The organism is Elusimicrobiota bacterium (assembly GCA_041660185.1).
In the GTDB taxonomy this organism is placed as follows: Bacteria; Elusimicrobiota; Elusimicrobia; order 2-01-FULL-59-12; family 2-01-FULL-59-12; genus JBAZWU01.
Map to the genome: position 1 here is coordinate 401,702 of JBAZWU010000001.1, position 56,352 is coordinate 458,053.

Genomic DNA, 56,352 nt, shown 5'->3' on the forward strand with positions numbered 1-56,352 from the left:
CCAGAAAGATGAGGCGGCTGGTCTCTTGGTTCTCGGGAGTTGCGAAAGCCTGGCGCATAATCTCGCGCTGCTTTTCGCCATACAGCCAGGGGACGATGATTCCCAGGGCCGGGCGATTCCAGGTGGAAAGGGTGCGGTTGAGCGCGACCGCGATTTCCGTGAGCCTCAAAAAAGGGCCATAACCATAGGAAATGTTCTCAATAATGTAATTCACGGATAGTCCCTTTTAACCTCCGCGGTGAAGTTCCCAGTATTGGTCCTGGCGCGAGAGTAGATCGGCGTGCGAACCTTGCTCCAGGATTCGTCCATCCTGCAGGAGCAGGATATGGTCGGCGTGTTCGACGGCTGCCAGGCGGTGGGTCACAATCAGGGTCGTATGCCCCTGGGAGAGGGCTTGAATGGCCTGCTGTACGGCCCGTTCCGAGATAGGGTCGAGGGAACTGGTCGCCTCATCAAAGATATAGATCTCAGGTTTTCGGATGACGGCGCGGGCAATCGCGATACGCTGCTGCTGGCCTCCCGACAGTTTCATGCCGCGTTCTCCCACAACGGTCCGGTACCCCTCAGGGAAGCTCGTGATGAATTCATGGGCGTTGGCGATCCGAGCGGCTTCTTCGATATCCGCCAGGTTGAAACGCGGATCATCGAATCCGATGTTTTCAGCGATCGTCGCGTGAAAAATAAAGCTGTCCTGGCTCACAAATCCGATCCGACTGCGCCAGCTGGTCAAATCGAACTCAGCCAAGTCAGCGCGGTCCACCCAGATGCGTCCGCTGAACGGCCTGTAAAAACCCAGGAGCAGGTTAATAATGGTTGTTTTTCCCTGTCCGGATTTGCCCACCAGGGCCGTCACCTTGTTCTTTTCGAGTGTAAAACTGAGCGAATCCAATAGCATCCCGCGATCCTTGTGTTTGAAGGCGACCTGCTCAAAACGGATCGCCTCCTTCAGCGTGGTGAAGCGCGTTGTGCCGGCGACCGTGACCGCCGGCGGCTGTTGAAGGACTCCATGGACGATCTCCAGATCGGGCAGGCTGGAAATGATCAGGACCCCGGCATTCCCGATGTTCGACAGGTGAGGGACCATGCGGAAAAAAGCCGCCAGGAAAATGCCAAGCGTCGGCAGAAAGGACGGCAGGTTCGCTCCAAATCGGACGCTTGCCAGAGAAATCAGGGCGGTGACCAGGACCACGGCAAACAAATCCATAAAGTAGCGCGGGTATTCCAGCAATCGATTGGTCCGCGCGTAAAGGTCGCTGATCTGTTCGCTGAGCGTGTCATTCGACCGGATCCAGCGGCCCACCGCATTGGCCACCGTAATCTGTTTAAAGCCGCTGACGAATTCGTTCAGCGTGATGTTCGCATCGCTGCTGACCGCGCCCATTTGTTTTCCGGTGGCATACGCGTGCCGTCGAGTCGACTTGGAAATCAGGAAATAAAAGCCAGCCGCCGTAAAAGTCAAACCGAAGGTCAATTTCCACTGAACCGACAGCAGCAGGAGGAAGATCCCCAGGGACGTCACGACGGAAGCGCTCAGGTTTGGAACGCGCATCAGGGTGCCCGCCACCTTATTGGGGGATATGCCGAGAATATAAACGAGCCGGCCTTGCTTCTGGCTGAGTAACGAGTCCAGCTCAGACCCGGCATAGAAGTTAAAAATGCGCTTTCGAAGATCCGCCATGATACGGCCGCTGGTTGAGGTGACGACATATTGCTGAATGAGCTGCGTTCCGAACCGAACGAGCGCAACCACCAGCAGCATCATGCAGGAGGCCAGGAGAATGTTGTGTGTGGGAAGCCAGGACAGAATTCTTTCAAGAGCCGATTGGATCCGGCTTCCGGTGGCGATAGGACCGGTGCCGGCCAGGACGGAAAGAATGGGCATCAGAAGCGCCAGCGTGAAGTACTCCGTTGCCGCCACCAGCACGTTCAACGCGGAAATCACGGTATAGCGCTGCCAGTAGGGGCGCATGAAGTACCAGATTTGCCGAAAGGTTTTATGCATGGGAGTGGCTCGCACCTTGTGGAAGGAGGGCTTGGATCTCCGCCAACAGGCGGTCCGCATAGGGCCCCGGACCACGGAATACGATCGGGGCGATGTCTTGGCGAAGTTGCTCGCCGATAGCCGGTTGTTCAGCCAGTTCAAGCAGATGCTGGACATCCCGAACAAACGCCTGACGGGAATGAGACGTCAGGATCGCCTGCGTTTTGCGAAGGTAGCGGAAGTGTTCGCATTCGTAAATCTGTTCCAATGGAAATTCTGTCTTGCCGATGGAGAAGGCAATCGCCAGGGCCGGTTTCCCCATGACTGCGGATTCGATGAGGAAGGTAGACAGCGGCGAAATCACGCAGTGCGCGCTGGCCATCAGCGCGGGATAATAGTCAAGTCCCGGCACAAAATGATCCGGCCGGCGGCCGAGCCCAAGACGGTCGACACGTTCATGCCCTTCGCGGATCTGTGCATCCATGGTAATGAAACGAAAATGCCGGTCCGAAAAGCGGGTCTCCAGTTGCGAGTCATGCCCCCAGGGGTGCGGCCTGTAAATTACATGATAGCCGCTCATGGTACCCTGGCCCATGGCCCGGTCAAGTTCACCCAATAAGTCGAGTTCAGCGACATCTCTTGAGCACCCGGCGAAAATGATTATTTTACGATCGGCAGGGATCGCATGAATGGCACGAATGTGGCTAATTTTTTCGGGAGGAACGGTGTTGCGGTAAACCTCAAAATGAGGCACGCCCAACACTCGGATCCGCGCGGGTTCAATATGCTGGATCCGCGCGGCATGTTCCCGGGATTCCTCCCCCCATACGGCCAGAATGTCCGGATGATCCGTCATGGTTCCCTTGGTGCTGAGGTTGTCCCAGCCATTAATCAGCATAAAGGTCTGGATTTTTCTTTCCCGGCAAGCGGCGAGGACATCCAACGCCATCAGATCCGTTCCCTGGGAAGGGAATACCACCATCACGGGCCGGGTCTTGTCTAAGAGGTTATCGACAGACCGGTTGCGCCCGATGAGCCTTTCGATGACGAACAAGGTGAGCTGGAATAACCCCGGCAGAGCCAGGATTTGGTACAGGGTGCGCCGTTTGCGGCCGCTGATATCCACGTTGAATTTCAACGGATACGACGTGGACCGTTTACGATGGGCCCACATCGTCAAATACATCCGGAAGGTATTCCATTGGCTTCGTTTTGGATCGGCGGAAATAAAACCGGCAAACGGGAATTGGGACGTTAATAAGGAAGGGTCCATGCCCTGGGCTAAAGCCACGGAGCAGGAATACGGATCGGCCAGCCTGTTCAAGGCGCCGGATTCCAGAAAATTCCGGACATAGAGACGACTGGAGAGGACAATAAGCAAGTTAAACGGCGAGGTTTGCGCCTGGGCTGAACCGCTTTTCGTTTGATCGTCAGCTACTGCGTACGGCATCAATTAGGTCTCCGATTGAATCAGATTTGGCTCATCGATTGATGGATGTTCACTTATTGAACAATATGTTGCTCTCGTGATCAATATAATAAAATCGATACAAATCGTCACAATTGGATGATCGAGGAGATGTGGATTCAGCGCTTGAAAAGAGTTACTATCTGGGCGTTTGCGGGATGCTTCAGTGCAAATGAGAGGGTTTCATAAATATCCGGCTAACCGCCCGCTCTTCTGGCGTAATTTTGACGGACCCGCCCAACATCGCTTAGTGGAATTTTCTGCTTCTTCTTAGCGTTTCCTGACTTTTTACAGAGACGACCACGGCAGTGCTGTGATCTTGGGATGCAGTTGCAGTGGACGGGGGCACCGGCAAACGATGTAGCCTTGTGGAGACTGGTCCCTGTTTTCATCGATGAAACTTAAGAGATGCCGCGCGTCCTGTATCGTCGGACGTTCCGTCCACTTGGCTTCGACCGGGATGAGCCGGTTTCGATAGTCCACCAGGAAATCTACCTCGGCGCCGTCTTTTGTTCGTTGATGAAACAAACAGCCTTCCCCCAGATACTGAAGGCGTTTCCAAAGCTCTATCCCAACCCACTGCTCAAAAATTCCGCCGGGACTGGCTAATACGACTTCCGGCGAAGGCGACAGTCCGGCGGCAGCATGGCGGACACCCAGATCGAAAAAGAGGAATTTAGGGGTGGAAAGCAGATTTTTGCGGGGACTTTTTGAATACGCCGGAAGGCGGAAGCCGACGAACATGTCTTCTAGCAATTGATAATGCGCCTTCACGGTCGGCTGGGAAACGCCGGATTCCTGGGAAATGTGGGCAAAATTCAGAAGATGTCCGGATTCTGCCGCCGCCAGCTTTAAAAAACGGACAAAAGCTCCCCAATCTTTAATTGACGCTTCACGGCGTATTTCTTCCTCCAGATGAACAAACGCGTAGGTTTTTAGAAGGTCCGGACGGTTTTCTTCATTCGCCGTGACAATTCCGGGGAGTTCTCCGTAAGCCAATCGGGTCATCAAATCGGCGGCTGGGAATGGTTTTTCAGGCGCGGAGTCCCTTATCCATGGAAATGGCAAAATAATGCCCGTATGTCCGGTGTCTGCGGCCGGACGTTCCGGAAGGATCAATGGATAGAGGTGATGCGCCAAGCTGCGGCCAGGCAGGAGATTCGTCCCGTTGCTTCGCAGTTTGCGGGCCGAACTGCCGCACAGAATAAACCGCCACCGCGTTTTTTCTTCATCGTAAAGATATTGCACCGCATCAAAGATGGACGGGACCGATTGGGCTTCGTCTACAAATACAAAACGCGTCAGGGATTCACGCGGCAGGGCACGGCAAATCTGAATGAACTCTTCCGGATTGGAAAGGTGGCGGGAACGTTCCCGTGGATCGGCCAGATTGATTTGAATGGCATCCGGTGGAAGAATGGATTTGATGAGTGTGGATTTCCCCGTTTGTCGAGCCCCGAATAAAAGGTGGACATACGGGCGATTCAGCTTATCCTGTAAGGATGTTTGAGACCAACGGCTAAAGAGCACTTTGGAATCCTCGTCTGTTTATAAACTACACCTTATTATCTGAAAAATCAACCTGAAAAGAGCTCCTTCATGCGGCTTTTATGGCTAGGAGCTGTTGAAGAACCGCTTGTTGCAGCTCATCTTCTTTCAGGAGGCGATTGACCTGTTCCGCTTCCCGCGGTTCGTTGATGCCCGGATAACCTCTCGATAAGAGAATTCCTCTAAGATCATGATCGTGTTCAATGATCCGGTTTTGATCGATGGATTCCAGCGTTTCAGCAGCGGTTCGTGGAAGCTGACAGAAGGTGGTCAGAAAATCCCGGCGGAAGGCGACCAGCCCGAGGATGATGTGGACCGGGTCAAACCCTTGATTCTTAAAAGGAAGGCGTGAAAAATCGCGTGAACAATAGAGAATACGATTCCCGCAAGAGGCGATGCATTTAACAATCGAACGGTCTGCGAGTTCTTTTGCGGAAGCGATCGGCGCGATGGCATTCCACGCAGGGGCATCAGGGGCGGCTGCGATCGTTTGCGTGATCGTCCGGAGATCTTCAGGCAGTACGAGGACCTCGTCCCCCTGGACATTCACGACGTGGGTGCACGAAAGATGGGACACCGCTTCCGCGACCCGGTCTGTTGCGCCTGGGTGCGATGCTTTCGTCATGATGACGCGCCCGCCGAATCCTTCAATGGCTTGCTGAATCTCCGCATCGCAAGTGGCCACAACGACATCCGAAAATGTTCCGGACATCAGGGCGCGGCGCCGCACATGCTCAACCATCGGGAGGCCGGCGATTTCGAGAAGGGGTTTCCCTGGAAAGCGGCTGGAACCCATGCGTGCGGGAATAACAGCGGCAATCTTTGTGGATGTCATTGCGGCAAGGTTCCGCAGTCGACATTAATGCATTGGCCTGTAATCCCAGATGCTTCCGGACCGGCCAGGAACCCAACCAGCTGTGCGACTTCCCGCGCGGTCGGAAGACGGCGGAGCGCCGTCTGCGTTCGGGCGAAATTGGACAGGTATTGCGCGACATCCTTTCCGGCGGCCGGGGAATCCGGATCGTTTAAGGAGCCGATGATGTAGGGTGTGCGGATGTAAACCGGGCAAACGGCATTCACGCGGATTCCGCGCGGACCGAGTTCTTTGGCCAGGGATTGGGTCATTCCGTTGACGGCAAACTTGCTCGCGCAATAGGCGCTGTTGTTGGAACTTCCGCGTTTTCCCGCGAGGCTTGAAAGATTGACGATGCTCCCCCCTCGGCGCATCGCCGCCGCGGCCGCCTGGCAGCCCCAGAGCGTGCCCAGCACGTTCGTTTCGAGCATGTCGCGGATGAAGGGCTCGTCAATCGCCCGAAGGGGCTTCCAAAGTGAAATCCCTGCGACATTAATGAACGCATCGAGGCGCCCGAACCGTTTCACGGTCTCCTGAACGAATTCGCGGACGCCCTCGCGTTCGCGAACGTCGAGCGGCCAGGATATCCATCCTCGTCTCGACGCGCTCTTTCGCGCTCGGCGCGAAGCCACGGCAACGGCGTATCCTCTTTTGTGAAACAATGCGGCTATTTCGCGCCCGATGCCTCCGGTGCCGCCCGTGATGCCCACAACGTGTTGGTTGAATTTCGCCATATTCAAAATATGAAGTAATGATATCATAAGTGATCCATGATGGTTACCGACGACGTATCAGGCCAACTGGCGTACGCGCCGGCGCCGGATTTCCCCCGGTGTCCTGCCTGCGGCCATCCGTTTGAGTTCGATCCAGGGCAAACGATTCCTTATCGAACGGGCGGGACTCCTCCGGCGGGAGTCCATCTGCCGTCCCATGTGGCGTTTTGCCGAAGCTGCGGGTTGGGCGCGGCGCTCCCTCCCTTTTCCGAGGCGGACGAGGCGGTTATTTACAAACAGGGGCAATTCTGGCAAAACGCTTTGCCGCCGGAACCGCGGCAAGACCTGCGGAAACTGTCGTTGGCTCTGGCTCTGGCCGAAAGCCGATGGCGGTTCATCAAACAGCATTGGTCAGGGAAATCCGCCGGCTCGGGCTTGCGCCTGCTGGACATCGGCTCGGGACAGGGAGCCATGGGCCTGGTAGCCGCGAAGGACAGGACCACTCCTCTCTCGGAATACGTTGCGGTCGAACCGGATGGCGGAATGCGTGCGGAACTCAGTGGGTTTTGGCAGCGTGAAGGCCTTCAGGTCCCGCTGCGGCAGACCGCCTCGCTGGAGGAGTTGGGACCGGCCGCCGGGCGTTTCGACATCGTTGTTTTGTCCCATGTGCTGGAGCATCTGCGGTCTCCAGGAGAACTGCTGAAGCAAGTCAGTCCCTATCTGCGCGACTCCGGTGCGCTTTTTATCGAAGTTCCCCACCAGGACTATCTTTTCAAACGCGACATCTTCCCTCACCTGCTCTTCTTTTCTCACGGCAGCCTGAAGGCCCTGCTCCTGCAGGGTGGTTGGGATATTCAATCCATCGAATCCTATGGCAGGGATCAAGCGAAGACGCCGTTCCGTCGCGATTCGTCGATCGTCTTACGAATCGTGATCCGCTTGATGGGAAAGCTGGAGCGCCATATTCCTTCCGGTCTTCAGCGCGCCGGTTACCGGTGGGCCTTTGGAATTGATCGGAAAAACCCCAAAGGAACCTGGCTTCGGGCCCTCTCCAGCCCAAAAAAACAATAATGCAAAAAAGGATAACCGAGTCCGTTAAAAGAAGCAGCAGCGGAACCCTCTTCGGGATGCTGGTGTTTGCCGGCAGTTTCCTTTTCCGAATCATGGTTTATCTCCGCTATGTGGCCGACCACCCCGGTCTTCCCTTCGCCCCGAATGCATTTCCCGGTGTACTGGCCAGCCACTTCCGAGAGTATGTTCTCTTCAATGACTGTATTCCCCCTCTGACCTACGTCATCCAAAAGGTCCTCCTGTCCGCGGCCGGTTTGAGGGTCGCCGGACAGTATCATGTGCATTTGCTTTATCTTTTTCTGGCGGACTCGATTGCCGTTACGCTTCTCTATCGAGTGATGGATAAGGTGTCCGTGAATCGCTGGGTGGCTCTTGCTCTTGCCCTCGCGTACTCGTTTGCGCTCATCGTCTTCGAGTTATGGTATGCCGGCCTCATGGGTCACTATGATGTTTACACGACCTTTTTTAACTGCTTGTTTATCTTCTGCCTAGCGTCCTGGATTGAGGCTAGAACCTGGACCGCCACTCTTGGATTCAGTGCGGCTTGCGGGTTGCTGATGCTTCAGCTGAATGTGACCAGTTACAGTGTGCCGGTTCTTCTGATGGTTCAGGCGGCCTGGCTGTTGTTTCGGCGCGAGTTTCGGCAGGCGCGTCTTTTCCAATGGCTAACGATCACCGGTTGCGTCATGCTTCTCGTCGGTGTTTTATCTCTCCGGGCATTCCGTCGAACCGGTTCTTTTTCAGTGAGCCCCAAGGGCGGGGCCGCGTCCATGATGTTTGTTCAGCGCGCTCTCGGGTGGAGTGATTTCTACGAAAACAATCCTCCGGCCCTACCGGTCATTCAGAAATTCCTCATGGACTCCGGTGCTCCGGATTGGTATCGGTGGTGTTACGACCATGCGATTCCGCCCACGGGACCCGATGGGAAACCATCCAATGGCTGGACGTTTCTTTCCCATGCTTTTGGCATCTGCATGCCTTGGTCCTCGGCGCACGGAGTGGCGGACCGCCCCTGGCCGTTTGATTTTGGCCCCTTGGCGAGCAGGCTGGACCGCTTTGGCCAGCCCCGCTTGGCGGCCATCATCCGGAAAGATCAAGAAGACTCTTATGCACGCCAATATCTTTTTCAGGGTTATTCCCCGGAGCTGTCTCCTCGATGGATTGGGGTTTACGCGGGCGAGTCTCTCCGGCTGACCCGCGCGCTGTTCATGTCGAGACCCCTTCTCTATCTTCGAACGATGAAGGCTGTGCATGAAGAATATGCCACCGGCGGCCCTGAGTTCTTGCACGGTCTCCGCCCAGAAAATGCGGATGCGTATTTTCTTCATCGTTACGTTGAGATTCTCTCCCACAATTTCTTCCCGTGGCTGATGAAAACCGCGTATTCGGTTTTTCTTTGGGGAGGGTTATTGATAATCATCCGTTGGTGGCGGTGGAGGGAGGAAGCTGCAACGAATGTTTATGGGATTCTTGTGGTCCAGGTTGTGTTTTTCTCTGTGGTGTTCAGCGGCCTCGTGACAGTTGAAAACCCGCGTTACTTCATGTTTTCCATTCCAGCTCTGCTCGTGATGCTCGGACTGGTGTTGCAGACGTCGGTCGTTCTATTCGTCGAATTCTTCCGATATATCCTTCAACTGCGGCGGGCGCGCGCCTAGATCGTCATGGCGGTGAATCCACCGTCTACCGCGACGAGGGAGCCGGTCACGAAGCTGGCGGCGTCGGACGCGAGCCAAAGCGTGGCGCCAATCAGTTCTTCCGGCTTGCCAAAGCGTCCCATCGGTGTGTGCCCCAGGATGCTCTTTTTCCGGTCCGCATCGATAAAATGCTTCATGCTCCACTGCGTCGGGAAAAATCCCGGCCGCAGGGCATTGACGCGCACGCCCTGGGTGGCCCACTCCCGCGCGAGGTTCTGGGTGAGGTTCGCGATGCCGGCTTTGGCGATCGAGTAGATGAACGCTTTGGACAGCGGCGGTCCGGAAGAGGCGGAAGCAAAGTTGATAATGCTTCCGCTTTTCTGTTTGAGCATCGCGGCGCCGAACACCTGGGAAGCGTACAACGTGGCGTAGAGGTGGCTCTGGAGGATGCGATCCATTTCATCGGTCTGGATATCGAGGAACGGCGTGGGCGCGTTCACGCCGGCCCCGTTTAATAGGACATCCACGCGTTTATATTTCTTGAGGATCTCGGCGCAACAGCGATCCAGGTCCGCTTTGGATGTGGCGTCGCATTTCCAATACGTCATCGGATAATTGGACCGGTCTTTATCCGGCGCCTCAGGCCTGTCGAGGACGCAGACCTTCATGCCGGATTCGGCCATGGCGCGTCCGAGCGTCGAGCAGAGGTGGCCGGCCCCCCCGATCACGACGACGACTTTGTTTTTCAGATTGAAACGTTGATCGATGGTTTTCATGGGTGTGGGAGCTCCAGCGTTCGGTAATTATCCAGATAACAAACAGCGCCGTCCTGAATCTGGGGATTAGCCACCGCGACAAACGTCCAGCCCGCCTGGCGGGCGGCGGCGGCGTCTTCAGGGGTGTCTCCGAAAAACAATAAATTCTCTGGTTGAAGGCGCTGCGTCTCCCGGTACTGGCGGAGCCACTCCGCCTTATTGACCGGTGCGCCTTGAATGCCCGCAAAGAAGGAAGTCATTCCGCGGGCCTTCAGAATGTCCATCAAAATCGGATGCGGCGTGCTCGATAAAAGAAGAACCGGGCAGGAGCGGAGCGATTTCAGAAAATCCATCGCACCGGGGATTTCGGGGGTTTCAATCACTTGCCGCGTGGTGGCGTCTTCATAACGTTTGTGAAGCTCCCGGGACCGCTCTTCCGTATAGGGTTGCTTCAGGATTTTCTCGACGACGTACTGGAACTTCTCCCATCGCGGGGTGTGATTGAAGCGGGAGCAGTAGTCCCGGATCGCTTCGGCGTGTTCGGAATACTCGGAAAAGCAGATGTCGAAAGCCCCCCGCTTGATTGGGTTGGAATCGACGAGGGTTCCGTCGAAATCAAACGCCAGGGCCTTGCAGCCCCGGATTTTTTCCGACAAAACAGAGACGGGGGTGGTCACGGCCATCGGTTCTTCCGGCGTCGCGAGCCGGGGATCAATTTCCCCATCCGCTCGGCCCATTTCCACAGGAGAAACACGTCAGAGGACAGGACCAGGAAGGTGAATCCCTGGGCGAAAGCTCGACGGATATTGGCGGCATCCGGATCGACGATCTGCGTTCCACAAGATAAGCCGTGGCGCCGGCAGGCCTCGATGACTTTTTGGCAGGCCGCCCTGACTTTCGGATGATCCAGCTGGCCCGGAACGCCCAAGGACCCCGACATGTCATAGGGACCCGTCATGACACCGTCGACATGCTCGCAATCCAGAAGTTGATCAATGACCTCAACGGCCTCAATGGACTCGATCTGGATAATAAAGGGCGACCGTTTGTTCCAGTTGCGGGTATAAGAGTCGAAATCAAATCCGTAGCCCTGGGCGCGGGCGACGCCGAAACTTCGCTGGCCGACGGGAGAGTATTTCATCCATCGAACCAGGTCGTCGCGCTGGCGGACGGTGTTGACCATGGGAACGATCATGCCGTCGGCGCCGGAATCGAGCAAGCGCTTGATCTGTTCGGCGTTATGGGACGAGACCCTGGGAAGGCAGGGGATTTGGCGCGCCTGGCAGGCCGCGATAATCCGCTGGGACTGCTCCTGGGAAATGGTGCTGTGCTCCAGATCGATCCCGATGAAGTCGAAAGGAGCGCGGGTGAAAATCTCCGTGATGGAGGGATGCCCGATAGACGTCCACGCGCCGAAAAGGCGCTCTCTCTTGCGCAGTCTCTGACGGAGTTCTGGGATCATGGGCGGGCCAACTTTTCTCCGTCGCGTAGGAACATCTGGACGGTTTCTTTGCTATAGGGATGGACGATCATTCCTTCAATGAGGTTGGGTGTGGCGGTCACGATGTCCGCTCCGGCCTCGAACCATTCGACAATATTGAGCACTTCCCGGGTCGACCCGACGATGATCTTGGCCGGGCTGCCGAACGCGTCCAGAAGGGCGCGCAGCCGGGCCACCTCTTCGCAGGAATTGTACCCCATGTTGTTGACCCGTCCGCCGAAGATCGAAACGTAGGTTGCTCCGGCCTGGGCGGCGAGGAGGCATTGCTGGGCGCTCATCATGGCGGTCACGTTGACCCGGATGTTGTGCCGGGTCTCCAGCTCATGAACGAGGCGCAAATTTTCAAGCTCTCCATTGGGGCCGTGGATCGTGATCTTGACGTTGATGTTTTTTGCCCAGCCGGCGAAGAGCTTGGCCTGCCGGAGCATCTCAGCCGGTTCATTCGATGTCACCTCAACCGAAAGCGGCAGGGGATCAATCAGTTTGGCAATTTCCCTCGACTGTTTCTCGATTCCTGCCCAACCCCCGGTAATGCCGTCTTTGACCAGAATGGTCGGATTTGTTGTCACGCCCCGGACGATCCCCATCGAAAGATACTTTGTAATTTCATCGAGGCGTCCGGTGTCCAGAAAAAGGCCCGTCAGTTTGGTTCCCATGGTTTGAAAATTCCCCTTTCGTCGAATTACGGCACCGGCAGCCGCCGGGCCAGCCGTTCGTGCGCCTCCGCGCGGAGGTGCACTTGGTCCAGAAAATCACTTTCAGTCACCCAGGACTGGAGATCCATCAAGGTCATCCCGCGGGAGGCCGTCCCCGCTTCCAGCTCCCGGACAAAACGCTCCGACGCCTCATACCAGCCCATGCCGCATTTAGCCTTCGTCCGGGTGTCATAATAATTTGTGATGGCTCGGAAGGTCGAATCCTCGGGTGCGCGGCGCAAAAAAGGTTGAAGAAGGACTAAAAGACCGATCCCGCGGGCTGACGAGAGATCGCGCATGGCGGAAAGGTAGCGAAGCATGTGCGCCGCCAGAGCCGTTACGTCCCCTTTGGACGAGGTTGCCGCAGGACTCTTGTCCAGAAGGGAGCCTAGCCAGCGGAACCATCTCGGGGTCCCGGAGTATTGGACGTCCATCTGGAAAGACCCTTCCACCCGTCCCCCGGTTGTCGCCCAAAACAGCAGATCCGCATACCCGCACCAGACGATCATTTTTTTCAGCCGCGGCAGGGTGTCGAGAAGCGCGGGAAGCTGAACATAATGCTGATCAACCCTGTAGGCGCGGACAGAAGCGTCGGCAATCGCCGCTCCGGAAGCTTGCTCCCAGAACTTCGAGAGCCGGGCGTCATCACCAGAGGCGCCCACTCCGAAGGTGACGGAATCTCCCAGGAGAAGCGCGGTCTCGCTGCCCCGGAAATCAACCCCCCGGTAGCCGAGCCGGTTGATGGTCACATGCGCCAGCGACTGGTTGGGCCTTAAGCGGTAGCGTCCCAGGGCATCCCGGACATAGATGAGCCGTTCGTAGTACTCGTCGGCATAGGGAATCCGGGACCGGGAGAGTGTTTCAATGCTCGAACTCATTTGACGGTTGCCGCTGTCGTGGTTTCCCATTTATTGCCCTGGATCATGAGCCGTGGGTCGGAAACCAGAGCATGCCAGATGACGGCTTGAAACGCTTCGGAGTGAGGTGTGACGCTCGACGGGTTCACCGTCGGGACGATCACGACGATCGTGCCGTGTTTCTGGGTATAGCCGCCGTCTCGTCCGACAATTCCAAGGATATCCATTCCTCGCGCCCGGGCTTCGTCAACGGCGGCCACCAGGTTCGCGCTGATATTTTTCTCGCGGTTTCCGCCGCCGACGGAGAAAATGAGAAGCGCGTCCTTTGATTTCGCATGGCTGACACGAAGCCAAGCCGCGAACACCGTGTCCCAGCCTTCATCATTGGTGCGCGCGGTCAGTTCCGCCACATTGTCAGTGGGAGCGTACGCTTCAATGCCGGCCAGTTTGCGGAAATCGTTCACGGCGTGGCCGCAATTCCCGGCGCTCCCGCCCACGCCGCACAGGAAAAGACGTCCCCCGTCCTGACGCAGGCGGACAAGCCTTTCCACCAACCGGTCCATCGGGCGCTGGTCCAAAAGTCCTGCGATCTGGGCGACTTCCTTAAAATAACGCTGGAGATGTTCGGACACTAGATTTTCCTCCCGACGATCCGTGCGAAGGAGCTCAGTCCACGCTCCTGCAGGAAGGATTGAAATGCGCGCCGGGTCTCTTCGTCGCTCGACAAGAGCCGGTGCTCAAAATCAGAGAGCCGGATCTCCGGATCATGCCGCATATGTGCTTGGACGATTTCTAAATCAAGCACGCCCGGAGTGCTGACTTCGATGAGTTTGAAGCCCGCCTCCTTCAGGAACGTTTCCAGTCCCTGGAGGCTAAAACAATTCGCGCGATCCGGCGGACAGAGGTAGAGATTGTTCAAACCCAGCACGCAGAGATCGAATCCGGAACTGACCAGGGCCGTCAGAAAAAGAAGGCCGTCGGGTTCCAGGCGGTTGCGGACGGCCGCGAGCAAGGCGCCCGGGTCATCCACCCGGTCCAGAGACTCCAGCAGAACGGCCGCATGAAACGGGTCCGCCGCGGCGGGGCCGGTCTGCCGGCAGAGGTCCATCTCATTGACCGTCGTCACACTTCGGAAAAACCCGCTCTGGTTCAGCAGCGAGGAAAAATCACTCGGCGGCGTCGTGACTTCCAGGATATTCGGCTGACGGATTTCCTGAAGACGAAGGGTCGTCTGGATCCAATCAAGCTTTGGTGCGTACACGTTTTCGGTCCGTGATCCGGACACGGCCGCGTGGAACCCTTTGGGCGCGTGACGGTAACGCGTTGTTTCGGCCAAAAGGCCGGGCCAGCTTTCCGGCGAAGGCAGGTCCATCAGGAACAGTCCTCCGGTCTTCGGGCAGCGGCCGTAATGGAAACCTCCCACCGATCCTATGGGAACGAGCGGCGCTCCGTTGATCGGAGATTGCGTGCGCTGATTTTTTCCTTTGGCGCGGGCGCGCTGCAGCGCCTCGAAACAAAAGGTCCTGTAACCCAGCAACCCTTCGAGGGGTTTAACGGAAGAGAGTGGATAGGCGATGGTTGTTTGAATCGATCTCATGATGTCACCTTGGTTGCCTTTCGTTGGCCGCGGCGCTGGTAGACGTTCTGGATGAGTTCCATCACGTGCCGGGCCTCGGCCAGCGTGCCGTGCGCGGGGGTGCGAGTCTCGACGGCGGCCGCCAAAAATTCAGAGACTTCTTTTTCCCATGAATCATCCCGGTCAAAATGAATGATTTCCTCGCGGGGGTTGCCGAGCGCCAGGGCTTCGTCCTCGAATTGGCGTTTGCCGATGACCAGCATCTCCCGGCCGTAACTGCCGCTCTGTGACAGAAAGCCGCTCGCCACCAGGTAACCCTTTTCACATCCGATCTCGAAACGGAAGGTGTGCTTCCAGAGGGTCGCCGACGAATGCAGAAAGGCGGGAACATCGTCGCGTGAACGCAGCAGCACGAAGGCGTTGTCTTCAACGCCGCATCGCCAGAACGAATCGGTCAACACCGCGTCCACGAAGGTCAGGGGGCCGAGAAAGGTCTGGAAAATGTCCAGCATATGGATGCCCTGATCCAGAAGAATCCCGCCGCCGGAAATCTCCTTCTGGTTGCGCCAGCTTTCCCGGTACCGCGCCCCGCCGGATTTGCCGTAGGTCCCCTTCATATAGAGCACCTTGCCGAGGCCGCCTTCTCCGATCAGCGTGCGCGCGGCCTGGACAGACGGATGAAGCCGGTGATTAAAACCGAACATCAGGAGATGATCGGGAACGGCATGAGCCGCTTCTTCGATACGGCAGAATTCCTCAAAATTGCGTCCCGGCGGCTTTTCGCAGAAAACCCGCCGGCAATTCTTCAGCGCCTGGACGCACAGATCGGACGTCACATTATTGGGCGTGCAGATGAATGCCGCGTCAATGGTGCTCCATGGGATAGGTGCGTCTGCTGGCAGCAGATCCTTCCCCAGGTTTGTTTTGGACCGATCCAGGTAAGGGTCCCAGACCTTCACCGATTCCACCTGCGGATGCTGCCGCAGAACCTGGTAGCGGATCTTGCCCATATAGCCGTAACCAAAAATGATGCACTTCATGAGGGAACTCTTTCAGAAAGCCCCGCGGCTTCCAGCATTCGATCAATCGTTGAATCGTCTACAGGCATCGTGTATCGTGCCACGTAGTCAGCGGCTTCGCGCCATTGGGCCTGACGGTCCTCGGGAGCCAGACCCTCGTCCTGCTTGAGGAGCTCCGCCAGCGCTTCGGGTGTTACGCAATGCTCGCGCCAAGATTGTAAATCATACAGGGGATCGGTATCTATCATTCCCGGTACGCTCAGACAAACAGGGCGCAGGCCTTCAAAAATAGCGTAGAGAACGGTCGAAGAACCCCGGTATAGGATGCAGGAACTCCGCCGGAAATCCGCTGAGATATCCTTTTCTTGAGTGACGGCAATATTGGGTAGACGCAGAAAATCCTCAGGCAGTTCAGGCAGCACATGCTTGAGCGGCATGGCTGGATGCGTGCGGATCACGAATGTTGCCCAGGGAATGGATCGGGCGGCGCGGTAGGTGAATCCAAAGAGCGCTTTCATCTCAGGCAGCATGCCTTCCGGCGTGACCAGGATGCGCCGCCGTGCCGGAGAGGCCGGTTCCGAAGACTGACCTTTTTGAAATCGAAAACTACCCAAGCGGACCAGCCGGCAGCCGTGCGGTTCGTGCGATGGGCGTAGCAGGTCCAGAGGGACATCCCCGATACCGAGCACAAGGTCCGGGAGGGACCGTTCCGGGGAGTCGATGTACGGCTGCGTCATGGCCAGGGATTCCTGAAAAAGGACTGTGTGCTGGTATCCGGCTGTGCAGGTAGACGAGAATCCGCTCTTGGCGCCTGCCCAGGCGCATTTTTCCCATGCATGGCCTTCGTACAAAGTCAGAAAGGCTTTGGGTTTCCACTGACGGCAGGCTGTCTGAGCGATGCTGAAAAATAAGGCGTCCCGCAGGGTCTGAGGAGCCAGAACATCCCGTGCCGCTAGGACTAGGGCACGGCGCAGGACCGGATCGGCAGCGCGCAGCGCCGGGCGCCACAGTTTCCAGGCAGCGATCAATTGGCGGAAAAACATATGCCATGGATCCCAGACGCGAAGAAGACACAGCTCCGGCAGCCTGAAAGGGAATGCCGTCGAGGTGTAGGCTTTTCCAAACGAAAGAGAGTCCAGAATCCCGGCATTGCCGCAGAGCATCAGCATGGAAATGCCGCGCTGCCGTAGTCTGGCCTGGAGGTCTCCGAAGTAGAAGTCGATTTCCTTCTTCGCCAGATCAAACGAAAATCCCCAGGTTTTGGCGATCACGGGAAAGGACTGTTTCGCCAGCGCGTGCCGTTCTTTCCGGAAAGCCCATCGAATACGGCAGATCCTCCAGGTGAGAGCCATGGCGTAGAGCTTGCAGCGCGTGCCTGCCACAAACCAATCCGCTGTTAATCGTGTCAGGGTCAGAATCCAATTCCGTTTTGGGCGGACGCCGGGGGCCTTCAGCAAGGCCAGCAGCTCTTCCTGTACCGGGTGTAAAGGATGTTTCAAGTGCAGCCAGAAAATAGCCAGGACAGGCAGATCCGGGCACAGGCTCCGGATGGCATTTAAGCGCCGGTGCAATCGTGTCAACAGGCGGGAAAACCCGGAAGCGGTTTCCGCTCGTGCAGCCAGGGTCCGCTGGGGGATATCAGCGAGCATGGGTATGGGTCTTTTCAAGAGATTTCAAAAGATTTTTCACGGCGTCGCGCTCCATCGCTTCGCGGGCTTCCTGTGTGTAGGTGCCCATATGGGGAGACAGAAGCATCCGTTCCTCCTGGCAGAGGGGGCCGTCGTAGGGTTCTTTCTCAAAAACGTCCGACGCGGCGCCCGCCAGACGTTTGCTTCTCAAGGCCTGAGCGAGTGCCGATTCATCGACGACGCCTCCACGGGAGAGGTTCAGCAAAAAAGCATCCGGACGCATGAGCGAGAGCTCCCGGCTCCCAATGATCGCGGGAGTGCCTGATTGGCGCGACACATGGATCGTCACGGCATCCGCTTTCTGAAGTAGATGGTCAAGGCTGCAAAGGTCGATCTTCCGACTGGCGCACCAACCGGCATCCGCCGCCGGGTCCGAGGCGATCACCCGGACATCCAGTTTTTGCAGCGTTTCGGCTACCGCCCGACCAATACGACCAAGACCGATTACGCCAACTGTTTTCCCCATCAGTTGCGAACCCTTTAAGCGTTCCCAGTGCTTGGTGCGGATCATCCGGTCTGCCTTAGAAATATTCCGAAAAAGATCGAGCAAAAGCCCCAAGGTCAACTCCACTACAGAGCGAATGGGCGCCTCGGCCGTGATACACACTTGGATCCCCAGCTCTTTGGCGCAAGGTAAATCAATATTGTCGACCCCGATTCCGACGCGGCTGATGCACCGCAGGCGCGGAAGCGCGCGCAGCACTTCCGCCGTCAAAGGTTCCAAACCGGCCACAATGCCGACGCACTCCCGTGCTAAGACTTTGACCTCGTCGGCGGTCAACTTGCGTTTATGGGGATTGATGACCGGTTCATATCCAGCCGCGCGCAAAGGGACTAAAGGGTCGGGCTCATAGCCGCCGATCGTTGAAGGGGCAATAAGCACTTTGTCGTTCATGCAGGGGTTCTCCTCCCGGTTTGGGTCGTTAGGCGTTCCTCGTGCAAACGCCTCAGGCCCTCCCGCAGATTCGGGAGCGCGGTTTTAAAATGTGAGCTGAAAAGTGCGGTGGATAGGCTCAGGTCCCTCGGACGTTTGACAGCCATCGTCTTGGGTTCGAAGGAACAGGCGGTCACGCTTTTCATTGAGAGGCGGAAAACCTCCGCCAGGGCCCGGCCGAATTCGTATTTGGATACCCGCTCCGGACTGGCGATGTTTAACAGGCCCCTATAATTCGAATGCGTTACTTCTTCGAGGGCTTCTGCCAGATAGGAGACCTCGATCGAGTTGAAGTAGTAATCGGTATACAGATGGATCGGGTGTTTTTCTGAGAGGCTTTGATAGAGCCATTCCGCAAAGGTCGGCGCATGCCCGGCGGGACTCCAGCCGTAGAAATTCGTGCGGATCACGGCGGCTTGCGTGCAAGTTTCCAACACCGCTTTTTCCCCTTCCCACTTACTCCGGCCGTATTCATTGACCGGCGCCGGAGGATCGGTTTCTTTCCGGAAGGGCTCGTCTCCCTTAAAGAGGTGGTCGGTTGAGATGTGAAGAAAACGAATGCCGGCGGCCGCGGCCGCTTTCGCGAGATTCATCGCTGTCAGGACATTCACGGTTCGGGCCATTCCGGGGTCGCTTTCGCAGAGATTCACATTGGCCAGTCCGACGCAGTTGATGATGACATCCGGCTTGGCTTGAGCGACCAGACGTGACGCAAACGGCGGTTGGCTCAGGTCGCCAGGCAGATACCGCTCCACGGGTGACGGCGTGGAAGGCTGCCGGCCGTTTCCGACGATGGTATGACCCCGGCGGCCCAGACAGCGGGCCAGATTCGAGCCTAAGAGGCCGTTGATTCCCGGAATCAGGAAGCGCATCGATCGGCTCCTTTTTGCCCCCGGGTCTTCTCTGATATCTGCACCGCGATCGCATCCACTAATTCACGCTGGTTTCCGGCGAACCTGATGAGCGGATCCATGTCCTGGCGGGGCTCGAGCGTCGAGGAGGGATCGTAGTACACGGCCGGCGTGCCCTGGCAGGCCGCCACGTAAGCGGGGCTTGAATAGGGGATGACGACAACCAGATCGCAGCGTGATGTGAACAGAAACAGATTCGCATCCGGCGGGGTCACCCGGAGGCGGCCCGCGCTCTGGAGTTCGGCGATGTGATCGATATAGGTACGGTCATGGATAGGCGTCGGGTTGCGTTTATGTTTGATTTCAATCGAAATAGGCATCCCCATTCGAGACTCAAGCTCCTGAACAGCCGCTGCAATGCTGTCGACGAAGGCCATCATCGTATCGGTCCGGTAATAGTTGTAGACCAGACCAAAGTTCTTTTCCCATTCCGGTTTGGCCGGCGTCACATCGAAAACTCCGATGCGAAAGGATGCCTCGGGTTCTTCCTGCTTCAGAAGCCGCGCCTCGGGCAGGACCCAGAGAATGGGTCCAACGACGTGGGTTTGAGTCGACGGATGCAATTCTCGAAGCCAATTTCCCTGGTTCTGCGTCCAGACCCAATGGTGATCAATGGCCATGTACCGGTAAAGAGGGAAGACGACAGAGACCGGGTAATCGCGAAAACTGAAAGGTTGAGAATTCATGGAATACCACGTCATGTGGGTTTGGAAGCAGCGTCCCGGCAGATCAATCATCCAGAGACCCTGGTTGGCATAATCGGAATTCGTGATGACGATGTTCCCGATCAATTGATCCCGGTTCAGGCTCAGAACGAGGGAATGATAGGCAAAATCTTTGCCCAGCAGACAGGCGGCCGGTGTGCGTGCCACCAGCCGGAGAAAGGCACTCAATGCCAGAAGGTGATCCATCAGAAAACGAGCCGTATGCTTCCAGCCCCGGCGCCGAATATGGTTCAACGCAAAAAGCGGCCGTTTGCTGAAGAACGGATGGCCTGCCGGGCGCGGCCCGGCCGGAGGGATTCCCTGAATCAGCAGACGTTCGACCTGCTGCAGCGGAGTCACAGGGCCCTTTTTGCAGAAGGCAACGAATCCTTCCATCTTGGGACCGGCGATTGCCGCTTCCGGCATTCCGAAAAAGATCGTGACCGGACCCGCCAGCGGCCCTTCCTGTTTTCGGCGAAGGGCCGCCGTCAAAACCAGCAGCCATTGGAGGGCAAATCGGAAAAGCGAGCGGAAAATAAAAAGCCAGGCCGGCCGCGGGATTTCGCCCTGAGTGAGGATCCAAAACGCTCCCACGCGGGCAGGGCCTTCGCTTCCGGGGAACGTCAAGCGTCCGTTTTTATAAAGGAGAGCGCTTTCGCGAAGGTAAGGGCTCAGCAGGGCGTCTGCCAGTTTCTGCACCAGGCGGCGGCGCAGCGCCTCGGAGGAATAGCCCAGGCAACCGGGGATAACGCCCTTCATGGAAAGGTCCAAACGCTGGAGCAGGCTGTCAAATTCTTTGTAGGTCTGCGCCCAACGGGTGGACGGGGGAAGAGCGGTGTTGTTCGTATTCATCATGATTTCAAAACTGATCCAGATACGGCACTTGCGGTGACCCCACCGGGAACATCAAACGCAAAAGCGGCGCCGAGGGATGACCTCTCAGCGCGGAAAGGTGGCCCGGGTCGGCTGCGCCGAAAATAATTTTTGGCCATTCATGCTCCGCCAGAGCGATGTCTGGTTTTCCGTCGAAAGGCTCCACGCGCAAGCGGCCGCGCGAGAAAATAAACAGAATGTTATTGCAGGCGAGACGGAAATTCTTCACCTGTGCGGCCCTGAGCCGTCTTTCCAGAACAGGCCGGATTTTTCGTAAAAGATCCGGAAGGCGCGTAATTCTTAAAATATGGCCCCCGTTCCACGCGAAGCGGGAAACCTTGGTGTGAGCCCGGTCGGAAAGAAACAAAGCGAACGGGTGAAGGAATCCGATCTCAAGGATCACCTCCGTGTGCCCGTGCCTGGACAGATCGGTCCCGATGACTCCCGCGATATCGGCGAAGGCATTGGAGTTCCCCCCCAGTTCGTGCACGACGTTGTCCTTTGTGATGCAGTAACCGATGGAGCGGTTCCCGCGGCCAATCATCTGTAAGTTCAATTTTTCCCGTTGGATTCTCGCGAAATAATAAGACCACAAAACGGCATCACGATTTAACGGGCCCACGAGTGTGCGATAAGAATGCTTGTAGCTCTTTCGGATAAATGGGTAGTCCTGAGGTTGCGCCCGGCGCATGGAGTAGCCCTGCTTCGGGGCGGGCAAAAACGAGAGCGGGAGACTCATTTTCCCGAAATTCGTTATCCCAACATATCCATAGGGATACCAGTAACCGTCCATAATCTTCCTCGCAAACCCCATGCTGATGTCTGATTGACCGTCCATCCAGCGAAAGAGACGTTGTTTCAGTATCGAGGAAATCGAAAAATTGCGGTGCTGTGCATGGATAGCCATATAGGAAAGTCCTGCGACACGCAAGGAGACGCCAAAATAGTCGAGCGCCCGGTCAAGAACGAACAGCACGCCCAGGATCCGTTGCCGTGCATCCTCGACGATGAAGCAGTGTTTCCGCGGAACTCGCCTTAAGAAAAACGAGAAAAGTCTGCGGGCCGGCGCGTAGCGGAGGCCGAAACTCCTTGAGAGCAGGTCGAGAACACGTTTCTGCTCCTTCCGGTCTAACGAAGGCGCCAGCCGGCAGCCCAACGGGGAGGTTGCCGGAGTGGTCTGATGTCGATTAATAAATGCCTCCGTCGATGTTAATGACGGCCCCGTTAATGTAAGAGGTCTTCATTAAGCATCCGATGACCTGTGCAATATCCGAAACAGGCCCGAGCCGCCTGGAGGGAATCTGCGACAGAATGGTCTTGCGCGTCTTGGCCTTGAGCCGATCCATCAAACCCGCGTCAAAGTATCCGAGGTTCAGGACATTGGACGTAATGTTAAAGCGGGCATACTCGCGGGACAGGACTTTTGAAAATCCCAGGAGCGCTGATTTGGAGGCCGCATACGCCAGGGTGCCCGGCATGCCATGAAGGCCTACCACCGAAGAAATATGGATGATCCGCCCCCAACCCTCCTGCACCATGCGCGGAAGAAGCGCCTTGGTCAGAAGAAAATTGCCCTTCAGATTGACATCGAAGACGCGGTCCCAATCCGCTTCCATATAATGGATCGCGAGATTGTCGATACTGCTGGCGGCGAAGTGCAGCAGCGTGATGCGGTTCAGTTGCCCGGCGTAATGACGGACAAAAGAGGTCACGCTGGCCTCACGGCTCAAGTCCACTCTTGCGTAGGCGATGCGCTGCCCGCTCTTTCGCGAGGCCGGCATTTTTTGGCGCGAAAGACACAAGACGTTGTCGAGGGACATCAGTTGCGGCAGGATCTGCTTGCCGATTCCCCCCGTTGCTCCGGTTAACAGGATCATAAAGGCCCCCACTGCACGAGACAGGCTCCCCAGGAATAGCCGACTCCAAATCCGACAAGCATGACCGTATCCCCCTCTCGTAAGCGTCCCTCGGCCGCCGCGTCTTTCAAGGCCATCGGGATGGACGCGGAGACGGTGTTCCCGACGCGCGACAGATTGCTGTAGACCTTTTCCGGCGGCAGGGACAATCGCCTCTCAATGTTCTCCAGCACGATGCGGCTGGCCTGATGGAAAATAAATAGGTCAATTTGATCCAACGTTTTTCCGGATTTCTGAAGCAATGATTCCACGCATTTGGGAACCATGTCCATCGTGAACAGAAAAACGTGAGGCCCCTGCATCCGGATTTTGTGATCGGCGCTCGACCGCTCCGGTTCGATCCGTGCGCCGCTATTCCTGACAATGAAGCTCTCCGCCCCGGAGCCATCCGTCCCCAGGACAAAGGGTCCCATTCCCCCTTTGGGCGAAACAGACAGGAGCGTAGCGGCAGCGCCGTCGCCAAAAATGGGACGGCACGTTCGATCCGCTTTGTCGATCCATTTCGTGTAGGTGTCGCCGCAGAGAAGCAGACTGTTGCGCACGACGCCGGAGCGAATCAGCGACGAGGCAATCGCCAGGCCGTAAATAAAACCCGAGCATCCCAGATTGACGTCAAACGACATGCAGGAAAGCGGCAGACCCAGACGGTTCTGCAGCAGGCAGGCGGTTGTGGGAAGGGCGTAATCCGGTGATTGGGTCACAAAAATAAGCGACTCAACGGATTCCCGTGGAACACCCTGGCTGAAGATCTTTTCGGCGGCCTGCGCGGCCAAGTCAGCCGCCGTCTCATCCAGAGCGGCGATATGTCGCTGCCGTACGCCTGTCTTGGCCTCGATATCCTCCATCCGCCAATCCGGATTGTCTGATTTTAACGCCTGGCCGGTTTCCACTTTGGCGGGCAGGTGATACTCGAGCGCGACGATGCCAACACGTTGATCAGCGAGAGTCATGGAATTAAATGAGAGAGTGCTTTTTCAGAAGCTGCAGAATCGTTTTGACGGAATCCGCGGTCGCCATTTCCCGGATGCCGGCGACTTTCCCCTGGAATTGTTTGTCCAAAGCGGCGAGGATCCCCAGATGCCCGAGGGAATCCCAGACGTCACTATCGCCCATGCGGCTGTTGAAGGTGATTTTCTTCCCGTCCGCGCCCAGCGCTTTTTGTATCGTCGCTAGGACGTCCGCTTCTGTTGTCTTTGCCATATCAATCTCCCTTGGAGTTGGTCTCTCCCGATGCGACATAAATATCCGTGAAACAAATGGTCATGCCGAATTTCTCCTCGAACGTGACAACGCCTTCCTCTCGCAGACGCTTGAGCAGGTCAAGATGTTCATGCATATCCGGCGGCAGCGGCCATTCTTCATGGACCAACCGCTCGACCGTTGGAAAGCGTTCGCGGGCGGCGGATAATATGCGTTTCACATTGGAAAGCGAGATCACAGGGAAGAACAATTTCCCTCCGGGCCGCAGATGCCGTGGCGCCTGCCGGATCACCTGAAGGACCAGTTCCGCGCCGTCCTTGCCTGAGGCGCAGGGAATATTCTTGAACCAGGGAGAAACGCGGGCGATGGCTTCCGCGACCCCGGAAACATCGTCGACAATATAGTCAAACCGGCAATCTTTCCAGGGTTCAAAAAGAGACCCCTGCCGCGCGACAACCGGGCAGTCATGCCGCCCGCAGTTCAAACGGGTGCTCTCGACCGCATCGGCGTGATAATCCGAAGCGTACAACGGCGGCTGAACAAGCCCGAAACGCGACAAAGCAATACCGACCACTCCCGTTCCGCATCCCAGATCCAGACAGACGCCGGCTCGGACGGTGCGCTTTCGAACTCCCTTCAGGAGGGCCAGGCTCGTGCCGGTCGGCAGGAAGACGTCGCCTTCGGCGTGCAGCGATAATTCGGTATCGTTATCGATTTTAAATTTGCTTTCAATCATTGTGTTTCGCTCCGGTACGGCGCCAGGGTTTCTCTCACCCGGGTGAGCCACTCCACCGGCACGTCCTGATGGACGGGGACCGGCACGACTCGAACCATGTCGGTGTTCGGATATGAACGCGAACGATTGAAATGGCGAGGGCGCGAGATCAGGCCGTTCGTATGCAGCGTCGCAGCCATCCTATCGGTGCAGAGGACCGGGACGGCACAGGGCAGCCGGTCCTGCTCGGGTTTCGCCCAAGCGGGCAGAAGATCAACCACCTTTTCGAGATGGGCCCGCCGACTGCTGATAATCTGATCCAGACTCTCCAGCCGATCCAGGATGTCGGCGCAGGCCGGCGCGGGGATCCCTCCGTTCAAGAATTCCGCGCCTTGCCAGTAGGTGCCAAATGAGAATCCGTATCGCATAAGGACCCGCAACGCGAACTGTGTCCAGCCTCTGCCGGGTCGAGCCTCCCGGACCGCGCGGACCCGGTCAGCGTCGTCCTGGCGGCGGCAAAAGACCACGCCTCCGCAAAGGGTTCCCAGTATTTTGGGAAGGGACAAAATCTCAAACCGCCCCCCGTTTGGAAACAGCGGGCGTCCCGGCAGACAGAGGGAATCCGCCGAATCCTCGATGAGGATCGTTTCCGACGAACACCGGTGCGTATAACCCCATTGATGGTAGACCACGTAGGCCGAGACGGGCATGTCCGTCGAGGGGACCACCGGGTCGGCTCGCCAGGAGACGGCGTTCCAGACACAATGACTGGCGAAGGGCGGAATTCCCACTTTTTGCGACCGCCCGAGCTGGAGTGTTTCTATAATGGCGCTGAGACCGGCTCGTGCGCTGGGGAAAAGCACGGGCCGAGCTCCTGGATAAAGGCGATCCAGGCGTTCTTCGATGGACAGGATCCCTGTCCCCGGTTTTTTAATGCAGGCGCGCCAGTGCACCCGTCCTTCCGGCCAGAGGAAGTAACTCATAGCAGGGTCTCTTCTTGAACAGATAAAACGGAAATGTAGCGCGACATGGTGAAGCCGCCGAAGCCTCTCTTGAACAGGCTGATGTTCACCAGTTTTTCCTCATCCGCGGGCCGTGTTGACGAAGGGTAAGTCTGAGGCCCCAGCTCAAAAAACTCAAATCCTGTCTTTTTCAGGGCCAGGATGCTTTCCCACAAAAGGGCATGACCGACGGAAGCCGCCGGCGGCAGCTCCGGATGCTTACAGGCTGAAGCGTAATAAGCCGATTTCTTATCGGCCATAATGTATGCGAATCCTGTCCACCGGCCGTTCTGTCTGGCTCCGACGAGCAGAGCCTTTCCCTGATTGATGAGGTCCCGCATGATATCGAAGGTCACCTGGTTGCGGGTCGCGCGTCCGGCTGCCAACGCGTGGAGTTCTTGATATGGCGCGAAGTCCTCTTCGGAGATGGCTCCGGCCCAGGTCTGTAACGAGAACAGCTTTTGCCCTGTCTTGATGCTCGACTTGTGTCCCTTGCGTACCTGGCTCCATAGGGTTTCCGGCGATTGCGTCAAATCCATGACCCAGGTGTCGATGGCTGTCGTGGTATAGCCGAAGCGGTTGGGCAAGGGGCTGGGTGGAAAAGGAGCCTTATAGAAGGACGGAGGCAGGACGTGGCTGGTTGTCTCGATTTTCCGGATACCGAGATCCCGCGCCTGACTGGCGAGGGTCTGATAAACACATTCTTCAACCGCCTGCCGTTCGCTCGGGACCAGGGACGGCGAAAGAACCGGCCAAGGTATCAAGGAAGCCCCGTAGATCAACGACAAGTTCCCTTGGTCATCCCGCTCAGCGAAGCAAGGAAGCAGCGCGAGCTTGCGGGAGCCGTCCACCACCATGAAGCTGAGATTCTTGACCATCGCCTGATTCGCATAGGCTTCCGAATAGCGGATCCAATGCGAACGGTGCCACAACCAACTGTCCGGGCTCTCATCGCAAAGGTGGTCCCAAGCTGGAGAGAGGTCCGGAGACCATGGGATAACGTTCATCCGCTTTTTCCTTTCACTGCGAAAGCGCTGTAGCCGCGGTCCGGCCGGACTGGATCACAGCGAGGCTGGCCGGCCCTTCGTTAAAAAGGAGATCGAGCGCGCCCATGTAAGGCAAGAAGGCCCCGTAGAGCTGTCGATACGGCGGGTGGTTATAGCTATGGTAGCTCAGACCGATGCCGTGGGTTTTAAAGAGATTGTTCTCCTCAATGTACTGCCGCGACCCCTCTGCCGAGAGATAATGCTCGGCCTTCAAGGATTTACAGATGCTGACAAGGAGTTCCGTTTTTTTCCCTTCCACGGGCAGCGTGGAACTCCGAAGCGTCGGTGTTTGAATCCCGAACCGGGTGCAGAGCCATAAAATGAGCTCAATATTCAAATCGGCGAGGCGCCGGTGGTTTTTCCGGTAGAGCGCGCTTAAGTCCTCGAAGTAGGCGGCAAAATGCGGCGTCTTCCTGTAATACAGCGAGATGGCTTTCAGGTGTTTTTCGGCAATCGCTTGTGTCGTATCAATCTCGACCTGCTCGATGGTCTGGTCCCGGCGGCCCTTGGACAACACGGGAACCACCAGCCAGCATTCGCCCTGGGGGCCCTTGACGCGGTTGCGCTGCTGCCAGGACCGGGAGGCAAACTGAACGGAATCCAGGAAGACGAAGGTGTCCACTCGGTCAATCATGTCGAAATAGCCGATCCACGGCAGGTAGGTCGGCTGCATGATTGCGATTGTTCGAGGGGTAGTAGAAGTCATTTAGGTTCGTATACTGCCAGCCCGGCGCCTTCACGGCCGTAGTCGTTGCCGTTGTAGAGCATGTAAGCGGTTCCTCGATGTTGAAACACAAAAGGATATTCGATCATCTGGGAGTCCCATCCTGCGGGAGAGACGTCGATGCCGGCGCGATCGTCCATCCGGCGCCAGCGGATGCCGTCCGTGGATTCGGCGTAACCCATCCGGTAGGCCTGGCCCTTGTGGGAAAACCACATCTTGTAGAGGCCGTTTTCCTTTACGACGCAGGGGCGGGCGAGCGCGTTTTCATTGGAGTCGGCGAAATCAATGCAGACGGTCCGGTTTCGTTCCCAGTTCATGCCGTCCTTCGATTCCGCGTATTGGATGTTGTAACGTGGAAGGTCCTTATGCGCCCATCCCGTTCCGGAGACATACCACATCCGCCAGCGGCCGTTCTCCTCCATCACGCACGGGGCTGTGTTGAGGTAGGGGTTCACCCGGCAGCGTTCGATGATGGGGGCCTCAGAATAGCGTTGGAAACTTTCCCCCCCATCTTCGCTGATCGCCAGTCCTCCGAAGAGGTGCATGCGTACCGTAGACCCTTTGTTCCAGCCGATGTAATAGAGAAACTTGCGCCGGCCCTGTTCGACGATCCAGGAGGGAGTCACTCCGTTATCATCGAAGCATCCCAGGGCCCCGAGGCCGAGAACAGGTTTTTCTGAGTAGCGCAGCACGCGCGGCGCGCCTTTGAGCTCGAGTTCTGAATAGCCAATCAAGGAACGGTTCTGCTCATCTCTTCCAGAAACGTAAACCCGGAAGACGTCGCCCTGCCGCCGTTCGGCGACCGGGATCATGGCGTGCGTGCGCATCCATGGCAGGTGCGGCTGAGGTTGAATAATCAGTCCTTTTTTGATCCAGGGCATACCGGTTCTTAACGCTCCGTGTACTTGGTATGGGTGAAATAGCGAATCCGTGAAGCGTCCCGCGCCCTCAATTCCGCCTTGGGGCCTGTGTAAACGCCGTTTTCCTGCGTGTTTGAAAGAACCGTGGCGCCTGCTCCGACGACGGTCTTGGGGGCGAGCGTGATCCCGTCTTTTAACGTACAGTTGACTCCCAGAAAGGAAAAGGCGCCCACCTTCACGTGGCCGGAGATGACGACATGTGAAGTCACAAACACGTGGTCGTCAATCACGGCGCCGTGTCCGACATGGTTTCCGCTCCAGAGCGTAACGTTGTTTCCGATTTTGACGAACGGCTGGATGGTCTGGTTTTCCATAATAAAGCAATTGTCACCGATCGTAAGGTCCGGCCAGGTGACCGAGCGTGTGCTGACGTAGCTCGCGAGCGTATAGCCCTTCGCTTTCGCTTCGGTGTATTTCCGCGCGCGTGTTTCGTTCAGTTTGTTGTAACTGAGGGCGATAAACAGGTCGAACCGATCCGCTGGAAATTCTTTCTGCACGTTTTCGAACGGGACGACCGGCAATCCGCAAAACGCCTTGCTTTGGATTTGATCTCCATCGGCGCAAAAGGCGGCGATCCGCCGCTCGCTGTCGTGCGTCATATAAAAGTGTGCGAGTTCGGCCACGTCACCTGTCCCGAATATAACGATCTTCTTCATGGTCCTCAGGCCCTCCAGGCCGGTCCAGCCGTCGGGATTTCCAAGACTTCCCAGCTCAGAGTATCCCCTTTGGCCAAAGATTTTTTCAGCCGCGCACCCAGGACTGCCGGGAGATACCGCGGACGAATGCCTCCGGCGGGACGCTGGACCACGATATCGCAAGGTTCTAAGATGCTGCCCGCGGAAAGCGCCCTTGCGGCATGCAGGCTTTCCCGGCGAGCATGCACCGCCTCTTCGGCCAGGAGCGTCTTCTTGGGAGATCCCAATGCTTCTTCCACCTCACGGATTTGTGAAATCATGCGTTTAAAATCTTCGGGCTCAAGTGCGTAGCCATGATCCGGCCCCTTGAGCTTTCGGCTTAAGGTGAGGTGCTTCTCGATCGAGCAGGCGCCCATGGCAACGGCTACGGAAGGCATCAGTGTCCCCAGGGTATGGTCCGAGAGCCCCACCGGGCATTGAAAGGTTGACGCGAGAGTCTGCATGGCGCGCAGGTGAATATGCCGGTTTTCCAGCGGATATAAGGAAGTACATTGGAAAATCAAGATCTGCTCGTTTCCTTCGGAACGGATGACCTCCACGGCTTCGTAGACGTCCGCCAGGTCACACATGCCGGTGGAAAGGAGGACCGGTTTCTTTTTTGAGGCCATGTATTTCACAAGCGGAAGGTTCGTGACTTCCGAAGAGGCGACTTTGTAGGCGCTGGCCCCAGCCGTTTCCAGCGCGTCGACTGCGGGAAGGTCAAAGGGGCTTGCGAAACACTCCACCCCGCGCTCGGCCGCGTGGCGCGCCAGAGACGCCAGCCAATCGCGTGAAAGTTCGATGCTTTTCAGAATCGCGTGCACCGGGGAATCCTTCGGATAAAGCGCATCCGCCTTAAAAAGCTGGAACTTGACCGCGTCCGCGCCTGCGGCGGCGGCCGCCTCGATCAGTTTCTTCGCCTGATCGAGTTTTTGATCGTGATTGGAGCCGATTTCCGCGATGATAAACGCCGGATGGCCCGGTCCGATACTCCGTTTCCCGATCGTTAGTGTCGTCACCGTAGCACCTCTTTCGGAATCATCTCTAGGATCCGCTCGTTGCCGTGCCCGTCAACCAGCCGGCGGCCGGCTTCGGACATCCGGCGGCGTTGTTGATCATTCGCCAGAAGATCTTGAATCAGGACCGACAGGTTCTCGACGCTCACATCCGATCCGTCGCCCGCATGGAGGACGGAGCCCGCCCGTTCAAATTCTTGGTTGAGGACCTTCTCGCTGTCAAAGCGGGACAACATGACCGCCGGAGTTCCCGTGGCCGCCGCTTCATATTTTGTCACGCCGTCGTTGATGACAGCAAGATCACAGCCCATCATCGCCTCTGCCACATTGTCCGTGGGTGGGTGCAGGCGGTAGGCGCCTGGAAGCCGGTCCAGCGACGCCTGAAGACCCCCTCGGAACTTCCCGGAATACGCCGGCCCGAGAAAAAGATCCAGCTCGATATCGCTACGTTTCAGTGACAAAAGCGCCCGAACCGACTTTTCCGTAAAGTTCAGATCATCGCCGCCCCCGAGGCAAATCAGGAGTTTTCGTCCGTCAGGCGAAATGGGTCGGGGTGTGCGCGCCGCTGCAATAAATTCCGGCCGTAAAATCTGGTATTGCGGACCCAGCAACTGTACGGTTCCTTTCGGCAATGCGGTCCGGTCCATTTTTTCCAAGCCGGCGTAGGGACTGATGACCACCTGCGCGGGAAAGTCCACAATCTTGTTTCCAGCGAGACAGATCGTAAAGAACCGGTCCGAAAGCCAGCGATGGTAGCGCCGCAGGCTGTCGGGGTCCTGGAGCGACCATTTGTGCGACACGTCCGTCACCACCACGCGCGCTCCCGCCTGCCGCGCCTGGTCTTCCGTAAAGCGGAGTTCGGCGTCACCGTGCAGTGAAGCCGGGAGTGCCTTGGCCGCAAAACCCGCCTTGTGTATCATCGCCTCGATCGGCGCCGGGTCTTCCCGATAGATAAAGACCGGCCGGATGCCGCGATCCGCGAAACTATGGGCGAATGCAACCAGGCGCATCACATGGCCGAGGCCAAGGGTGTTGGATCCGTCCGCGCGAAAGATGGCTCCGGAGGTCAAGGACTCAGCCCTTGCGCGCCAGAAAAAGACGCCAGGCGTCCCGGCGATCCGGGGCGAACAAATCACATTCCGCATAGCCTTCTTCGACGTCGGCAAAGGGCGACAGCAGCCGGCGCCAACCGGAAGAGGTTCCGTCGTAGAAGATGGTCAACCCCTCTCTCGTATCATGTTCCGACGCGCGGTCGATCTTGTGAGCGCCGTCTCCCTGGTCCGCCGAAAATCGGTGGACCATAAAGCTGTTCGGGTGGATCAAGGACATCAGCAGCACGCCCCCCGGACGCAACACCCGGTGGAAATCAGCCAGGGCTTCGCGGACCAGCGTGCGGCTCCCGTAGTAATAGACGGCATTCCAGGAAAGCACGATATCAAAGAAGCCGTCCGGATACGGCAGCCGGGTGCCGGAAAGAAGTCCCACCTCAAGCGTCACCCCCGCGAGAGGTTCGAGGTCCTTGGCCGCCTGGACGGAGGCCTCGCTGACCTCCAGGCCGTGCGCTTCAAAGCCGTTCTGCGCAAAAAGGATCATGTTCGCGCCCCGTCCAAAACCCACGTCGATCATGCGGCCGGAACGGGGTATGTCCGCGTATTTCCCCTTTACCAGCCGGATGAGATTCTCGTCAGGCGAAACATTTCCCGATCCGCGGCCGTAAAACATCTGCCATCGGTCTGCTCCTGCCACCGCGTTGGATGCGATTCCGGTTTTCGCCGATTTCTTGGTTTCTGCGGTAGCCATAATGCGGTTCTCCATCGGATCTTCCTCGTTTCAGCGAATTTTAAACAGGGGCTCGAGCGGCTTGCACTTCAAAAGGGCATGCAGATTTTGCTCGCGGCAGGCCTTGGCGAGCAGTCCGAATACTACGTCGTAAACCTGCAGAAGCTTCTTCACGTCCCGGTCGGTGTGCGCATAACACAGGCTGTGACTGCCGATCGTGAGAATGCCCCTGGCATAGACTTCCTGCTGGAAATACGATTTCAACTGCCACGAGGTGTAGCCGGAGGCATCCTTGAACAGGAGAAAATTCCAGCTCGGCTGTCCCGCGATCGTCAAAGTGGATGCGAGGTCATGGCGATTAATCAACATCCGGATCCCGTCAAAGACTTTCTGCCCCCGGCGGTTGAGGGTTGCGATCACGTTGTGCGTTCGCAACTTCTTAAGTGTGGCATTGGCCGCGGCCAGGGAGAGCGCCTCTCCGCCGAACGTAAACGAGAAAAACACTTCTTCCATCAATCGCATGATCTCCCGGCGTCCGGCTACGGCTGATAATGGATAACCGTTGGCCAGGCCTTTACCGAAGGTCGCCATGTCCGGCGTGACCCCGAGGAGTTCCTGGGCCCCGCCATTTGATAACCGAAAACCCGTAATTGTTTCATCAAAAATCAGAAGCGCTCCGTTCTGGTGCGTGAGGTCCCGGACTTTTTCGAGGAAATGATCGCGCGGTGCCTCGGCCCCTATCGGTTCCATGATCACCGCTGCCATTTGCCCCGGATGCTCGTGAAAAATCTTTTCAAGGGAGGCGAGGTCGTTGTAAACAAAGGGATGAGTCATTTCCTGCGTTGATTTTGGAACCCCTAAGTTCCTCGTTGTAGACCCGATATACCAATCCTGCCATCCGTGATAACCGCATACGGCGACATGATCGCGCCGGGTATAGGCCCGGGCTACTCGAATGGCGCCGGCGGTCGCATCCGAGCCGTTCTTGCCGAAGCGGACCATTTCAGCGCACGGGACCATTTCAACGATCTGTTCCGCCACCTCGACTTCCAGCGGATGGGGTAATGGGAAGATCACGCCTTTCTTCAGCTGGCTCCGGACCGCTGCGACCACATCGGGATCCGTGTAGCCGAGAGTAACAGCCGCCAACGAACAGCTGAAATCGATGTATTCATTTCCGTCAGCGTCCCAGACGTGGGATCCTTTGGCGCGGGTCATGAAAAAAGGCGAGACACCATGAGGATACTGAGTCTTACTTTTGCTGAAGGTCTGCGAGCCGAGCGGAATGGTTTTGAGCGCCCGCTCCAGCATGGCTTCTGATTGCTGGTATCGTTCAGACATAAATGATCCTTCTACGGCCAGCGCGACGGGTTCAAAATGGCCTCATCGTCGACAGCAAATTCCGACAGGTCCATCGGCAAATCGCGCTCCGCTTTCCAGGCGGCCACGATCTGGCGGAATTCGTCGGTGCCGGCCACTCCGACCAGGACGGTCCCCACGTCGGCCTGTTTTTTGAGAAAATGCAGGGCTCCCTCGATGGAAGAGGCGCCCGCCCGGGCCAACTGGCCGCGAAACCGTTGGATCGCCTCCGATGCTTTGTGGAAGTACGGAGTCATCCGCTCAAAATCCATCAGTAAAAGTCCCTGCAGAAAGGCGGAACGGGCCATGATCTCGATCCCCATGGATTTGAGCTTGGCCAGATGCCCGCTCCGGATCAGCCGCTGATCGAGAACGTTAATGGGCGCCTGGACAACCCCGGGTTTAAAAATCGCCAGGCAACGGTCAATCTGCTCCGCGGTGTAGACGGAAATTCCGATGTGCTTAACGAGGTTCTGGCGAGTCAAGTCCTGAAGCAAGTCCACGAGCAATTCCCCGCCGGGGCGGAGTAACTCATCCGAATGGTGAACCAAGAGGCAGTCAATCTGTGATTGCTGGAGGTTTTCGAGGGATTTGGAAAAGGTGTCTCGTACGTGACGGATGTTCATGGGTATTATGGTCTTACTCTGGATCGGGGCCGTCTTGGTCGCAATCCGGAAGCCGTGGTTTTGAGGCAAAAGCCGTCCGAGGAGGGCTTCGCATTCGCCGTAGGTGGGCGCTGTGTCAATAACACTGACCGACTCTCGAGCTGCCAGCTCAAGGATCTCCGCCGCCTCCCTTTCCGAAACCCGTCCCGTCTGGTTGGAGATTCCGTAGGTCATGCCGAATTGGACGGTGCCCAGTCCGAGATTCACGGCAGGAGTCCTTTCAGGGTCGTGATGATATGGTGCTGTTCGTCGGGAGTCAGGCTGAAAAAGATCGGCAGGCTCAGCGCCTCGGCGTAATAGGACTCACTCTGCGGAAAATCCTCCGGATGGATGCCAAACCGTTTGTAATACGGATGGGAGTAGACCGGGATGTAATGAACCTGGGTTCCAATGCCGTGTTTCCGGAGTTTTTCCATCAGGACGCACCGTGTCGTTTTCAGTTTCTTGAAATCAATGCGGACCGGATACAGATGATGGGCGCTGTACGCGCGTCCGGCGCGTTGCGGCAAGGTAATGCCGGGCAGATTGTTCAGAGCGGCGTCGTATGTCTCGGCAATCTCACGGCGGCGTGCGAGGAACAGATCGATTCGTTTGAGCTGGGAGAGGGCCAGGGCCGCCTGGATGTCGGTGATGCGGTAATTAAATCCTAACTCCTGCATCTCGTAATACCAGGGATTGGGCTGTCCATCCGTGTTCGCCCGCGCCGTATTCATCACGGGATCGTCCAACTTGTTAATGCCGTGGCTGCGCAGTCTCATCAGCCGCCGGTACAGTCCGGTGTCGTTTGTCGTGATCATTCCGCCTTCTCCCGCGGCAATCATCTTGACGGGATGAAACGAGAAAATGGTCATGGCCGATAAAGAGCAGTTGCCGACCCGGCCGCCGTGCGGATAAGTGGCCCCCAGCGCGTGGGCGCCGTCTTCGATGAGGATCGCGTGATGGCGTTCGGCGACAGCCCGGATCGCCGGCATGTCGCAGGGAAGGCCCGCATAATGAACGGGGATAATGACATCGACTTTCTTCCACCGGGCGCAAACGTCTGCCAATCCCTGAGGATCCATGTTCAGGGTCTTGCCGTTGATATCGGCGAAGGCGGGGGCCGCTCCTGTGTAAAGAGCGCAGTTGGCACTCGCGGCAAAGGTAATCGGAGAGGTCACCAGTCTCCCTCCCGGACCCAATTCCACAGCCAAGCAGGCCAGATGCAACGCAGCGGTTCCGCTGGAGACCGCCACCGCATGACGGGCGCCGGTGAACCGGCAGACCGCCTCTTCAAATTGGGTGATCTTGGGTCCCTGGGTCAGGGGGCTGTGACGTAGCACCTCGACAACGGCCGCAATATCGTCGTCATCGAGGCTGTGCTGTCCGTAGGGAATGGAGCGAGTCCGCGTTCGATTGTCCAAAGTCGTGGGGTGTCCCCAATATTAAGAAATACCTTCCCGGACCGGGAGCCGCATCTGCTGGGCTACTTCCTCGACCATGTCCAGGAGTTCCTTGTTTTTCAGCCAGACCGTGTTGTTTTCGCTCGTGTAGCGGAAGCCGTCGGGAAGCCGCTTACCGCCTTTCCAGTTCTCGAAGTTCCACCAGTGAAATTCAGGTTCAATAATGAATTTGTCGTCGAATTCCAGGGCATGACGGGCTTCGTCTTCCGTGAGAAGGACCTCGTGGATCTTTTCGCCGGGACGGATGCCGATCTCCTTGATTTCGCAATCCGGGCTGATGACCCGGGCCAGATCGGTAATGCGCATGCTGGGGATCTTCGGAACGTAGATTTCCCCGCCATGCATCGTTTCGGCTGCCTGGATAACGAGACGAACGCCCTGCTCGAGCGTAATCCAGAAGCGGGTCATGCGGCGGTCGGTGAGGGTCAGCCGGCCGCTGTCCCGTTGTTTCAGAAAGAAAGGGATGACGCTGCCCCGGCTCCCGACGACGTTTCCGTAGCGGACGCACGAAAAACGGGTTTGATGCGTCCCGGCATAGGAATTGGCGGCCATGAAAATGCGCTCCATGCAGAGCTTGGTGGCTCCGTAGAGGTTGGTGGGGTTGACCGCCTTGTCGGTACTCAGACAAATCGTACGGGCGATGCGGTGTTCGAGCGCGGCCTCGAGAAGGTTTTCCGCCCCGAGAATGTTCGTCTTCACGGCCTCAAAAGGGTTGTATTCACAAACCGGCACGTGCTTTAAGGCGGCGGCGTGAATCAGCATCGTCGCGCCGTCCAGCGCCCGGTGAACGCGCTGGGCGTCCCGTACGTCCCCGATAAAATAGCGCAGGGAGGGATGATCAAACTGTTTGTGCATCTCATATTGCTTCAATTCATCGCGGCTGAAAATGCGGATGGCTTTCGGGTGGTAATCGCGCAGCATGATTTCGACAAATTTCTTTCCGAAAGAGCCGGTGCCGCCCGTTAAGACGATAATCTGTTCAGACCAATTCATGCGATTCTCCCTTGACGTTGGGTTTGTAGGACGATTGTTTGAGTACGGCTTCAAGCACCGAGATGCCCTCGATCGGCTGATTGTTCAGGTCGCAGTGCAGGACGACGGCGCCTGGCGGTGTGAGCCTCCGGTTGTTGGGACCGGCCACGTCGAACCGGACACGATCTTCATGGTTTCGCAGGACGAATTTGACCATTTCGGCCACTTCGCCGGATCCATTGACGATAAAACGGTCTTTGCCCTGCTGAATCTGTTCCTTAATAAACGCTTCAAGACGATCATAGATCTGCCGGTAGGTCACCAGGGTCCGGAGCAGGTACTGGTAGGAGCGGTTGGTCTTCTCGAGGAGTCCCTTCCGTGTCAGCAGGTACCGCATTTTGCGCCGGTCGAGATTGACGATTTTGATATAGCCCGTGAGGGTCAGACGGCGCAAAAGCAGGTTGATCATTCCCAGCGATAACCCGACGCGCTCCGCGAGCTCGCGCTGGGAGAGCTGGCCGGACTCCGCCAGGATGTTCAGGACGCGGATATCGTACGAATCGATGGCGTGGCGCCTAGGGGTTGGCATATATGTTCACAACTTGAACATTATAGCGGTGTCGGATGTTCAGTCAAGAAAAATATTTGGAATTCGGTTGAAACGATGAGGAGAGCGGGCGATGAAATCGTCCGGGGTTAGCGGGGCGGTTTGGACGATGCCGCGGCCTTCCGGGCCAGGAAAAGGGCCTTGGCCATTTCAAGATCGTCCGCGTCATCGACATCAACCGCCTTGGACCTTGGAAGAACGTAGGAAACAAAATCTTTGTCACAGGCGGGCGTCTCGGCCAGGATATGCGAACGGTCGAAAAAACAAAACGTCCCGGAATCGTAATACTTGTGGCTGAGATCCTGCGATCGAACGGCATACAGGCCGGGCTGGACCGGGGCCAGGCGCCCGTCTGCGGCACGTTCATACGCCCATTCAATCGGCGCGGGATACGTGGAGACCGCCAGCAACGGCCTGCGGGGGTCGTGCTGGCAGAAAATGGCGTGAGCGGCTTTGAGATCAACCGCCTCGATGAGCGGAGCGCAGGGCATCAGGAGGCAGATGGTGGCGTACGCCTGGCCCCGCCGTTCATATTCGGCCAGGACATAGCGGAGCACGGGCATCAAGGGGGTTTGGTCATCGGCCAGTTCCTTCGGGCGCATGAAATCGGGTTTCACGCCCAGACGTTCCGCGACCCCGCAGATCTCCGGATCATCCGTGGACACGTGAATCTTATCGAACAGGCCGCTCTCCTGGGCGGAGCGAAGCGGGTAGCCGATCATGGGGTGGCCGAAGAAGTCCATGATGTTTTTCCTCGGGAGGCGTTTGCTTCCGCCGCGCGCCGGGATGATCGCGATTCTCATAGCAGGTTCGATTTTACATTAATTCGTTGTTCTGCAGATGAAGCCCCCCGCACGGGTCTCCTGAGGTGACGGCCGCCGCTGGTCTCCCGACTCCTTTTGTTTGCCCATCTAAAATGATTAAATCCCCCTGTTTTATTTCATGACCATGCGAATCTCCGTTTTGACGCTGGTGTTCATTTTAGCGATGCCGATCGGATTTTCGGCCGGCTTCTCGCGCCTCTACAGCCAGGACCTTTTTCTCTTCTTTACCGCTCCGAGCGGCGACGACGAGGGGTACTTCGACCACGTGAACGTTTGGTTCGGGGACCATCGGTATTCCCGGGTTCGGGCCCCGGACTGCCGGGTGCACAAGAACATTCGTGGAATCGGATCCGCCCTGCTCTGGTCGCCGGGGTATTTGATTTTTAAATACGCCGGGCCGTGCTTGAAGCCCGCCCTCGGCATGCGGGACATGGAGGCCGACCAGTGGCTCCGCCTGGGCGCCGCCACAACGAATTTTTTTATAGCGTCTGCGCTCCTTTGGCTCCTCTTCTCCATTCTGAGATCCTACGTCGGTCCTCCAACAGCGCTTGTGTTTTCGATGGCCCTGGTCTTCGGGGGGGTCCTTCCTTATTACCTCTTCCGGCGGCCTCTGATGTCCCACGGCGCCGAAGCCTTCTTTTTTCTGTTCGCCGTCTACGGGATCGAACGGCTCAAGCACGGAAATGAATCTCCCTGGATTTACGGGTTGATCGGGACTGCCTCGGCAGGGGTGCTCTCCACGCGGCTTCAGGATTTGCCGGTCATCGCGGTACTCCTTGTCCTTCTCGCCTGGGAACGTCGCCGTCAATGGCCGTCTCTCGCGATCCTCTTCCTCGTCTTTTTTGTTTCCATGGTGCCTCAGATGGTGGTCAACCGCATCAACCTCGGCTACTGGATTCCTCCTCCTTCGCACGCGCTTTCCTTCCTCACCCCGGGATTTCTTTTTCAACTGGGTTGGGCTCAAGGTATCCGTCTGGGACGGCTTTTTGCCGGTCCGGATTGGGGATTGATTCTGATGTTCCCCTGGCTGCTCTTCGCCTTGTTTGTTCCGCGACAGAAATGGCGCGAGCTTTGGCCGGTCTCCAGAATCTGGTTGCTCGCGCCGCTCCCCAGCCTCTTGATTGATGCCAACTGGATCGGCCACGGAGGCTCCTATGCGCATCGGTACGTGAGCCTCTTCGTCCTCGCACTGGGAGTGGCCGCCGCATGCGGTTTTGAGAGCCTGATGAAGAGACACCGCGGCCTACGTCTGGTCTCCACTTTAGGACTGGGGGCCGCGCTTTTCATCAGCCTGACGCACTTTGTCGCTTTCGAGAGTGATGAAAGTCGTCTGACGCTTGTCTACGGGCCTGTCTCGATGGAGGGGCCGGTCCGGCCGGAATGGGCGGCGGTGTTGGACCAGGATTACTTAAACGGCCGCTATTCGGCTAACGTCTATGAACTCTTCATCCATCCCCGGGAGTTGGTCCGTTGTTTCGGCGCGGCGCCTTTACCGCTTTATGCCGTCTTCAAGCTGGCGGAGCTTCGCCACCGCGCGCCCCCTCCGGCGGTCGGACGGTATCTGGACAAACACCGTATCGATTTCCGCTGCTATTGGAGATATTTTGGAAGTATCGTCCTGGCGAATGTGCTTCTAGGATGGCTGTGGATTCAGGGGGTTGGCCGCTTGCGGGCCAGAAGGAACACTTTATCCCCGGGATCGATATAGACCCGAAGTTTGGAGAGCCGGTTTTGCGCGACAGTCTGGCGCAGCCTCCGGGCCGGTGGAAGAACGGCGCTCAAGCGCTCCAATAGAAAATCCAGCCCGACATATTTGCCCGCGGTAGACGCTGCAACGACGTCGAAGCCGCACTCCCGCAAGGCCGCCTCCAGCACTTTTAGCGAATAGAAATAAATGTGTTCCGCGGGTTTGGCGTATTCCATCCAGAACCGCCCCATGACCCTGGCCAAAGGGCTCCTGAAATCAGGGGTGATGACGGAGAGCAACCCCTCGGGCTCCAGCAGCGCATGGATCTGTTCCAGGGCCTTGCGGGGATGCGGAAGATGCTCGATGACGTCCCAAAGAAGGACGGTTTGGAATGAACCGTCCGGAAAGAGGCCGTCATCGATCGTCCCGCAGCGCACCCGGTCTCCAAGGGATTGGCGGGCAACCTCCGCGGCATAACGCGAGGGCTCAAGGCCATAGGCATCCCATCCCTGTTTCAGCGCGTGTTCCACGGCAAAGCCGGCGGCACAGCCGATATCCAACAGCTTCCGGCGCGCCCCGGAAGCGGCCCAGCGCTCCATCCAGAAAAAACGTCGTTCAAAGGTGGCGGTGATATTCGGGCGGTCTGAAAAGTAGTCGACGTAACCGTGACGGGTGGAATTATCACTCTTGAAATAACGGGGTTCGGAGTAGAGCGCGTTCAGCGAGGCCGGTTTTAAGCGTGGAGAAACAAAGCGCATCCCGCAGCGGCCGCATTGCCAGATGCCAAATCCACTTTTATCAAAGACGCGGCGCGCCGGAGCCTCGCCGCAGTGAGCGCATGAAGCCGGCTCCATTTCATCGCCACCATCGATAACGGAGGAGTGTCCAGAACGCCATCACCGCGTCCGAGAAGCGCACTTTCTTCCCCTCGGCCACCGTCCGGGCACCGTAGCTGATGGGAACTTCATGGATGGGAATGCCGAGGCGGATCACTTTGGCGGTCACTTCGGGACAGAATTCAAAGCGCCGGCAATTGAGGGGAATATTTTGGATGACCCCGCGGTGGAAGGCTTTGTAGGCGGTTGCTTCATCGGTGATCCGCACTCCGTAGATCAGGCGAACGGCTAGGACCAAAAGTTTATTGACGAGCCGGTAGGGCCAGAGCATCCCTTCGGCGTGCCCCAGAAAGCGTGAACCATAGACGACGAGCGCCCGCCCCTCAATGATCGGGTCGACAAGAGACCGGATCTCCGCCGGGTTGTATTCCGTGTCGCCGTCCTGGATGACGACCACGTCTCCTGTAACATGTTGGAGCCCCAGTCGAATGGCGGAGCCTTTGCCGGTGTTTTTCGGGCAATGGAGCGTCTTAATCTCGGGGTGGTTCAGGGCTCGAAGCAATTCAGTCGTTCCGTCCGAGGAACCATCATCGACGATCACAAGCTCCCGTTCCAGCCCGGGGGCCAGCGGCGCCGCCAGCACCCTGTCCAGCACATGCGCGAGATGGCAAAACTCGTTATAAACCGGAATGATAATGGAAACCCGGCTGGTTTTCACTCGTGGGATTTCACTATCGTCAAGAGCCGGCAGCGGAGCAGGGGCGGCACTCAGAGTTGTAAACACGATAGGATTATATCACAGCGTTTCTGTCGGGAAGGTTCAGCCGCCAGGCTCTTTATTTTCCCGATGCAGCCAGATACCAGTCGATCGTTTTTTTTAAGCCGTCCTGCAGGGAAGTCCTGGCCTGGAAGCCAAATGCCTTGTGCGCCTGGGACGTGTCTAACATGCGCCGGGGCTGGCCGTCAGGCTTGCGGGTGTTCCAGACGATTTTACCCTTGTATCCGGCGAGGGAGGCGACCGTGTTGACAAGTTCCTGGATCGTCACCTCCTGGCCGACGCCGATGTTGACCGGATCCGCGCCGTTATAGCGTTCGGCGGCCAGGAGGATGGCTTCCGCCGCGTCTTCGACGTAGAGAAATTCTCGCGAGGGTTTGCCGCTGCCCCACACCTCCAGGACGTCTTGTTTGTTCTGAACGGCTTCGAGACATTTCCGGATCAGGGCCGGAATGACATGGCTGGTCTGCAGGTCAAAATTGTCGCGGGGCCCGTAGAGGTTGGCCGGGAGCAGATAAATAGCGTTAAACCCGTATTGCTGGCGGTAGGCCTGTGCCTGAACGAGGAGCATTTTCTTGGCCAGGCCATAAGGCGCATTCGTCTCTTCCGGATAGCCGTTCCAGAGATCCGTTTCTTTAAAGGGAACCGGTGTAAATTTTGGATAGGCGCAAACGGTCCCGACCTGGACGTACTTTTGGACCGCATAACGCCTGGCCTGTTCCATGAGTTGAATGCCCATGATGGCGTTGTCGTAGAAAAAACGTCCGGGCTCGGCCTGATTGGCGCCGATGCCGCCGCAGACCGCGGCCAGATGAATGATCATCGTCGGTTTTGTTTTTTGAAGAAGGGCTTCGATGACGGGAGCCTGCCGGAGGTCGATGTCCCGGCTGCGAGGCACGGTGATGTCGGGACATCCCAGCGCCTGGAGTTGCTCGACGACAAAGGATCCGAGGAATCCGGCCCCGCCGGTGACAATGACATGCTGGTTCTTCCAGAAAGGCGAGAGGTTTTTAGCGGGCATTTTAACGCGTTGCGCCTTGCGTCCCGGTGAGCTCCCGTTGTACGCGCTTGACGTCGGCATCGACCATCAGCTGCACCAATTCCTTAAAACGCACTTTCGGCGACCATCCCAGACTCTTCTTGGCCTTTGAGGCGTCTCCCACCAACAGGTCGACCTCGGTCGGGCGGTAGTAATGGGGATCGATCTTAACGTGGTCTTTCCAGTTCAGGCCGGCGTGACTGAAGGCTACTTCGACGAATTCCTGAACTGTGTGCGTTTCGCCGGTCGCGATCACGTAGTCGTCCGGTTTATCCTGCTGAAGCATCAACCACATGGCTTCCACATACTCCGGGGCATAACCCCAATCGCGCTGCGCGTTCAGGTTGCCGAGATAAAGGTGCTGATCGAGCCCGGCTTTGATGCGGGCGACTCCTCGTGAGATTTTCCGGGTGACAAAGGTTTCACCTCGTCGAGGCGACTCGTGATTGAACAGAATCCCGTTGCAGGCAAAGATGTTGTAAGCCTCACGGTAATTGACAGTCATCCAATAGGCATACACTTTCGCGCAGCCGTAAGGGCTCCGCGGATAAAAGGGCGTCTTTTCACTCTGCGGGGTTTGCTGCGCCAAACCGAACATTTCGCTGGAGGAAGCCTGGTAAAAACGGGTCGGCACGCCGCTGTCCCGGATGGCATCCAGCAGCCGCAGGGCGCCTAAGCCGGTCACATCGCCGGTGTATTCCGGGATATCAAAGCTGACGCGCACATGGCTCTGGGCGCCCAGGTGATAGATCTCGTCCGGTTTGATGAATTTTAAAAGTTGATTCAGGGCGCTTCCGTCGGTCAAATCGCCATAGTGCAGATGGAGCTGGGCGTTGGGCTGATGGGGATCGACATAAATTCCGCTGAGGCGGCCGGTATTAAAGGAGCTGGACCGACGGATAATGCCGTAGACGTCATAGCCTTTTTTGAGGAGAAATTCGGCCAAATAGGAGCCATCTTGCCCGGTAATTCCTGTAATCAGAGCTTTTTTTGCCATGTCAGTCCTCTTTCATTTTTCTGAGAAAATTATAGCGCATGGGCCTTCGGTGCGTGAGCATCACCCGGTTGATAATGGTCCGGCAGATGGTCAAAACATTCCGCCGGTGATCTGAAACAATTAAAGCGCAGCAGGTGGTAAAGAGCCGCCACACCGTCTTGCCAGTTGATTTTTTTCCCCTCAAGCCGCGTGCGCGGAAAATAGGAGATGGGGAGCTCATAAATGCGCGCCCGGGTCTTGGCGAGATAGGCCGTCATTTCAACTTCAATCCCAAAGCGTTTGGAGGTCAATTTCATGGCCTTCAATAAGTCGGCCCTGAAAACTTTATAGCAGGTCTCCATGTCGGTGAGATAGATCCCGGACAGGAGATTGCTGAGGATCGTCAACAACCGGTTCACAAAATAGTGATAGGTGCGGTGCACCTGCGGGCTGTTGTGTTTAAAACGGCTTCCGTAGACAACGTCGGCTTTACCGTCAAGGATGGGTTGAATAATCTGAGGGATTTCGCGCGGATCATATTCAAAATCCGCGTCCTGGATCATCACCAGATCCCCCCGGGCTTCGCGGATGCCGCGGATCACCGCGGAACCTTTTCCGAGATTTGTTTCTTGAGCCAGAACCTGGAACGAATACCGTGCGGCCAGAGACTGCAAAAGGGTCAGGCTTTTGTCAGTGGAATTATCGTCGATAAAAATCCACTCGCGATCAATCGGGCAGGGGGCCTTCATGAACGAGTCGATCAGCAATTCCAGCGTCGCTTCTTCGTTGTAAACCGGGACGATGATCGATAAGAGCGGCATCAGAGTCAAGGGGTCTTAAAGAAATCCCGGATGGCATCCGACACAGTGCCCACATCGTCCAGGGTCATGTGAGGATAGAGAGGGATGCTGACCATTTGCCGTGCTAATTGTTCGCTGTTTGGAAAATCCCCTTCCCGGCCTCCGTAGGGGCGCAGCGCCGGCAAAAGGTGCAGCGGAATCGGGTAATGAAGAGCGGACGAAATCCCGCGCTTCTGGAGAAACTCCCGCAGCGCATCCCGCCGTGGTGTTTGAAGGGCATAAACGTGATACGTGTGTTTACGCCCGGGGAGTTCCTTGGGTGTGGTGACCGGCAGCCCGGCCAGGCGGCGCGTATACTCCCGGGCCAGTTGAATCCGTCTGTCATTCCATTCATCCAGGTGACCGAGCTTCACGCGAAGAATGGCCGCCTGGATATCATCGAGGCGCGTGTTATAGGCCACTTCTTCGTGCTGGTACTTGATCTTGGCTCCGTGGTTCCGGAGTTGGCGGACGTGGTCCGCCAGTTCCTCATCGGAGGTGAGAACCGCTCCGGCATCGCCGCAGGCCCCGAGGTTTTTCGTTGGATAAAAACTGAGGCAGGCCAGCGTCCCAAAACTGCCGATCTTGCGGCCATTGAATTCACACCCGATGGCTTGTGCCATATCCTCGATGAGGGTCACGCCGGTTTCCTTGGCGATCGCCTGCAAGGCCAGGAGGTCCGCCGGCATCCCGTATAAATGAACGGCAATAATCGCTTTTGTTTTGGGTGAAATCTTCTTCCGGACTTCGCCCGCATCCAGAGCATAAGTGACCGGATCGATGTCGACGAAAATGGGACGGGCGCCCAGAAGGATGACGGGTTCAATGCTGCCGATAAAGGTCATGGCGGGGACAATGACTTCATCCCCTGGTTTGACACCGGCCGCACGCGCCGCGAGCCCGATCGCATCGGTACCGGAGTTTACGCCCACCGCATGCCGGACCTCACAGTAGGCGGCCAGCGTTTTTTCAAAACGGTCGCTTTCGGGTCCGAGCACATACGAACCACTGGAAAGGATCTTTTCCAGCAGCGGATCCAGTTCTTTTCGAATCAGCGTGTATTCCTGGCCGAGATCGCAGAGGGGGATCGTTTTCATTTGGTCTTAATCGCTTTCCTGAAGTACTCAATGGTTTTACGGAGTCCTTCGCTCAGTTCGACGCGGGGTTCCCAGTGAAGAAGTCGACGTGCTCGTCGAATATCCGGCTGACGGACCTTGGGGTCATCGACCGGCAGGGGGCGGTAGAGAAGGCGGCTTCGCGTTTTCGTCAAACGCTGGATTTCTTCCGCAAGCTCGTTCAGCGTCATCTCATTCGGATTGCCGATATTCACCGGTTCGTTGCATCTGGAGAGAAGCAGTTTGTAGAGGCCGTTGACGAGATCATCAACATAACAGAAACTTCGGGTTTGAGAGCCATCGCCATAGATCGTCAACGGCCTGCCGCGCAGCGCCTGGCTGATGAAGTTCGGGATGGCGCGGCCGTCGTTAAGGCGCATGCGCGGTCCGTACGTGTTAAAAATACGCACAATGCGGACCTGCATTTTGTGATAGCGGTGATAGGCCACCGTCATGGCTTCGGCAAAGCGTTTGGCTTCATCGTAAACGCCGCGCGGACCGATCGGATTGACATTCCCCCAATAGGTTTCAGGTTGCGGGTTTACCAGCGGGTCGCCATACACTTCCGACGTGGAGGCTAAGAGAAAAATAGCTCCCTTTTCTTTAGCCAGACCGAGCGCTTTGTGCGTGCCGAGTGCTCCCACTTTTAAGGTGGGGATGGGATGCTCCAGATAATCAACGGGTGAGGCAGGACTGGCAAAATGAAGCACCGCATCCACTTGACCGGGAACATGGGTAAAGTTGGTGACATCGTGCCGGATGAAAAGGAAGCGGTCATGGCCGAAAAGATGTTCGATGTTCCGCAGATCGCCGGTGATCAGATTATCGACGGCAATAACCGAGTGGCCTTTCTTCAAAAAAAAGTCGCACAAATGACTTCCGATGAATCCGGCGCCCCCCGTAATCAAGACTCGCATGCCGCCTCCCCCTTTCATTTCACGCGTCCCATGTCGTGATATTCAAAGCCTAGATCGCGTATCCGTCCCGGCTCATAGAGGTTCCGGCCATCGATGAGGACAGGATGCGTCATCAAGCGTTTGATCCGTTTGAAATCCAGAGTTTTAAATTCCGGCCATTCGGTCATGAGCGCCAGGCAGTCGGCCCCTTGCGCGGTCTCGTAGGGCGTCCGGCAGAACGTCACATTCTTCAAGACGGTCTCGGCTTTCTCCTGCGCCACGGGATCATACGCGCGGATGCGCGTTCCGAGATTCTGGAGGCGTTCAATAATGTCGATCGAAGGAGCGAAGCGGATGTCATCGGTATGCGCTTTGAACGCGATGCCGAGAATACCGATGGTCTTCCCTTTCAGAATCCAGACCGATTCCTCGATCTTTTTCACAAAAAGGGCCCGTTGCTGTTCATTCACTTCTTTGACGGTCCGGAGCAGGTCGAAATCATAACCCACCTTGCGGGAAATGTAATGAAAGGCTTCGAGGTCCTTCGGCAGGCAGAAGCCGCCAAAGCCGATGCCGGCGTGCAGGAAAGACCGGCCGATACGGGGATCGAGTCCCATGCCGTCGGCGACTTGCGTGACATCGGCTCCGACCAGTTCGCAGACACGCCCGACCGCGTTAATAAAGGAAATCTTTGTTGCTAGAAAAGAGTTGGAAGCATGTTTAATGATCTCCGCGCTCTTGAGATCCGTGACAACGATCTTGGCTTTCAGCGGGGCATACAACTCCGTCATGATTTTCCGTGCACGTTTGGATTTCACGCCAATCACCAGGCGGTCCGGATGCAGGAAGTCTTCGATGGCGGTGCCTTCGCGCAGAAATTCCGGGTTGGAGACAATATCGAAGGGAATCTGTTTTTTGTTGTAGCGCATGATCGTCCGTTCGACTTGTTCCCCTGTTTCCACCGGGACGGTGGATTTTTCCGCTACCACGGTGTAATGGCGGAGATTCAGCGCGATCTCGCGGGCCACCGATTCGATAAAGGTCAGGTCCGCGGATCCGTCGGGGCGTGGCGGGGTGCCCACCGCAATAAAAACAACCTGGGCTTTTTGAACGCTCTCGGCCAGTTGCCCGGCGAAGGAAAGCCGTTTGGCTTTAACATTTTTGGAAACCAGCTTCTCCAGCCCGGGTTCGTAAATGGGGATTTTGCCTGCTTTGAGCGCGCTGATTTTCTCCGGATCATTATCCACGCAGACAACCCGGTGGCCAATTTCGGACAGGCAGGCGCCGGTGACAAGACCGACGTATCCGCATCCAATCACGCAGACATTCTGAGATTTCATAGGGAGATCCTGACTTTCGAGAAGTGTTTTTCTAACGCTTCTTTCCAGGGACGGAGCGGTGGAAATCCGTCGATGCGCCAGGCGAGATTTTGAAGCCCGGAAAAAGAAGGTCTGGACGCCGGTAACCGGATATCGGCCAAAGCGAGTTTTTGAAGTTTTGCATACCCGGAGCGCCGATGGATCCGGAGCACTTCCTCGGCCAGTTCCACCCGGGAGCAGAAGCCGGTGTTTGTGAGATGAACGATGCCGAAATGATGGCTATCCGCCAGACGAAGCATTCCTTCGGCTAAATCCGGGGTATAAGTCGGGGCGCTCACCAGGTCGGTCGCCGCTTGAATTGGTTGGCCATCCTGCGAGCGGCTGGCCACCTGATCGATCCAGGTCGGTCGCCCGGGTCCGAAGAGCCAGGACGTTCGCACAATAAAAAACTTGTTGAGCAGTTGTTCGACAAAAAGCTCGGCCCAGCGTTTGGATTCTCCATAGTGGTTGATCGGACGGGTCGCATCAAACTCGCGGTATCCGTCTTGGGGTGCGGACTGGCCGTCAAAGACATAGTCCGATGAAACGTTCATCAGGACCGTATCGAACCGTTGGCAGGCCAGCGCCAGGTTGCGCGTGGCCAGGGCGTTGCCCTGGTACGCCTCGTCTGGGTGGGTTTGCGCGCGGTCGACGTTATTATAGGCGGCACAATGAATGACCCAGTCGGGATTCAGGCGTGTCACGGCGGCATAGGTGTGTGCCGCATCGGTTAGATCAACGGATTGCCATTGGGCGGTGCCGACGTGCGGCGGTTGGTTCCGTCCGACGGCGAAAAGCTCATGGTGTTCGCCGAAGACGCGCCAGACCTCCTGTCCTAAAAGTCCCCCCGCTCCCGTCACAAGTACTTTCACGCCATCCTCCGCGCGTATTGTTTGGTGTGATAAGCCTTATAAACCCTGCACCGCCGCAGGATGGGTTCCCACCAGGACCGATGGCCCAGGTACCAATCCACTAAATCGTTTAGACCCTGCCGGAAATCAACCGTCGGGCGCCACCCGAGTTCTCTGTGCATTTTCTGAATGGACATCGCATAGCGCCGGTCATGGCCGGGGCGGTCTTTGACAAGGCGAATTAAAGACTCGGGTTTACCCAGACGCTTCAGCAGCGTTTTGACAACCGCCAGGTTGGTGGTTCCCTTTCCGGTGCCGATGTTGTAAATCTCCCCCAATCGTCCGCGCCGCAACACCCTTTCAATTCCCGTGCAATGATCCGAAACGTGCAGCCAGTCGCGGACGTTGAGGCCGTCCCCATAAAGCGGGAGCGGCTGGCCGAGCAGCGCATGCGTGATAAACAGCGGCAAAAACTTCTCCGGATATTGATAAGGGCCGTAATTGTTGGCCGCGCGGGTGATGAGGACCGGCACGCCGAAGGTGCGGCGATACGCCAGTACCAAGTGATCGGCCGCGGCTTTGCTGGCGGAGTAGGGGCTCGAGGGTTCTAAAGAATCGGTTTCGAGGGAAGCCCCTTTCAAAACGTCGCCATAAACTTCATCGGTAGAAATTTGGAGAAATTTTGGTGTCTTGGCTTTGCGAACCGCTTCCAGAAGCACCTGGGTTCCGATGACATTGGTGGTTAAAAAAGGCGCCGCGTCTTGAATGGAACGGTCCACATGCGTTTCCGCCGCGAAATTAATGATTGCATCCATTCCCTTCACCAGCCGTTCCACGAGCGAGGCGTTGGCGATATCCCCTCGGATAAAACGGTAGCGTTTGTTTTTGGAAAACTCGCGCAGGTTGTCGAGGTGGCCGGCGTAGGTGAGCTTGTCCAGGTTCAGGATCAGCTCGATATCCCGACGGCTCATCATGTGACGGATGAAATGCGAGCCGATAAACCCGGCGCCGCCGGTCACGAGAAGCTTCATGACGGTCTCTTTTCGATGAACCACTCCCACGTTCGCCGCAATCCTTCTTCAAAGCTGACGCGGGGTTTGTATCCAAGAATCTTTTTCGCTTTTCGGATGTCGGCCCACGTTTTGCGAATGTCTCCGGCTCGACGGGGTAAAATGTGTCGCTTTAGCGGATGTCCAATCAGGTGCTCCAAAACCCGAATGATGTCCAAAAGAGAATTGTTCGCGCCGCAAGCCACATTGAAAAACTCTCCAGATGCCGCAGGCGAGACGGCAGCTAGAAGACTGGCCTGGACCACATTTTCGACATAGGTAAAATCCCGCGACTGCCGTCCGTCCCAGTGGACTTCCAACGGGTTCCCCATGAGCGCCGATTGCATGAATTTCGGGATAACTGCCGCGTACGGTGAGTCAGGATGTTGGCGCGGACCAAACACGTTGAAATAACGCAGACAGACCGTATCCAACCCAAAGGTCTTTGCAAAAACGATACAGTACATTTCCGCGGCCAGTTTTGAAACGGCATAGGGTGATAAAGGCGACGGGCGCAAATCTTCCGGTTGAGGGAAAGTCTTATTATCGCCGTAAACAGATGAAGAGGACGAATAGATCAAACGTTTGACCTTGGCCTCCCGGCTGGCCTGAAGCAGGTGCAATGTCCCGCTTACATTAACGTCATTGGTAGCGGCTGGGTTGTGGATAGAGCGTTCAACCGAGCGCAAGGCTGCGAGATGAAAGACATAGTCTACACCCTGGACCGCGCGGCGGAGGTCTCGCTCGTGACGCAGGTCCCCCTGGATGAGTTGAATGCGCTTGAAAACCGGGGCGAGATTCTCTTTGCTCCCGGTGCTGAAATTATCGAGGACGCGGACCGTATCGCCACGCCGAACCAGCGCTTCGACAATATGCGACCCGATGAATCCGGCGCCGCCGGTAACCAAAGCCTTCATTTCAAAAACTCCTTAAGAAGTAGCGCCATTTTACATTATTTGGAGATTATTTGACGGTGGTGTAGACGGGCAAAAACGGTTCGAGCGCCGCGAGCGATTGCGCGGCGGCATCTTTCGCGGACAGGACCGGTTGTTGCCCTGGCCATTGAATGTTAATCTGAGGGTCATTCCACAGAAGTCGCAGTTCACTGTCCGGATCATAGAAATCAGTGACCTTATACTCCACTTCAGCGATATCGCTGAGGGTATAGAAACCATGGGCGTAACCGGGCGGGATATAGAGCATCTTAAAGTTATCCGAAGAAAGAGTGAGCGCAAACCATTTTTTGTACGTGGGTGAACCCCGTCGGACATCCACCGCAACGTCATAAATTTCTCCGGCGAGGACTCTGACCAGCTTTCCCTGAGGGTGCTTGAGTTGCGCGTGCAGTCCGCGCAGTGTGCCTTTCGATGATTTGGAGTGATTGTGTTGAACGAAGGGGTCCGGGATGCCGTTTTCAGCAAAAAGGCTTGCCCGGTAGGTCTCGAAAAAAAATCCCCGGCTATCCGAGAAAACATGCGGGTCGATCAAAATAACGCCCGGCAGCGGCGTTTTTATAAATTTCATTGATCAGGTTTGTTCAGCATGTCCAGGAGGTATTGGCCGTAATCGTTTTTGGTCATCGGATCAGCGAGTTGCCGGACCTGGTCCGCCGTGATATAACCCAGGCGGTAGGCGATTTCCTCCAGGCAGGCGACCTGTAATCCCTGGCGGGCTTCAATGGTCTGAATGAAATTGGCGGCCTGCAGCAGGGAGTCGTGCGTGCCGGTGTCCAGCCACGCCGTTCCACGGCCCAGCATGACCACCTGAAGGGCTTTGTTTTTCAGATAGGTCTCATTCACGTGAGTAATCTCAAGTTCTCCCCGCGCCGAGGGTTTCAAGTGGGCCGCGATGTCAACGACCCGGTTGTCGTAAAAGTACAGCCCGGTCACGGCAAAAGGCGAGCGGGGTTTAATGGGTTTTTCTTCCAGGCTGATCGCCTGGCCGTTTTTGTCGAACTCAACCACCCCGTATTGTTCAGGGTTGCTGACCTGGTAAGCAAAAACCGTGGCGCCGGTTGTTTTCTCCCGGGCCTTCTGAAGGGCTTCTGAAAAACCGTGGCCGTAGAAAATGTTATCCCCCAGAATCAGGGCGACGGAGTCTTTTCCGATAAACTCCCGGCCGATCAGAAACGCCTCCGCAATCCCTCGGGGAGCGGCCTGCGTGGCGTAAGAGATGTTGAGCCCGATCCATCGGCCATCCTGAAGGAGGCGTTTAAACCCGTCCTGTTCATGAGGGGTTGTGATCACCAGGATGTCCCGGATGCCGGCCAGCATGAGGCTGGAAAGCGGGTAGTAGATCATCGGCTTGTTATAAATAGGAATGAGCTGCTTGCTCACCGCGCGTGTGAGCGGAAACAACCGGCTGCCCGTCCCCCCTGCAAGAATGATGCCTTTCATAGTGAGGAATGTTACTAAAAAGGACTCCTTCTGGCTACCGCGCCCACGCGCCGGCGCGCCAGGGATAGAATTGGGCTTCGAGATCTTTATCAGCGATGTCTTTGGCGGATTTGGGGCCGAATTTGAGATCGAACAGAATGGAATATTCCCGGGAATAGGGAGGACGATTGCGGTAAATAAACTGCGCCTGCCAGCAATGCATGTCACGTTTCACGATAAATTCGGAGCCGAACGAGGAGCTCTGACGCGTCGCTTTCTCTAAGCTTGACGCGGGGACAAAGGAATTGAGGGACGTATCCACCCGCCAGCCGGGACTGAGATAAAATCCCAGGGTGTTATTCCACGTCAGCACACCCGCCTGCCCGCGATTGTAAAGCAGACTGGTCTCCATAATTGTCCGGTACATCCCCCTGTAGCGGGCGGATGCTTCCCAGAGCGACGTGCGGATCGGATGGTAGTTGAGCTGATAGCGGGCAAAATACTCCACGGTGGAACGAAGGGGTGTGAGCGTCATTTCGGTTGTCCATGGATCCACGCGGCGTTGACGGTAAGCGTTGGGATCCTCATCCGCCAGCCGGCGCAGATCGTAGCCGGAATAGCTTCGGAACAAGAGGGCCCGCGAAGGCCGCAAATAGGCCAGCCAGTTCAGATGATGGGTTTCGATGCCTCCATCGGCCAGCTTGCGGTCCAGGGCTGTTCCGTTCGGCGCCAGGCGCGCGGTCAGGTTGTAGGTCTGATCCAGCGTCAGGGAAGAGAAGGGCCGGTAGCGAAGCGTCTCATTGGTTCCGGCGCGTCCTTGAAACCCGCGGAACAAGCCGGTCGGAATGACGGTGGTCGTCGAACCCGCCGGCGGCCGGGGAGCCGGGTCCCGTTTGTCCTGCCAGTGCAGCTGAGGGACCACGGCGGCGGTCAGGTTCCACTTCCGCGAGAGCGGGATGGATTCCGTCAACGTAAACGAATGATCCATGTGGGTATGTATTTTTTCATCCTGCCTTAAGTACGTGTTCCCGATGGTTGAATTCATGTTGAACATCACGGGACCAATGTGTTTTCCGGGCGGAGCGGCCAGAACGGTTGTGGTGGAGGGCGCGAGGGCTGTTGAGGTCGAGGCGGCTGCGCCCGGGGCTTGTTGGGTTCCCTCGTTCCAAAGCGGAATCTGGAAAAGCGTGAAATCAAAACGGGGAAGCGCCGCCTTCTGCACGTGGGTCTCAGCGAAAAGGCCGTTATCTCCGGGATCCGGGGATTGCAGGTTTTCAACCACCAGGCGCTGGCTCGTTTTCTCCTTAGAACGCGTCAGGGCGACCGAGCTGATAATGTCATTCACCGACTGATTAATGTCCTGCGCAAAGTACTGATTATTGAAGGAAACATTTTTGCGGAGGTTCACATTGGACTGAAGACTAATCGTCGGGGAGAGCTGCTGCCAGTGGTAGCTGCGGATCGTATACTGCGGGGCCCTGGGCGAGCCCACCTGTTCGGGGTTGCCCTTCGGATCAATGTAGTAACCAAAAAGAGAACCCTTCAGTTTACCCGGCGACTGATAAGTCAGTTCATTGCCGACGCCGTTGCCGGCGATATCGTAATGGTCGAATAAAATCTTATCGTAGACATCATCCGTGAAACGCATCGTGGTCGTTGTCTTCGCGAAGGTTCCGTTCGCGCTGTCGTTCCCCGGCTGGGCTTGGAAGGTGACGCGGCGCTTATCGAGGTATTTGTACACAAAGGGCGAGTACATCACAGGCACCTGGTCGGCATAAGCGATGTTATTCCAGGCCCAGAAGAGGCGGTCCGGAACCAGATGGACGCGGCTGGAACGCAAATGATAATGCGGATCGATGAGTTCGCAGCTGGTGAAAGCCGTTTGCCGACCCGCATAGTAATCCTTGTCTTTTTCCCAGTTGGCGCCCTGAAAAAGCCAGGGAGAACCGTATCCAATGGCGTTGCTCGTCGTTCCTTTTTCCGACATCAAATCGTAATCCATCACATCCCCGGCCAGAAGGGAGTCTTTCTCCCGAAGAATGACATGTCCTCGTGCCTGCAGACGTTGATGGACCCGGTCATATCGGAGGAAGTCGGCCGAAAGGGTTGAGCTGGTCTGAACGACCACCACGTGTCCCTCGGCGGTGATTTGTTCGCTGGCGTCGACAAAGTCAATCAGGTCGGCCGAGATATCGAACGGCTGATGGGCGTTAAAAGCGAAGGCGGGGATGCACCAAGACAACAGGGCCAGGACGATCGGTACGCTGTTGCGCCCCGTGCAATGATTAAGCGGACATCTCATGCGCCACCAGCCCGGCACCGACGATTCCCAAATCTTGGTCCAAGTCTGAAATGACGATGCGCACGGTAGAGGCCGGCACCGGGAAGCTTCGTTTTTTAATGGTCCGCTTCAGGGGCGTGAGCAGCAGGTTTCCGGCGCGCGAAAGGCCTCCCGCCAGCACGATCCATTCAGGATTCAGGATGTTGACCAGAGACGCCAGCGCTATTCCAAGGCGTTCCCCGGCTTGTTCCCAGATATGAATCGCCAGGGCATCCCCCTGGCTTGCCGCTTGCTCGATGAGAAGCGGATCGATTTTCGAGTGGTCTCCCTCGCAGAGTTTGGTGATCAACGACGTCTTTCCGGACGCGATGGCTTGCTTAGCTTCCTGCACCATGGCTTTCACCCCGATGTAGCGTTCGAGGCACCCTCGGTTGCCGCAGTTGCAGGGATGTCCTTCCGGGAAAAGCGTCATGTGGCCGATTTCTCCGGCCGTACCGGTGGCTCCCCGGTAGAGTTTTCCGTTGAGAACAATACCTCCGCCGATCCCTGTCCCAACGGTGACGCATAAGAGGTGGCGAATTTTTCGCCGCGCCTGCACTACGTAGGCCGCCCAGGCCGCGGCATTGGCGTCATTTTCAACGACGATCGGATATTTCAACCGGCGGCTCAGAAGCGCTTTCAGCGGGACATTGTGCCATCCGAGGTTCGGCGAGATCCGGACCACGCCGGTTTCCGGGGCCACGTCTCCGGCAGCGCCGATGCCGATCCCTGAGATTTTGGCGTTTCCGGCGGTGCCGATGAGTTCCCGCGCGTGTCCGGCGATTTGATTGATGACTTCCTTCGCATCCCGCTTTGAGGGAGTCGAAAAGCGGAAAGAATTAATAATTTCACCGGTGTGCGTGATCAGCCCTAGTTTAATACCGGTGCCGCCGAGATCGATGCCGAGCGTTAACTTTTTAGGCATAGTCCGCCTCCAAAACGGTTGATTTCTTTGTATTAATCCAAGGTTTAATCAATTGTCCTACTAAAGCCAAAGAACCAGTGACCACGAGCAACCCATCGTACGGTGTTTCCCGGCTCGCATGATCAAAAGCGTCTGCAGATGTTTTGTGAGTGGAAAGGCGCGCCAAGCCTTTCTTAAACGCTTTTCGAAGATCGCTCATCGGAAGGGCTCTGGAACCGGGCAACGAGCAGAGATAAATAGATTCGGCCATGGGTTGAATCATCGCAGCCATTGTTCGGTAGTCTTTGTCTCGATAAGTACTGAATACGAAGCTCTTTTGGGTGTTTCTGAAAGGTGATTCTTGCAGCGTATGAAGAAATTCTCTCATGGCGGCGGGGTTGTGAGCACCGTCAAAAAGGATTGGGCAACCATCCGTTCGAAAGATCAGATCAAAACGCCCCGGCCAATGCACGTTCTGAAGTCCGTCCTGGATGGCTTTCAATGGTATTCGAAACCCTTGTTTCTGCACCATCTCCAGTGTTCGCTGAGTCACAGCGGCGTTGTCCGCCTGGTGAGATCCAAGCAGGCCAAAAAGAAAGGGACAAGACGCCCCGTCCTTGCTCCAGTAATGAAGTTGTTGCCGGCCCTGGCGCCATAAGACGGGTCCCTGTTCGGTTCCAAAATCCCGATCCAGTTGGGAAAGCGATGAGAGGTTTTCGCGGGATTGCCTGGCAATCACCATGTGCCCGCCTCCTCGTACACCGGAGATGACCGGCACCCCATGTTTCAGGATGCCTGCTTTTTGAAGAGCGATGGCCCGCTCGTTGCTCCCCAACCATTGTTGATGGTCAATCCCAATGGAGGTAATGACGGTGGCCAGCGGATGCTCGACGGTGTTGGTCGCGTCCCAGAGCCCTCCCAGTCCGCATTCCAGAACGATCAGATCGACGGCGTTATGGTCGAAAGCCAGAAAACCGACCGCGGTCACGAACTCAAAATACGTGAGCCGGCACCGGCAGGATTTCTCCGCCGCCTGCACCTGAGCGGCCAGGCTCAGGAAAAGCGCGCTGGAAATGGGTTCACCGTTCATTCGAATACGTTCCGTGAGGTCAACGAGATGCGGCGAGGTGTAAAGTCCGGTGCGGTAGCCGGCGGCGCGCAAAACCGATTCCAGCGCGGCCGCCACGGAGCCTTTGCCGTTTGTGCCGGCGATATGGATCACCCGCCCTTTTTTCTGCGGATCACCCAGCTCGCGCAAAACGGCACGGATGCGTTCGAGTCCCGGCCGGATCCGAAATAGGCCGCGGCGGTTCAATTGTCGACTAAAGGCCTGATCACTCATCGCGTCATCATCCCGTTAGGCGGCGCCGGTGGGAGTTTGGAAATGAGCCAGTAGATCGCCCAGGAACTTTTTCAGCTGGGCGCGCGGAACGATGACGTCGATCATGCCGTGATCCAGAAGAAATTCCGACAGCTGGAAACCGTTCGGCAGCTGCTGGCGGATGGTCTGCTCGATCACGCGGGGGCCGGCGAAGGCGATGAGGGCTTTGGGCTCTGCCAGGATGATATCCCCCAGCATGGCGAAGGAGGCGGTCACGCCGCCGGTCGTCGGGTCGGTCAACAGCGAGATAAACGGAAGGCCGGCCGCATCCAAACGGGCCAGGGCCACGCTGGTTTTGGCCATCTGCATCAAC

At 56.9% G+C, this 56,352-nt stretch carries 57 protein-coding genes (2 of these 57 only partly in view); 3 read left to right on the plus strand and 54 right to left on the minus strand.

What is annotated here, in order from left to right; translation table 11 throughout:
- The 6 genes from WC859_01915 to WC859_01940 all read right to left on the minus strand — a co-directional run.
- Positions 1 to 214, minus strand: partial view of a hypothetical protein gene (locus WC859_01915; GenBank protein ID MFA5974905.1) — the beginning only. The gene continues 956 nt to the left of window position 1, outside the view; only the first 214 of its 1,170 coding nucleotides appear in the window; it begins with the start codon at positions 212 to 214; the stop codon falls past the left edge of the window.
- Positions 215 to 226: 12 nt separating this feature from the next.
- Positions 227 to 2,002 carry an ABC transporter ATP-binding protein gene (locus tag WC859_01920; protein MFA5974906.1) on the minus strand — a complete coding sequence of 592 codons (1,776 nt, stop codon included), beginning with the start codon at positions 2,000 to 2,002 and terminating at the stop codon, positions 227 to 229.
- On the minus strand, positions 1,995 to 3,431 hold the full coding sequence (locus tag WC859_01925; GenBank protein ID MFA5974907.1) for a hypothetical protein: 1,437 nt from the start codon (positions 3,429 to 3,431) through the stop codon (positions 1,995 to 1,997). Before WC859_01925 ends, WC859_01920 begins: the two co-directional genes overlap by 8 nt.
- Before the next feature lie 306 nt (positions 3,432 to 3,737).
- Complete coding sequence (locus WC859_01930) at positions 3,738 to 4,979, minus strand: AAA family ATPase (GenBank protein MFA5974908.1); 1,242 nt, start codon at positions 4,977 to 4,979, stop codon at positions 3,738 to 3,740.
- A 67-nt stretch (positions 4,980 to 5,046) separates the two neighbouring features.
- Positions 5,047 to 5,832 (minus strand): 3-deoxy-manno-octulosonate cytidylyltransferase, encoded by a 786-nt coding sequence (locus WC859_01935; GenBank protein MFA5974909.1) that lies wholly within the window; start codon positions 5,830 to 5,832, stop codon positions 5,047 to 5,049.
- On the minus strand, positions 5,829 to 6,611 hold the full coding sequence (locus WC859_01940; GenBank protein ID MFA5974910.1) for an SDR family oxidoreductase: 783 nt from the start codon (positions 6,609 to 6,611) through the stop codon (positions 5,829 to 5,831). The genes WC859_01935 and WC859_01940 overlap by 4 nt, the downstream gene beginning before the upstream one ends.
- Before the next feature lie 9 nt (positions 6,612 to 6,620).
- Between WC859_01940 and WC859_01945 the strand changes: the two genes are divergently transcribed.
- Both WC859_01945 and WC859_01950 read left to right on the plus strand, forming a co-directional pair.
- A complete protein-coding gene (locus WC859_01945) occupies positions 6,621 to 7,634 on the plus strand; it encodes a class I SAM-dependent methyltransferase (protein MFA5974911.1) in 1,014 nt (337 codons plus the stop codon).
- A complete protein-coding gene (locus WC859_01950) occupies positions 7,634 to 9,289 on the plus strand; it encodes a hypothetical protein (protein MFA5974912.1) in 1,656 nt (551 codons plus the stop codon). The genes WC859_01945 and WC859_01950 overlap by 1 nt, the downstream gene beginning before the upstream one ends.
- Here WC859_01950 and WC859_01955 read toward each other — a convergent pair.
- The 31 genes from WC859_01955 to pseF all read right to left on the minus strand — a co-directional run bounded on the left by WC859_01955 (position 9,286) and on the right by pseF (position 37,617).
- A complete protein-coding gene (locus WC859_01955) occupies positions 9,286 to 10,044 on the minus strand; it encodes an SDR family oxidoreductase (protein ID MFA5974913.1) in 759 nt (252 codons plus the stop codon). The two genes, WC859_01950 and WC859_01955, sit on opposite strands and share 4 nt — an antisense overlap.
- Positions 10,041 to 10,700, minus strand: coding sequence for an HAD family hydrolase (locus WC859_01960; protein MFA5974914.1), 660 nt, complete (start codon positions 10,698 to 10,700; stop codon positions 10,041 to 10,043). The genes WC859_01955 and WC859_01960 overlap by 4 nt, the downstream gene beginning before the upstream one ends.
- Positions 10,697 to 11,485: an aldolase/citrate lyase family protein gene (locus WC859_01965; protein ID MFA5974915.1), complete on the minus strand. Its 789-nt coding sequence runs from the start codon at positions 11,483 to 11,485 to the stop codon at positions 10,697 to 10,699. The genes WC859_01960 and WC859_01965 overlap by 4 nt, the downstream gene beginning before the upstream one ends.
- On the minus strand, positions 11,482 to 12,180 hold the full coding sequence (locus WC859_01970) for a transaldolase family protein (protein MFA5974916.1): 699 nt from the start codon (positions 12,178 to 12,180) through the stop codon (positions 11,482 to 11,484). The genes WC859_01965 and WC859_01970 overlap by 4 nt, the downstream gene beginning before the upstream one ends.
- 26 nt (positions 12,181 to 12,206) lie before the next feature.
- Positions 12,207 to 13,097 (minus strand): hypothetical protein, encoded by an 891-nt coding sequence (locus tag WC859_01975; GenBank protein MFA5974917.1) that lies wholly within the window; start codon positions 13,095 to 13,097, stop codon positions 12,207 to 12,209.
- Positions 13,094 to 13,708 carry an SIS domain-containing protein gene (locus WC859_01980; GenBank protein MFA5974918.1) on the minus strand — a complete coding sequence of 205 codons (615 nt, stop codon included), beginning with the start codon at positions 13,706 to 13,708 and terminating at the stop codon, positions 13,094 to 13,096. Before WC859_01980 ends, WC859_01975 begins: the two co-directional genes overlap by 4 nt.
- Positions 13,708 to 14,673 carry a methyltransferase domain-containing protein gene (locus WC859_01985; GenBank protein MFA5974919.1) on the minus strand — a complete coding sequence of 322 codons (966 nt, stop codon included), beginning with the start codon at positions 14,671 to 14,673 and terminating at the stop codon, positions 13,708 to 13,710. Before WC859_01985 ends, WC859_01980 begins: the two co-directional genes overlap by 1 nt.
- Positions 14,670 to 15,692: a Gfo/Idh/MocA family oxidoreductase gene (locus tag WC859_01990; GenBank protein MFA5974920.1), complete on the minus strand. Its 1,023-nt coding sequence runs from the start codon at positions 15,690 to 15,692 to the stop codon at positions 14,670 to 14,672. The genes WC859_01985 and WC859_01990 overlap by 4 nt, the downstream gene beginning before the upstream one ends.
- Positions 15,689 to 17,320, minus strand: a complete 1,632-nt coding sequence (locus WC859_01995; protein MFA5974921.1) for a hypothetical protein — start codon at positions 17,318 to 17,320, stop codon at positions 15,689 to 15,691. The genes WC859_01990 and WC859_01995 overlap by 4 nt, the downstream gene beginning before the upstream one ends.
- On the minus strand, positions 17,310 to 18,254 hold the full coding sequence (locus WC859_02000) for a phosphoglycerate dehydrogenase (protein MFA5974922.1): 945 nt from the start codon (positions 18,252 to 18,254) through the stop codon (positions 17,310 to 17,312). Before WC859_02000 ends, WC859_01995 begins: the two co-directional genes overlap by 11 nt.
- The gene (locus tag WC859_02005; GenBank protein MFA5974923.1) at positions 18,251 to 19,165 is read right to left on the minus strand and encodes an SDR family oxidoreductase; all 915 of its coding nucleotides are present in this window, start codon (positions 19,163 to 19,165) and stop codon (positions 18,251 to 18,253) included. Before WC859_02005 ends, WC859_02000 begins: the two co-directional genes overlap by 4 nt.
- Positions 19,153 to 20,763, minus strand: coding sequence for a polysaccharide biosynthesis PFTS motif protein (locus WC859_02010; GenBank protein ID MFA5974924.1), 1,611 nt, complete (start codon positions 20,761 to 20,763; stop codon positions 19,153 to 19,155). The genes WC859_02005 and WC859_02010 overlap by 13 nt, the downstream gene beginning before the upstream one ends.
- A 4-nt stretch (positions 20,764 to 20,767) precedes the next feature.
- Positions 20,768 to 21,937 carry a GNAT family N-acetyltransferase gene (locus WC859_02015; protein MFA5974925.1) on the minus strand — a complete coding sequence of 390 codons (1,170 nt, stop codon included), beginning with the start codon at positions 21,935 to 21,937 and terminating at the stop codon, positions 20,768 to 20,770.
- Between the two features lie 31 nt (positions 21,938 to 21,968).
- The gene (locus WC859_02020) at positions 21,969 to 22,658 is read right to left on the minus strand and encodes an SDR family NAD(P)-dependent oxidoreductase (GenBank protein MFA5974926.1); all 690 of its coding nucleotides are present in this window, start codon (positions 22,656 to 22,658) and stop codon (positions 21,969 to 21,971) included.
- Positions 22,655 to 23,647 (minus strand): ketoacyl-ACP synthase III, encoded by a 993-nt coding sequence (locus WC859_02025; GenBank protein MFA5974927.1) that lies wholly within the window; start codon positions 23,645 to 23,647, stop codon positions 22,655 to 22,657. The genes WC859_02020 and WC859_02025 overlap by 4 nt, the downstream gene beginning before the upstream one ends.
- 4 nt (positions 23,648 to 23,651) lie before the next feature.
- Positions 23,652 to 23,897: an acyl carrier protein gene (locus tag WC859_02030; GenBank protein MFA5974928.1), complete on the minus strand. Its 246-nt coding sequence runs from the start codon at positions 23,895 to 23,897 to the stop codon at positions 23,652 to 23,654.
- Between the two features lies 1 nt (position 23,898).
- Complete coding sequence (locus tag WC859_02035; GenBank protein ID MFA5974929.1) at positions 23,899 to 24,633, minus strand: methyltransferase; 735 nt, start codon at positions 24,631 to 24,633, stop codon at positions 23,899 to 23,901.
- Positions 24,630 to 25,595 (minus strand): putative PLP-dependent aminotransferase, encoded by a 966-nt coding sequence (locus tag WC859_02040; protein ID MFA5974930.1) that lies wholly within the window; start codon positions 25,593 to 25,595, stop codon positions 24,630 to 24,632. The genes WC859_02035 and WC859_02040 overlap by 4 nt, the downstream gene beginning before the upstream one ends.
- On the minus strand, positions 25,592 to 26,620 hold the full coding sequence (locus WC859_02045; GenBank protein MFA5974931.1) for a GNAT family N-acetyltransferase: 1,029 nt from the start codon (positions 26,618 to 26,620) through the stop codon (positions 25,592 to 25,594). The genes WC859_02040 and WC859_02045 overlap by 4 nt, the downstream gene beginning before the upstream one ends.
- A 13-nt stretch (positions 26,621 to 26,633) precedes the next feature.
- The gene (locus WC859_02050; GenBank protein ID MFA5974932.1) at positions 26,634 to 27,332 is read right to left on the minus strand and encodes a WbqC family protein; all 699 of its coding nucleotides are present in this window, start codon (positions 27,330 to 27,332) and stop codon (positions 26,634 to 26,636) included.
- A 29-nt stretch (positions 27,333 to 27,361) separates the two neighbouring features.
- Positions 27,362 to 28,264, minus strand: coding sequence for a hypothetical protein (locus WC859_02055; protein ID MFA5974933.1), 903 nt, complete (start codon positions 28,262 to 28,264; stop codon positions 27,362 to 27,364).
- 8 nt (positions 28,265 to 28,272) lie between these two features.
- Entirely contained in the window at positions 28,273 to 28,959 is a 687-nt protein-coding gene (locus WC859_02060) for an acetyltransferase (protein MFA5974934.1), read from the minus strand.
- Positions 28,960 to 28,964: 5 nt separating this feature from the next.
- Positions 28,965 to 29,996, minus strand: coding sequence for an N-acetylneuraminate synthase family protein (locus WC859_02065; GenBank protein ID MFA5974935.1), 1,032 nt, complete (start codon positions 29,994 to 29,996; stop codon positions 28,965 to 28,967).
- Positions 29,993 to 31,138, minus strand: coding sequence for a hypothetical protein (locus WC859_02070; GenBank protein MFA5974936.1), 1,146 nt, complete (start codon positions 31,136 to 31,138; stop codon positions 29,993 to 29,995). Before WC859_02070 ends, WC859_02065 begins: the two co-directional genes overlap by 4 nt.
- Positions 31,068 to 31,793 (minus strand): class I SAM-dependent methyltransferase, encoded by a 726-nt coding sequence (locus WC859_02075; protein MFA5974937.1) that lies wholly within the window; start codon positions 31,791 to 31,793, stop codon positions 31,068 to 31,070. The genes WC859_02070 and WC859_02075 overlap by 71 nt, the downstream gene beginning before the upstream one ends.
- Before the next feature lie 30 nt (positions 31,794 to 31,823).
- Positions 31,824 to 33,113, minus strand: coding sequence for an aminotransferase class III-fold pyridoxal phosphate-dependent enzyme (locus WC859_02080; protein MFA5974938.1), 1,290 nt, complete (start codon positions 33,111 to 33,113; stop codon positions 31,824 to 31,826).
- An 11-nt stretch (positions 33,114 to 33,124) separates the two neighbouring features.
- Complete coding sequence (locus tag WC859_02085) at positions 33,125 to 34,003, minus strand: aldo/keto reductase (GenBank protein MFA5974939.1); 879 nt, start codon at positions 34,001 to 34,003, stop codon at positions 33,125 to 33,127.
- A complete protein-coding gene (pseC, locus tag WC859_02090; GenBank protein ID MFA5974940.1) occupies positions 34,000 to 35,196 on the minus strand; it encodes a UDP-4-amino-4,6-dideoxy-N-acetyl-beta-L-altrosamine transaminase in 1,197 nt (398 codons plus the stop codon). Before pseC ends, WC859_02085 begins: the two co-directional genes overlap by 4 nt.
- Before the next feature lie 21 nt (positions 35,197 to 35,217).
- On the minus strand, positions 35,218 to 36,228 hold the full coding sequence (gene pseB, locus WC859_02095; GenBank protein ID MFA5974941.1) for a UDP-N-acetylglucosamine 4,6-dehydratase (inverting): 1,011 nt from the start codon (positions 36,226 to 36,228) through the stop codon (positions 35,218 to 35,220).
- Complete coding sequence (locus WC859_02100) at positions 36,215 to 36,796, minus strand: winged helix-turn-helix transcriptional regulator (GenBank protein MFA5974942.1); 582 nt, start codon at positions 36,794 to 36,796, stop codon at positions 36,215 to 36,217. The genes pseB and WC859_02100 overlap by 14 nt, the downstream gene beginning before the upstream one ends.
- Before the next feature lie 107 nt (positions 36,797 to 36,903).
- Entirely contained in the window at positions 36,904 to 37,617 is a 714-nt protein-coding gene (gene pseF, locus WC859_02105; GenBank protein MFA5974943.1) for a pseudaminic acid cytidylyltransferase, read from the minus strand.
- A gap of 145 nt (positions 37,618 to 37,762) precedes the next feature.
- Between pseF and WC859_02110 the strand changes: the two genes are divergently transcribed.
- Complete coding sequence (locus WC859_02110) at positions 37,763 to 39,346, plus strand: hypothetical protein (GenBank protein ID MFA5974944.1); 1,584 nt, start codon at positions 37,763 to 37,765, stop codon at positions 39,344 to 39,346.
- Here the strand turns inward: WC859_02110 and WC859_02115 are convergent.
- The 17 genes in view from WC859_02115 to accD are tightly spaced (at most 52 nt apart) and all read right to left on the minus strand, a layout consistent with a single transcriptional unit that may run on beyond the window.
- The gene (locus WC859_02115; GenBank protein ID MFA5974945.1) at positions 39,289 to 40,179 is read right to left on the minus strand and encodes a class I SAM-dependent methyltransferase; all 891 of its coding nucleotides are present in this window, start codon (positions 40,177 to 40,179) and stop codon (positions 39,289 to 39,291) included. The genes WC859_02110 and WC859_02115 overlap by 58 nt on opposite strands.
- A 1-nt stretch (position 40,180) precedes the next feature.
- Complete coding sequence (locus WC859_02120) at positions 40,181 to 40,945, minus strand: glycosyltransferase family 2 protein (GenBank protein ID MFA5974946.1); 765 nt, start codon at positions 40,943 to 40,945, stop codon at positions 40,181 to 40,183.
- 52 nt (positions 40,946 to 40,997) lie between these two features.
- The gene (locus tag WC859_02125; GenBank protein MFA5974947.1) at positions 40,998 to 41,957 is read right to left on the minus strand and encodes a GDP-L-fucose synthase; all 960 of its coding nucleotides are present in this window, start codon (positions 41,955 to 41,957) and stop codon (positions 40,998 to 41,000) included.
- A gap of 1 nt (position 41,958) precedes the next feature.
- A complete protein-coding gene (gmd, locus tag WC859_02130; protein ID MFA5974948.1) occupies positions 41,959 to 42,972 on the minus strand; it encodes a GDP-mannose 4,6-dehydratase in 1,014 nt (337 codons plus the stop codon).
- A gap of 29 nt (positions 42,973 to 43,001) precedes the next feature.
- Complete coding sequence (locus WC859_02135; GenBank protein MFA5974949.1) at positions 43,002 to 43,772, minus strand: glycosyltransferase family 2 protein; 771 nt, start codon at positions 43,770 to 43,772, stop codon at positions 43,002 to 43,004.
- A gap of 5 nt (positions 43,773 to 43,777) precedes the next feature.
- Positions 43,778 to 44,887, minus strand: a complete 1,110-nt coding sequence (locus WC859_02140; GenBank protein ID MFA5974950.1) for a DegT/DnrJ/EryC1/StrS family aminotransferase — start codon at positions 44,885 to 44,887, stop codon at positions 43,778 to 43,780.
- Entirely contained in the window at positions 44,884 to 45,822 is a 939-nt protein-coding gene (locus WC859_02145) for a UDP-glucuronic acid decarboxylase family protein (GenBank protein ID MFA5974951.1), read from the minus strand. Before WC859_02145 ends, WC859_02140 begins: the two co-directional genes overlap by 4 nt.
- 14 nt (positions 45,823 to 45,836) lie before the next feature.
- Positions 45,837 to 47,141 carry a UDP-glucose/GDP-mannose dehydrogenase family protein gene (locus WC859_02150; protein ID MFA5974952.1) on the minus strand — a complete coding sequence of 435 codons (1,305 nt, stop codon included), beginning with the start codon at positions 47,139 to 47,141 and terminating at the stop codon, positions 45,837 to 45,839.
- The gene (gene rfbD, locus WC859_02155; protein ID MFA5974953.1) at positions 47,138 to 48,031 is read right to left on the minus strand and encodes a dTDP-4-dehydrorhamnose reductase; all 894 of its coding nucleotides are present in this window, start codon (positions 48,029 to 48,031) and stop codon (positions 47,138 to 47,140) included. The genes WC859_02150 and rfbD overlap by 4 nt, the downstream gene beginning before the upstream one ends.
- Positions 48,028 to 49,041 (minus strand): dTDP-glucose 4,6-dehydratase, encoded by a 1,014-nt coding sequence (rfbB, locus tag WC859_02160; GenBank protein MFA5974954.1) that lies wholly within the window; start codon positions 49,039 to 49,041, stop codon positions 48,028 to 48,030. Before rfbB ends, rfbD begins: the two co-directional genes overlap by 4 nt.
- Positions 49,038 to 49,976: an SDR family oxidoreductase gene (locus tag WC859_02165; protein ID MFA5974955.1), complete on the minus strand. Its 939-nt coding sequence runs from the start codon at positions 49,974 to 49,976 to the stop codon at positions 49,038 to 49,040. The genes rfbB and WC859_02165 overlap by 4 nt, the downstream gene beginning before the upstream one ends.
- 46 nt (positions 49,977 to 50,022) lie before the next feature.
- Positions 50,023 to 50,583 (minus strand): dTDP-4-dehydrorhamnose 3,5-epimerase, encoded by a 561-nt coding sequence (gene rfbC, locus WC859_02170; protein MFA5974956.1) that lies wholly within the window; start codon positions 50,581 to 50,583, stop codon positions 50,023 to 50,025.
- Positions 50,580 to 51,455: a glucose-1-phosphate thymidylyltransferase RfbA gene (gene rfbA / locus WC859_02175; protein MFA5974957.1), complete on the minus strand. Its 876-nt coding sequence runs from the start codon at positions 51,453 to 51,455 to the stop codon at positions 50,580 to 50,582. Before rfbA ends, rfbC begins: the two co-directional genes overlap by 4 nt.
- A gap of 34 nt (positions 51,456 to 51,489) precedes the next feature.
- The gene (locus tag WC859_02180; GenBank protein ID MFA5974958.1) at positions 51,490 to 53,736 is read right to left on the minus strand and encodes a hypothetical protein; all 2,247 of its coding nucleotides are present in this window, start codon (positions 53,734 to 53,736) and stop codon (positions 51,490 to 51,492) included.
- Entirely contained in the window at positions 53,720 to 54,679 is a 960-nt protein-coding gene (locus WC859_02185; protein MFA5974959.1) for an ROK family protein, read from the minus strand. Before WC859_02185 ends, WC859_02180 begins: the two co-directional genes overlap by 17 nt.
- Positions 54,672 to 56,000: a folylpolyglutamate synthase/dihydrofolate synthase family protein gene (locus tag WC859_02190; protein MFA5974960.1), complete on the minus strand. Its 1,329-nt coding sequence runs from the start codon at positions 55,998 to 56,000 to the stop codon at positions 54,672 to 54,674. Before WC859_02190 ends, WC859_02185 begins: the two co-directional genes overlap by 8 nt.
- Before the next feature lie 15 nt (positions 56,001 to 56,015).
- A protein-coding gene (gene accD, locus WC859_02195; protein MFA5974961.1) for an acetyl-CoA carboxylase, carboxyltransferase subunit beta crosses the window boundary here: on the minus strand, positions 56,016 to 56,352 show its 3' end. The gene runs 500 nt beyond the window's last position; the window shows 337 of its 837 coding nt (coding positions 501-837); its start codon lies beyond the right edge, outside the window; it ends in the stop codon at positions 56,016 to 56,018.

What these genes read in the sequence shown, in the direction of transcription:
- rfbA (MFA5974957.1), bottom strand. Translation starts at nt 51,455, where the DNA reads ATGAAAGGCATCATTCTTGCAGGGGGGACGGGCAGCCGGTTGTTTCCG.
- WC859_02050 (MFA5974932.1), bottom strand. Translation starts at nt 27,332, where the DNA reads ATGCAGCCGACCTACCTGCCGTGGATCGGCTATTTCGACATGATTGAC.
- WC859_01935 (MFA5974909.1), bottom strand. Translation starts at nt 5,832, where the DNA reads ATGACATCCACAAAGATTGCCGCTGTTATTCCCGCACGCATGGGTTCC.
- WC859_01995 (MFA5974921.1), bottom strand. Translation starts at nt 17,320, where the DNA reads ATGCTCGCTGATATCCCCCAGCGGACCCTGGCTGCACGAGCGGAAACC.
- WC859_01925 (MFA5974907.1), bottom strand. Translation starts at nt 3,431, where the DNA reads ATGCCGTACGCAGTAGCTGACGATCAAACGAAAAGCGGTTCAGCCCAG.
- WC859_02025 (MFA5974927.1), bottom strand. Translation starts at nt 23,647, where the DNA reads ATGACTCTCGCTGATCAACGTGTTGGCATCGTCGCGCTCGAGTATCAC.
- WC859_02135 (MFA5974949.1), bottom strand. Translation starts at nt 43,772, where the DNA reads ATGCCGCTCTTATCGATCATCGTCCCGGTTTACAACGAAGAAGCGACG.
- WC859_02100 (MFA5974942.1), bottom strand. Translation starts at nt 36,796, where the DNA reads ATGCCAACCCCTAGGCGCCACGCCATCGATTCGTACGATATCCGCGTC.
- WC859_01975 (MFA5974917.1), bottom strand. Translation starts at nt 13,097, where the DNA reads ATGAGTTCGAGCATTGAAACACTCTCCCGGTCCCGGATTCCCTATGCC.
- WC859_02150 (MFA5974952.1), bottom strand. Translation starts at nt 47,141, where the DNA reads ATGAAATCTCAGAATGTCTGCGTGATTGGATGCGGATACGTCGGTCTT.
- WC859_02035 (MFA5974929.1), bottom strand. Translation starts at nt 24,633, where the DNA reads ATGATTGAAAGCAAATTTAAAATCGATAACGATACCGAATTATCGCTG.
- WC859_02010 (MFA5974924.1), bottom strand. Translation starts at nt 20,763, where the DNA reads ATGATGAATACGAACAACACCGCTCTTCCCCCGTCCACCCGTTGGGCG.
- WC859_02005 (MFA5974923.1), bottom strand. Translation starts at nt 19,165, where the DNA reads ATGCGCTTCCTGATTCCGGGAATCAACGGCCTCTTAGGCTCGAATCTG.
- WC859_01920 (MFA5974906.1), bottom strand. Translation starts at nt 2,002, where the DNA reads ATGCATAAAACCTTTCGGCAAATCTGGTACTTCATGCGCCCCTACTGG.
- WC859_01940 (MFA5974910.1), bottom strand. Translation starts at nt 6,611, where the DNA reads ATGATATCATTACTTCATATTTTGAATATGGCGAAATTCAACCAACAC.
- WC859_02080 (MFA5974938.1), bottom strand. Translation starts at nt 33,113, where the DNA reads ATGTCTGAACGATACCAGCAATCAGAAGCCATGCTGGAGCGGGCGCTC.
- WC859_02125 (MFA5974947.1), bottom strand. Translation starts at nt 41,957, where the DNA reads ATGCCCGCTAAAAACCTCTCGCCTTTCTGGAAGAACCAGCATGTCATT.
- gmd (MFA5974948.1), bottom strand. Translation starts at nt 42,972, where the DNA reads ATGGCAAAAAAAGCTCTGATTACAGGAATTACCGGGCAAGATGGCTCC.
- pseB (MFA5974941.1), bottom strand. Translation starts at nt 36,228, where the DNA reads ATGAATTGGTCTGAACAGATTATCGTCTTAACGGGCGGCACCGGCTCT.
- WC859_02045 (MFA5974931.1), bottom strand. Translation starts at nt 26,620, where the DNA reads ATGAACGTTATCCCATGGTCTCCGGACCTCTCTCCAGCTTGGGACCAC.
- WC859_02070 (MFA5974936.1), bottom strand. Translation starts at nt 31,138, where the DNA reads ATGCGGAATGTGATTTGTTCGCCCCGGATCGCCGGGACGCCTGGCGTC.
- WC859_02060 (MFA5974934.1), bottom strand. Translation starts at nt 28,959, where the DNA reads ATGAAGAAGATCGTTATATTCGGGACAGGTGACGTGGCCGAACTCGCA.
- WC859_02110 (MFA5974944.1), top strand. Translation starts at nt 37,763, where the DNA reads ATGCGAATCTCCGTTTTGACGCTGGTGTTCATTTTAGCGATGCCGATC.
- rfbB (MFA5974954.1), bottom strand. Translation starts at nt 49,041, where the DNA reads ATGAAGCTTCTCGTGACCGGCGGCGCCGGGTTTATCGGCTCGCATTTC.
- WC859_02140 (MFA5974950.1), bottom strand. Translation starts at nt 44,887, where the DNA reads ATGAAAACGATCCCCCTCTGCGATCTCGGCCAGGAATACACGCTGATT.
- WC859_02075 (MFA5974937.1), bottom strand. Translation starts at nt 31,793, where the DNA reads ATGGCTACCGCAGAAACCAAGAAATCGGCGAAAACCGGAATCGCATCC.
- WC859_02180 (MFA5974958.1), bottom strand. Translation starts at nt 53,736, where the DNA reads ATGAGATGTCCGCTTAATCATTGCACGGGGCGCAACAGCGTACCGATC.
- WC859_01965 (MFA5974915.1), bottom strand. Translation starts at nt 11,485, where the DNA reads ATGATCCCAGAACTCCGTCAGAGACTGCGCAAGAGAGAGCGCCTTTTC.
- WC859_01990 (MFA5974920.1), bottom strand. Translation starts at nt 15,692, where the DNA reads ATGAAGTGCATCATTTTTGGTTACGGCTATATGGGCAAGATCCGCTAC.
- WC859_02030 (MFA5974928.1), bottom strand. Translation starts at nt 23,897, where the DNA reads ATGGCAAAGACAACAGAAGCGGACGTCCTAGCGACGATACAAAAAGCG.
- rfbC (MFA5974956.1), bottom strand. Translation starts at nt 50,583, where the DNA reads ATGAAATTTATAAAAACGCCGCTGCCGGGCGTTATTTTGATCGACCCG.
- WC859_02020 (MFA5974926.1), bottom strand. Translation starts at nt 22,658, where the DNA reads ATGATCCTGTTAACCGGAGCAACGGGGGGAATCGGCAAGCAGATCCTG.
- WC859_01950 (MFA5974912.1), top strand. Translation starts at nt 7,634, where the DNA reads ATGCAAAAAAGGATAACCGAGTCCGTTAAAAGAAGCAGCAGCGGAACC.
- WC859_02055 (MFA5974933.1), bottom strand. Translation starts at nt 28,264, where the DNA reads ATGCCCTGGATCAAAAAAGGACTGATTATTCAACCTCAGCCGCACCTG.
- WC859_01945 (MFA5974911.1), top strand. Translation starts at nt 6,621, where the DNA reads ATGATGGTTACCGACGACGTATCAGGCCAACTGGCGTACGCGCCGGCG.
- WC859_02040 (MFA5974930.1), bottom strand. Translation starts at nt 25,595, where the DNA reads ATGAGTTACTTCCTCTGGCCGGAAGGACGGGTGCACTGGCGCGCCTGC.
- WC859_02000 (MFA5974922.1), bottom strand. Translation starts at nt 18,254, where the DNA reads ATGAACGACAAAGTGCTTATTGCCCCTTCAACGATCGGCGGCTATGAG.
- WC859_02165 (MFA5974955.1), bottom strand. Translation starts at nt 49,976, where the DNA reads ATGAAGGCTTTGGTTACCGGCGGCGCCGGATTCATCGGGTCGCATATT.
- WC859_02115 (MFA5974945.1), bottom strand. Translation starts at nt 40,179, where the DNA reads ATGGAGCCGGCTTCATGCGCTCACTGCGGCGAGGCTCCGGCGCGCCGC.
- WC859_01955 (MFA5974913.1), bottom strand. Translation starts at nt 10,044, where the DNA reads ATGAAAACCATCGATCAACGTTTCAATCTGAAAAACAAAGTCGTCGTC.
- WC859_02145 (MFA5974951.1), bottom strand. Translation starts at nt 45,822, where the DNA reads ATGCGAGTCTTGATTACGGGGGGCGCCGGATTCATCGGAAGTCATTTG.
- WC859_02185 (MFA5974959.1), bottom strand. Translation starts at nt 54,679, where the DNA reads ATGCCTAAAAAGTTAACGCTCGGCATCGATCTCGGCGGCACCGGTATT.
- WC859_01985 (MFA5974919.1), bottom strand. Translation starts at nt 14,673, where the DNA reads ATGAGATCGATTCAAACAACCATCGCCTATCCACTCTCTTCCGTTAAA.
- WC859_01970 (MFA5974916.1), bottom strand. Translation starts at nt 12,180, where the DNA reads ATGGGAACCAAACTGACGGGCCTTTTTCTGGACACCGGACGCCTCGAT.
- WC859_02190 (MFA5974960.1), bottom strand. Translation starts at nt 56,000, where the DNA reads ATGAGTGATCAGGCCTTTAGTCGACAATTGAACCGCCGCGGCCTATTT.
- pseF (MFA5974943.1), bottom strand. Translation starts at nt 37,617, where the DNA reads ATGAGAATCGCGATCATCCCGGCGCGCGGCGGAAGCAAACGCCTCCCG.